The organism is Chryseobacterium sp. 2VB (assembly GCF_005503635.1).
Classification (GTDB): domain Bacteria; phylum Bacteroidota; class Bacteroidia; order Flavobacteriales; family Weeksellaceae; genus Chryseobacterium; species Chryseobacterium cupriresistens.
Genome location: NZ_SCNC01000014.1, coordinates 57,672 through 115,342, shown reverse-complemented (window position 1 = coordinate 115,342; position 57,671 = coordinate 57,672). Strand labels below are relative to the sequence as shown.

The window sequence follows — 57,671 nt, the reverse complement described above, 5'->3', positions numbered from 1 at the left end:
GGTTTCAGAAACAGTAACGGAGGCGGCTTCCGGGGAAATTCTGACAATGGAGGAAACAGAGGAAATAATGATAACGGAGGCTTCAGAAATAATAATGGTGGCGGATTTAGAGGGAATAGTGAAGTAAGAAGAGAAGCTCCTAAAAGAGAAAACAATAGCGGCTTCAGAGGAAACAATGGAGGAGGCTTCAGACAAAGATCTGAAAGTTCTGCACCTAGACAGGAAGACCGTGGAAATAACGGTGGTGGTTTTAGAGGCAGTTTAGTAAAGAATTAATTTTCATATATTATATTTAAGTGGTGTGAAGGGCAGGTTTTTATAATCTGTCCTTTTTTTGTTGTTTTATTAATTTGTTTTTGTTAAAATTTAACATTATTTATGAATTTGTTAATTTAACTTGTGTTTTAATTCATTATCAAAAAGGTATAATAACAAAATAACAATTAATTAAATTTTAAAAAGATGAAAAAATTAGTTTTAGCAATAGCATTTATCGGAATGGGAAGTTTTGCAATGGCACAACAAACTACAATCCCGCAGGACAAACATGCAAGAACTGCTGAAATGAAGCAGAGAATGGAGCAAAAACAACAGGAACATTTAGACCAGATGCAAAAAGACCTTAATCTTAATGCTTCTCAGGTAGCTCAGATAAAGGTACTCCAGGATAAAAGAAAAACGGAAATGAAGGCAGAGTTTGACAAACATAAGGCAGACAGACAAGCTAAGATGCAGGAAATGCACGCCAAAAGAGCACAAATGGATGCTGATATGAAAAAAATCCTTACTCCTGATCAGTATGATAAATGGCAGGCTGACAGAAAAGCTAAAGCAGAGAAAATGAAGATGGCTATGAAAGAAAGAAGAATGATGAAAAAGCCGATGAATACAGGAACTGCTGAAGTAAAATAACAGTTTGTAATTTTAGTTTTTTAATGTTTTAAGGGTGGATGTTTTTCCACCCTTTTTGTATTAATTTTCTTTAAAACTTTTGATTTCGGGCTTTTATTCCCTATTTTTGACTATAAATTTAATACGTATGGTTAGCGAAAAAATTGCAAAATTAATTAACGAACAAATTGCCCACGAACAATACGCCGCTCAATATTATCTTTCAATGTCTGCATGGTTTTCAGGAAAAGATCTGGATGGAATTGCCAACTATTTCAGAGTACAGAGCAAAGAAGAATTGATGCATGCAGATAAAATGTTTGATTATTTGAATGATGTAGGAGGAGAAATTATCATTGGAGAAATTCCAAAACCTCCACATGAGTTCGAAAACGCAACGGATATTTTTGAGAAAGCATTAGCACATGAGAAAGTCGTAACTAAAAGTATTTTCAATATTGTAAAAAATGCAAACGACGAGGGAGATTTCGCAACAACATCATTCCTCCAGTGGTTTATCAACGAACAGGTAGAAGAAGAAGCGAGTGCTTCTCAATACGTAACAAAAATCAAAATGGTATGCGATAATCCATCTGCATTATACCTTTTTGATCAGGAATTGTCACAGAGAGTATTTACTCCTGATACAACTGCTTAAGATTGAAAATTTTTCAAAATATAAAACCGTTATCCTTTAAGAATAGCGGTTTTTTTGTTATGATAAAAGAATTATTTCCTATGCGGCCGCCTTTGAATTCTCACAGCGGAAATAAAAACCACCGCTCCCAATACAAAACTTAGAAATAAAGAGTTGGCAATATTTTCAGCGGGCCCAAAATGGTGGTCATCTGGGGTAACGGGCGGGTCTAAGCAATCAACAATATTGTAAGTGACCACTGTCGTAAATAACATGATAATCAGGCTTATAAAAAAGGAGTTCAAGTATATTCTCATGGTTGGTTAGTTGTAAAACAAAATATAATCAAAGACTGTATGATTGTACTCGTCTTAGAATAAAAATACTAAAACCTTTTTATATTTGAACAATTTTTGCGAAAAATTGTTACAGTAATGTTTTGTAAATCTTCAGATTACAGATAAATGATCTGAGTTTTTAGTACTTTTTTGCCCAGACGTTCAAGAATGTTTTTATATCCTTCTACCTGCGCTTCATCTTTCGCTTTTGGTTCACCGGTTTTGAAATCTACAATTATATAACCTTCTTCACCCTTTAAAATACGGTCTGGCCTGAAAATATGGCTTTCTCCTCTTTCAGAAATCATGATATCTTTTTCGTTGATTACTTCCCATTTTTCATCAAAAAATTCTGCATACGTTCTGACAATTTCCTGTAATGTAATCTGTATTTCATTTTTTTCCTCCAGTGTAATCTGTCCTTCCAAAGCATAACCGTCCAATACTTTCACTATATCTCTTTCTGTATTGATCTTCGATAAAAGTTCATGCACAAAAAGCCCGATTCTTACCTTTTCATTTCGTACCTGATAATTTTTAGACGGCGTAGCAATTTTGATGGATGTACTTTTCTCATTAACATTCTTCAGGTTCTGGATATTCTGGGTTTTAAAAGAAGAGCTTTTATCTTTAGAATATTTCTTCAGCATTTCAGGATTCACCGGGTAAACATCAAACTCGTCAGCCTGTTCAGGATTTTTTGTCTGAAGGAATTCCAGAAGCTCAAGATTATTAGAGGTCTTATTTGCCTTTTGCAGATAGAAAAACAGCTGTTCAACAGGTCTGGTGGTAGCTACGTATTGCAGACATAATCTGTCGATCAGGTTTTTATAAGAATTCTTTGTGTTGAAAAACAGAATTTCATCATCATAAGCTTCCAGGTTTTTACTGAATTGATTGATGTTGACCGATTTTAAAGCTTCATTTTCATTCGTGTCAAACCAGTTGGTGAACTCACTGTCCCGGTTTTTGTTCATCATTGGGATAAAAACAATCGGGAATTCCAGTCCTTTAGACTTGTGGATTGTCATAATCTGGACAGCCTCGATATTTTCCGAAGCCTGAATAGTGTATGAAGAAGCTTCTTCATCCCAGTATTTCAGAAACTCTTTGGTACTGGCACCTGCGTTCTGCGTAAAGTTGAAAAGCATTTCCAGGAAGTTCAGTAAAAAGTCTGTTTCTTTATTTTCAACAGAAAATTCGTTGATATAATATTCAATAAAATTATAAAGATTGAATCTCGGAAAGTTATCCTGTTTAAGCTGCAGCGAATATTTTTGCTGGATAAACTGCAGAATTTCTTCATGCCCTTCAATATCCAGAATTTCTTTCATTCCTAAAGTGAAATCCAGCATATCAATTTTTCCGAGTGTATTCAGATGGTACATCATCATGATCAGACAATGTTTATTCTTAGGATTGAGCTCCCAGCGAAGAAATTCAATAACAGCCTTTAACGTATTGGAAAGTTCCAATGTAAGGCCTTTATCAGAAATCGTTTTAATATTGGTTTCTTCTCCTTTGTAGTTGACTTTTAAAGCTCCCAGTTTCTGAGAATAACTGAAAATATCAAAATTTCCACGGCAAAGAATAGTGATGTCAGAAAACTTGAAACCATTATCCAGACATTCCTGGATGTCTTTCCGCATCCTTTCTGAAGTATCATTGTAAAATTCTTCATTCGTAAGATTTTCGATCAGATTTACCTTTACGCGCCCATCCATTTGGGATTTTGGATTTTGCTCAGCATCTGCCCCGAAAATATTTTGATGTTCTTCCAGCAATCCTTCAGAATGAAAACGGTACAGTTCATTATTGAATTGTACAATGTTCCTGGCACTTCTCCAGTTATCCTTTAATACCAGAAGATCAGCTTCTTTAGGTGAAAATTCTTTTTTGTTGATGATATCCAGCATTAGTTTGCTTTCCCCGCCACGAAACCGGTAAATACTTTGCTTGGGATCGCCCACCAATGTAAATGACGTGTATTCTGTAGAAACACTGTGATCTCTCAGCGGAACAAAATTCTGCCACTGTAGTTCTGACGTATCCTGAAACTCGTCAAAGAAATAATGCTGAAACTGTGAACCTACTTTTTCATAAATAAAAGCAGAAGGTTCATTTCTAAGATTTTCATTGATCAGAATATTAAATTTAGAAAGAAGAACAAGATCATTTTCTTCTTCAATTTTCTGAAGCTCATCCTGAATATCTTTGTTTACCTTTAAAGGAAGAAGAGCAGACAAAACTTTCTCTTTCTTTTGAGTTTCAATATACAGAATGATAAGCTTCATTCTGTTGTCGAGAAGCTGATCCAGGATTTCGAAAATTTCAGATTCTTTATGTTTCGATTTTGAAGACGCTCCCTTTCTATAATTATTGATAACAGATTCTTCCTGCGTAGTAGGGAAAGGAAAACCAGCTCTTTTCTGCTGATAAAAATCGATAACCTTAGTAAAAAAGCCTCCGATTCCGTTTTTACCCTGGGCAAAATCTTCAATATCAATATTTCTTGATCTGAATAATTCAATAGAACTTGCGGCAAGCTCTGCGGACTGTTTTTTATTGAGAACAATCTCTTTACGAAGCGTATTCTTGATATTCTCATAACTGGCATCGTCAAAGCTTTTATTGCTTTTCAGATGCTCATAGTGAATATCCTTTACAAATTCCTTAGCCGAATCATAAAGATTTTTATTAAGATTGATCCTTTCATTGTTTTCCAGACTGTAGTCTACATAATCCATGAAAGAATTGGAAATAGTCTCATTCTCACCAATCTGATCCAGCATCTTATCAACGGCTTCTATCAGAAACGGTTCAGCTTCAATTTCAAGGTTAAAATTTTTAGCCAGTCCCAATTCATAGGAAAAACTTCTTACCAGTCTTGAGTTAAAACGGTCAATCGTTCCGATATTCAGTGTGGAATAATTGTGGAGAACATAATCCAGCATTTTTTTAGAACGCTGATGAAGGTCATCGATGGTAATTTTCAGCCCCTGTTCTTCAAATGCTTTCTGGATGTTTTTCAGATCCGTATTCTCTGCATAATCTTTAGCTGAAAAATTTCCCAGCCACGATAAAATTCTTTCCTTCATCTCGTTCGCTGCTTTATTGGTAAAAGTAAGCGCGAGAATATTCCTGATCGACTGCTGCTGATTAGGGTAGCGGAGACAGATCATCAGAAGCCTTTGTACCAGGGCATAGGTTTTCCCGGATCCGGCAGAAGCATTGATGACTGTGTAAGAATTTTGCATTGTTAAAAGAGAATTGAGACTGCAAGTTAGCTAAAATTTAAAAGAAACTTTAACAATTTAATTACGCTATTTAACAGTTTACAGGGTAAAAATCAAAAAGAAATATTAAAACGCGTTAACTGTGGTTAAACTTATGGGATACATTAAAAATAATTTTAGCTTTGCTTTATAAAAAATAGCCCGTGAAACTTAAACTATTCTTTTTCTTATCCTTTATTCTTTTTATTCATACCCAGGCCCAAAGCTATATATTTGGTAAAATCATTTCCGAAAACGGTACTGAAATGCAGGATGTGAATGTTGTCAATATCAGAACTGATGAGATCGTAGTTTCAAACAGGGATGGTCATTTTATGATTTCGGGAAGACAGGGAGATGAACTTCGTTTTATAAAAGCGGGTTATGAACGTATCACCAAAATAGTTTCCCAGGAAAACACACAATCTCCGATGAATATAAGTATGGTTCGCCAGACTATTCAGATTCCTGAAGTGGAAGTGAAACAGGGGCTAACCGGAAACCTTAAAATTGATTCAAAACTTTATAATAAACCTCAAAAGGTTGAAAAACTGCTCAAAGAGATGGATCGGTATATTGCTCAGAAATCAGATCCCAGAATACTGGCCGCAAAACCCGGGGAATTTGTACAGCCGAAAGGCCAGGGATTTTCTATTGGGAAAGTAAAAGATAAATGGGATGATGTAGATTTAATGAAGTACATCAGAGCAAGCCTTGGTGATGATTATTTTACCAATCTTAAAATTGAGAAACCTCTGATAGAACATTTTATTTATTATGTCTTTGCAGGCGGTTTTGAAAGGAAAAAAATCCTGAAATACGGATTCTGCAGTGATGCGGATCTGAACAGGTTTCAACGTTTTGTCCTGACAAGAATTTCATCTTATCGTGCTCCGCAAACTCAAAGATAATATGGAAATAAAATATATCAGAAGAGTTTTATTATTAGTGCTTTTTTGTACCGCTTCAGGATTGTGGGGACAGCAAAAAATATCAGGAAAGGTAATAACAGGCGATGACCTTGATTTAGCTCCTGTACTCGTTGTTAATATCACAGGGAACAGAAGTGTATTAAGTGATATGTCCGGAAAATTTGAAATCGAAGCCAAAGAAAATGATGAGATCAGATTTGTAAAAGAAGGATATTACCGTGTTGATAAAAAATTGACCAAAGAAGAGATCAATACTCCTTTCAATATTATTCTGAAGAAGATGGAAATTCAGATTCCTGAGGTCAGGATTAAGTACCGGCCTACCGGAAATCTGGCAAAAGATAATCAGCATTATAATGAATCCAGAAAGCTTCAGACCTTAAAATCAGATATGGATGATTATATGAGAAGTCCGCTGAATGAGCCTTTACCTGATAATGCCACATCAAAAACTTTTACCGGTCATGATTTCAATGCAGGGCAGGTCAATCTGTTTGGCGTATTTAATGCTGTAAAGAAACTGGCACAGCCTAAGGTTACCAAAGCCAATTACAATGAAACTCAGGATTTCCTCAGGAGGGTTAAGAATGAAGTAAATCTGGGGTTCCTTAAAAAGTACGGAATGGATGAAGAACAGATTGATGCATTTCTTCTGTATGCCGATAAAACCCGTTCATTGGCGAAAAGATACCGTAAAGATTTTAGTATCACTGTCATTGAATATGAACTTAAAATTGCTTTCGGGGAATATAGTAAGACAAACAAATTAGAAGGAGTTAAAGAATAATATATAAAAATCAGAAGTTGGGTTATTTTACTGAAAATATTGAAACATCCGGACAGAGAAAATTTTTTCTTTTCCTGATGCTTCTGTGCAGTACTTTTATTTTTTCTCAGCAGAAAGTGACAGGGCGAATCGTAGATGACAATGGAGAGAATTTAAGTAAAGTAATTGTTATCAATATGTCTACTGATAAAAAAGTATATTCTGATTCTGAAGGTATATTTTCTATTGATGCCAATCCTAATGATGAATTAAGATTTGTAAAAGAAGATTTCAGAAGAGTTTCCAGAAAAGTTCTTACCAATGATATCAATTTGCCACTCTTTATTACTCTTTATCAGATTCCGAAGGATGTAGGAGAGGTCAAAATTGTGAAAAAACTCACCGGAGATCTGGAAACAGATTCCCGGATTGTTGCTAAAGTAGATAAAGGAGAGCAGGTGAGAGATGCCGTCGGTCTTCCGCAGCCGGTCGGAAAAATGAGAGAAAAACCGGCAGAAGTAAAAAGTGTACTTTTACCTATACTTTTGGGAAACCTGAATGTTCAGGGCGTATATGATCTGATAAGCGGGAAAGCCAGAAGACAGAAAAGACAATACAGATATGACGATCTTCAGGAACATATCGTCTGGGTTCGGGATAGAATAGAGGATGAATATTTTATCAAAGCCGGAATTCCTGGTGACAGAATTTCAGAATTTATTCAATTTTCATTTTTAGCAAAACCTCAGGTACGAACCTATGTAAAAGCAAGAAATCTTTCGGGGGTTATGCTGAGACTGGAAGAGACAGTTCCTCTTTTTCTGGAGAGAGTAAATCAGGATCAAAAGTAATTTAAATGTTAATAAATTCTTAAAATATTGGAATAGAAATTGATACCATTTTGGTAACACAAATTCACACATTTTATGAATAAAAACATTTTTGCAGTAGCTATTGCAGCATTAGGTTTTGTAGTAGGTCTCGGTTTTTTGGGAAATGCTATTAAAAACAGGAATAAATCTGAAAATACCATTTCCGTGACAGGATTAGGAACCAAACAGTTTACATCAGATCTGATCACCTGGTCCGGAAGCTTTTCCAAAAATAATGTGGATCTCAAATCTGCCTACGATGAACTGGCAACAGACAGAAAAGTAATTAATGACTATTTGCTTTCAAAAGGGATACAACAGAAAGAGATCGTGTTTTCTTCCGTAGATATTCAGAAACAGTTCAGAAGCTATAATGATTCAAACGGAAACTATGTACAGGGGGAATTCTCCGGTTACAATCTCACCCAAAAAGTTTCTATTGAAAGTAAAGAAGTGGGAAAAATAGAAAACCTCTCCAGAAATATTACCGAAATCATCAACCGAGGAATTGAATTCACTTCTTCTTCACCAGCGTATTTCTACACCAAGCTGGCTGCAGTAAAACAGGAAATGATTGCCAGTGCTACAAAAGATGCTAAAGAACGTGCTGAAAAAATTGCGGAAAATTCTGGAAGCAGTCTCGGGAATCTCAAGAAGGCAACCATGGGTGTGATTCAGATTACAGCACCTAATTCCAATGAAGATTATTCTTATGGCGGAACTTTCAATACTTCATCCAAAGAAAAAGAAGCCAGTATTACCATCAAGCTCGAATACGAAGTAAATTAATAGAAAAAGTTGTCTGATAAACTTTATAAAACCACAAAAGTCACAAAAGGACTCATTTTAAAACACTTTTGTGCAGTTATGTGAGTTTAAAATTATACCTCATAAAAGCTCACATAAGATTGAAATCAAAGATTTTCACAAAACTTAGGTGAACTCATTATGCATAAAGTTTTGCTCTAAAAACTTAAGTGTTTAAAACTTTTGTGCCTTTTGTGGTCAAGAAATAGAAAATAAAAACGCTGGAAGACTATTCCGGCGTTTTATATTTTAAGCATAAATAATGTTATGAATTTCTTTTTTGGCTTCCTCTATATTTTCAGGAGTATAATTGGCCAGCAGCCATAAGTTTAAAGATTTTTTCCCTTCGCCATAGCTCGGCTGAACATGAGTAGTATCAATCAGACTGAATTTATTTCTCTGATAAAAAGAATACCGTCTTGATGCATCTTCGCTCAATTCTGCAGGTTCAATTTCCAGAATAATACGTGGGTAATTTTCTGATAAATGATTCATAATATGAGATCCCAGTTTTTTACTTCTGAATGCTTCAAAAACTTCAAAATGCTCTACAAAAACAAAAGAGCTCAGCTTCCACAGGATGAGGTAGCCAATAGCTTCCGATTCGTGGATAACAGACATGAATTCCACATAAGGATTTGTAAATAAACTTTCAAACTGATCTTTATCTCTTTGTTCGTCTACAGGAAAAGTTGTGGTGTATGAAGCATAGATTTCCTGAACCCTATGATCTTCTGCAGAAGTAATCGGTAAAAATTTCATAATTTATAAATCAAAGACACTCGGTCTTCTGGTGATGAAAATATCTTTAATCCAAAGGGTGAATGCCAGTCCCAGATAGATCAGAAAGAAAAATCCAGCTGTAGCGAAAGTAGAATAGATGAAGAAAACTCTCAATTTAGAAACAGGAATTCCCAGCTTGGCTCCCATTCTGGTCAGTACACCAAACCATTCTCTTTCCATTTTATGACGAATATTACTCAGCATTTCCAGATTGTTATTTATAAGTTTGAATCTATTAATCAAAGTTAAGGAATTTTTTTGACAAAGATTTTGATCGACAAAACTGCCCGGATAAGGTTATTCTTTCAAGAGTTTATAGCCGATAGTACAGGCTAAACAATTTTTCGGCTCGCAATAGGTTTTATAATGATAGATAAGACTTTGACTTTCCAACGCATTGGTGACCTTTAATCCATGTTTTTTCCAGCTCGTAATGATGGTGTTTTTCTCTCCGGAAATTGTCTTGTAAAGCGCAATAATTTCATCTGCAATATCTTCCTTATGATATCTGTGATAAGCATATTGTAAAGGAAGTATGGTATTTAGAATGAGAAGATCAACAAAATCTTGGCTCAGTGTTTTAGGCTGTACTTTGGAAATACTCCCGAAATTAAAGTGAAAATCCCAATATTCAGAAGCTTTTACAGATTTGAAAATAGTGTACAGCTGTTCTGCGTTTCTTGCTTCCATGATTTTTGAAAATAAATTCTGCTGCCTGTAAAGGTCAGCCATTTGTGACAACCGGATTGTTGGAAAATTCGGTGGTCTCAGTCTTAAAAACTTAGGATGAAATTTTAAATCAGAAATGGAAAATTTTGCCTTGATAAAATCGAATTCTCTTTTCCATATTGTCATCTGCCCGTCCTGGGGTTTCTCTAGCCATCCTGAAATTCCAAATAATAACGCTTCAAGCTGAAGGGGATTCTGACGTATTTTATTGATAATACTGTAATCAATACTTTCTGCAATCTGCCGGAAAATAGAAGCATTTACTTTTAACCCGAATGAGTAGGCAAAACTGTGAAATAAAACAGCTTCAAAATTATTTTTATATTGATGTAAACTCTGTTCAAGTTCTGAAGATTTCTCATCCAGTTTTTTCAGTATACTTTCTTCATAAAAATTGACCGGGATTTTTTTCGGATCAAAAATCTTTTCGCAGGCAATAAATTCATTACCATTCATAAGTTTTTGATATTTACAAAGAATATTTTTATCAATATAACTTTGAAGTTCCAAGGTTGGAACCTGCTTTCCGATAAGTTCATGAATGTCTATGTCGTGCTGAAATACAACATGAAGAATAATATTGCGGTAATTGGGATCCTGGGAATGATTGTGGAAAATCCAGTCTGAAGAGCGCACGTGCAGTTCTATATTTCCAGCGAGAACTAGACCATTGATTTTGATTTTAGCATCAAGAAAATCAGGGCCTGCATTTTTGTTCCATTTTCCGAAATGGATGATCTCAACGGAATTTCCTTCAATATCCTTGAAGTCAAAATGTTTGAAAACCTTATAGTTCCAAAGATATTGAAGTAGTTTTTCCGTCATAAGTGTGACGTAAATATAATAGAAATATTATACTTTCGTCAGCTCCTTATTAAAATTTTCTATGGTTGTTCTATACATTTTCTCATAGATAGGAAGAATGTTTTTCAAATCGAATTTTATCGCCTGATCTTTCGCATTTTGCTTCATTTTGGCTAAAAGTTCATCGTTACTCAACAGCTTGATCGTGTAGTTGCTCATCGCTTCCACATTTCCGATTTCAGCAAGATATCCGGTTTCCCCCTGAATGTTCACCTCAGGAATTCCTCCTGCATTGGAACTGATCACCGGAGTATACGCTGCCATGGCTTCCAACGCTGCAAGACCGAAACTTTCCTGCTCGGAAGGCAGAAGAAATACATCCGAAAGCTGTAAAATTTTATAGAGATCATTCACCTTTCCTAAAAGGCGGATTTTGGAAATAAGCTCAGGATTTTCTTCCAGAAACTGATTGACCTTTTCCATATCAGGACCTTCACCGATGATGATCAGCTTGGATTTCACTTTTCTTTCCACATTCTTAAAGATCTGCAACACTTCGTCAACACGTTTTACAGGACGAAGGTTAGACACGTGAATCAGAATTTTTTCATCCGGATTGGCAAACTGTGTTCTCTGGCACTCAGAACAGTCATCAAATTCAGAATTATCAATAAAATTGGTAATCACCTGAATTTCTTTTTTGATATTGAAAAACTGAAGGGTATCTTTTTTCAGGCTTTCAGAAACCGAAGTAATCGCATCAGACTGATTGATCGAAAATTCTACTGCATGTTTATAACTCGGGTGCTGGCCTACAAGGGTAATATCTGTACCGTGTAATGTAGTGACCAACGGAATATCATTATTGTCTTCCTTGAGCATTTGTTTTGCTGTAAATGCCGCATATGCGTAAGGAATGGCATAATGTGCATGAAGAAGATCCAGTTTATAAAGATTGACAACTCTGTAGATCATAGAGCTTAACGCAATATCATAAGGCTGATACTGGAAAAGGGGATACGTCTGAACATTGACCCTGTGAAAGAAAATATTCGGGTTGGTGATATCTAATCTTGCAGGAAGTGCAGAACTGATGAAGTGTACTTCATAGCCTTTGTTGGCAAGTGACATTCCTAATTCTGTTGCTACAATTCCGCTTCCTCCGTAGGTAGGATAGCAAAGTATGCCTATTTTCATTAGATTATTGTTGTTTTAATTTTGTATTATTTGGTTTTTGTTGAGGTTGTCATAGGAAGATCTATACCCATTCCCGGTTTCAACTGATCATTAACCAGTACCGGAAGTTTTCCCCATATTTTTGTTTTTCCATTGAAAGCATCCGCAGTTGCATTCATAGAATCATCATTGTTTTCATATGAAACAAGAACGGTTGAAACTTTTGAGATGTCAATATCTTTTAATGCATAAGCACTCCCGAATACATTTAGAATGACATTTTGATTTTTGGAAAGATCAGAAAGTACTCTTTTGGATTCTGCTGAAATTTTATAAGGTTTATAAGCCGTAGAATTATCTTTATGGAAACCTACGATCACTGTAGATCCCGCTGGAATTGTATTAATTTCTCCTGCTTTTTTAATGATAACATTGTTACCCAATCTGTTGGCAAAAGTCTGATAAGGAGCTTCTTCAAGAGGAACATAATAAGTCTGTTTTCCTGTAAGAGGAAGCAATTTCTTTTCATCTTTTAATAAAGTCAGGGCATTGGAGTAAAGATTCTGTACCAATTGGATATGAGAATCATTATTTAAATCCTTATTGATATTTTCAGGGTTTTTAGGAGTGTATTGAGTTAATCCAAGGAAATATTTGGTTAAAAGGATTTTTTTCACACTTTCTTCCACTCTGGATTGAGGGATTTCTCCTTTATCAATAGCTTTCTGGATCAGTTTTTTACCTTCAGAAACACCTTGTGAGAAAAGCATAATGTCATTTCCTGCTTTAAAGGCCATAGCATCCAGTTCGCCCGGTTGGTATTTATTAGCTACAGCACCCATATTTAATGCATCAGTGATGATTAAACCTTTATAACCCAGCTTATCTTTCAGTAATCCTGTAATGATATTTTTAGAAACAGAAGCCGGAATTCCTTTTCCTGATTCTAAGTTTGGAACATATAAATGAGCAACCATTACACCACCAATTCCCTTATTCATTAATGCTTTGAATGGTGCCAGTTCTACGGCGTTAAGTCTCTCAATAGTATGAGAAACGACAGGAAGATCCAGGTGGGAGTCTGTGCTGGTATCTCCATGTCCCGGGAAGTGTTTAATAGCAGCTAAGATATTGTTATCCTGAAGACCTTTAGAATAGGATAGGGCAGAGTTGATTACATTATTTACTTCAGAGCCAAAGCTTCTGTTACCAATAATCGGATTACTAGGATTGGTATTGACATCTACTACAGGAGCAAAATCCCAGTTGATCCCCATTCTGTGACAATCTTCCGCAATTTTTGCTGCCATCTGATAGACAAGATTTTTATCCTGAATAGCACCTAATGTCATAGCCCATGGAAATTTGTGAGCCGTGGCAATTCTCTGGTAGAGCCCCCATTCTGCATCCATTCCGATCATTAATGGAACTTTTGATTTTTGCTGAAATTCATTGACCAGATTGATTTCTCTTGCTGCATCATCCTGCATTAAAATCAGACCGCCTATTTTATCATTCGTAACAATATTTCTTACCTGGCTGATATAGTCTTCTCCTCTGTTGGTGTATAATGCCACAATAAAAAGCTGTCCTAGTTTTTCATCCTGAGAAAGATTTTTATAGGTGGTATCAACCCATTTCTGAGCTTTTTTCAGGTCTTCCTTAGAAACATTTTTTGGCTGATACTGGGCTTTCACCTTAGGGCTTATCAATGCGACAATAAAGAGTGAAGTATATAATAATTTCTTCATGACTTTTTGAATAAGAACAAAAATACAATTAAAAATATGAGGAAAACAAAGTTTTTGAGATTTTTGGTATATGATTTGAATATGCATTATAAATAATAACTAAACTTTAATAGAAATGAAAAAAATACTTCTCTTCTTATTCCTGGGTGCTGTAGGTTTTACTGCTTATAGCTGTGATAATAGTGATGATGTTGTGGTACAAGGTCAGGATAATGATACGTATTCAACAGCTTATGATATTATTCCGAAATTTAATAAACAAGATAGCTATACATATCATTTTGATGATGCATTTAAAAGTCCATTACTTGAATCAGATGTAGTCCTTATTTATTTACAAACAGGTCTTACCAATAATAATTCTCCAATTTGGAAATTGCTTACCTATACAGAATATCCTAATAACGGTGCTGATAAAGTTGAATATTCATATGACTTCAGTAAGTTTGATATTGGGATTGATGTAAGATCTACTACTGGAGTTAACCTTGATAATAACCCAGTATACTACACTAACAAAAAATTCAGAGTAGTTATTGTTCCTGCCAAAACAGGTACATCTAATAAGAGCGCAGCAACACCTACGGTTGATTATTCAGACTACAATAGCGTAATTAAGTATTACAATATTGACGAGTCTAAAATCAAGACTAAATAATTTAGAAATATCTTTTCAGTTTTTTATAATTAAAAAAGTCCCGGGGGAAATTCTCTCGGGGCTTTTGATTTATAATAGAAAATGATACAAAGTGTCTACTTGGTATCTCTGTTTATATAAAGCCTGTATTTTTAGCAGTATATTAAAAATTAAAAGCCTCAGAGTATTTATTCTGAGGCTTTATTTTTATTAGTTATCATTGTCATCAAGAAGATGTCCAAAGAAGTCTTTTTTTGTCTGCAGATAACCTTTGCTTATTTCATTGGCAGGAATCTGTAATGGGACTCTTGAATTAAGGTGAATATTGCTGTCTACCACATATTTTACCTTTTCAGGATTATTGGTGAGTAGATTGATATCTTTTACATCCAATAGATTCAGAATTTCAATGGCTACACCAAAGTTTCTGTCATCTGCAGGAAGTCCCAGCTCAAGATTGGCCTGTACGGTATCCAATCCTTTTTCCTGTAGTGAGTAAGCCTTAAGCTTGTTGATGATCCCGATGTTTCTTCCTTCCTGACGAAGGTAGATGATAATCCCACCGTTTTCTTGGATATATTTCATTGCAGCATCCAATTGTTGGCCGCATTCACATTTTTTTGAATGGAAAACTTCTCCGGTAATACATTCTGAATGGAAACGAACATTGACCGGTTTTGAAAAATCTGTATTTTCAGCAACGATGGCCATATGCGGCATCCAGTCGTTTTCGTTTTCGGAGAAAGCGATCATTCGGAAAGTGCCGTGCTCTGTGGGAACATTGGCTTCCGCCTGAATTTTAATCATTGATAGTTCAATTAGTTTTTAACTTCCTGGCAAAGTATCTTCAATAACAGAAATATTGGTTTTTAAACGTACCAGATATCTGTTAAGAACTTCATCGTCGTCTCTGTCAAGATTCTGCCTTAGCTTTTGAATTTTTTTGTATGATTTTTCGAAGCTTTTAAGGGCTCTGCTTTTTCCGGCAGAATTGCTGGCATCAATAGCATATAAATAATTCTGCAGACTGTATTTCAAACTGGTAATCTCATCATTTAATCCGTTGTTTTTAAACTTGGGAAAAGTGGAGATCATATTTGAAATTTCAGAAGCATTGACATTCTGTTTGATATTGATATTAAAATTCTTCTTAGAGCTTCTGTCTGAATCAGACCCTTTAGCATCACTGTAAAAATTATTTGACAACGGAGAAAGATTAAGCTTCTCCGATGCGCAGGAAGATGTTAATATGATAAGTACTCCAAAGAAAAATAGTCGTTTCATTTTTGTTGCCCTTTTTGATAAAGGATTGGGTTAAGACTTTCATCGTTGTACATTTTCATTTGTTTGTACACTTTCATCTTAACGTTACCGTTCTCAATATCAGCAAGCAACTGATCTATAGAAGTTGATAGATCTTCTTTCTGAGTAAGCAGAACATCCAGCTTAGCTTGGCAGTTGTTTCTGTGTTCTTCAGAAGCAGAATCTCTGTTAGCTTCTAACGACATATGATAAACCTTTAATGCAAGAATTGATAGCCTGTCTACTGCCCAAGCGGGAGTTTCTGTATTTATTTTTGCTTCAGGTTTAGGAGTTATATTTTCAAACTTATTAAGAAACCAGCCATCAATATACTCTACCAAATCAGTTCTTTTTTGATTGGAAGCGTCTATTGTTCTCTTCAGTTGAAGAGCTTCAGCCGGATCAATATTTTCATCTCTAATTATATCTTCCAAATGCCATTGAACGGTATCAATCCAGTTCTTTGCATACAAAATCCGTTCCAAACTATCTTTTTCGAACGGGTTATTAATTAGAGTGTTAACGTCATCAGACACGTGATAGTCTTCAATAGCTTGATTGAAGACTTTCCATGCAGTCTCAGTAAATTTCATTAATTCTAAGGAATTTTAGTTGCTGGAAGAATTGTTATTATTGGAAGCCGATTTGTTTTCAGAACCTGGTTTGTCTTCTTCTTTTACTGCATCTTTAAATTCCTTGATTCCTGAACCAACTCCTCTCATTAATTCAGGGATTTTCTTTCCTCCGAAAAGTAATACCAAAAGTATTGCTACGATAAGGATGTGCTGCCAAGATAAGGCAAGTATTGTTAGTGTATTCATCTCTTAAAATTTTTACAAAGTTACACTTTTTTTAATATGAAATCCAACCTAATGGATCAACTGGTGTACTTCCGTTCCATACTTGGAAATCAAGCGTATAAGCACCATCAAAATCCTGAGCTATCGTACCTACCGGAGTTCCTGATGAAACCTGTTGCCCTTTGGAAACACTTACATTTCCTAAGTTGGAATAAATGGTAAAATAACTTCCGTGTTTGATGATAACGGTCTTGGTTCCGTCATTATTAGCCAGTACCGAAGATACTGATCCCGGGAACACCGATTTTGCACGTGCACCTGAAGGAACAGAAATTTTGATCCCGTTGTTTTCTTCAGTAATATTTTTGAAAACCGGGTGTGGCTGTCTTCCGAAACGGTGAGTGATTTGTCCGGCTCTGTCTGCAGGATAGCCTAATCTACCTCTGTTATCTGCAAAACTGCTTCCTGTAGCGGTGGAAACTCCGTAGCTTGTCATGGCTTTGCTCTCTGCTGCCTTTTTCTCTTCTTCTTTTCTTTTCGTAAGCGCTGCTTCTGCTGCTCTTGCGGCAGCTAATTTATCTGCAGCTTCTTTAGCTCTTGCATTGGCTTCGTCTGAAGCTTTTTTAGCGGCTACTCTTCTGGCTTCATCTCTTGCATTAGCTTCGGCTCTCGCGGCATCTTCATTACGCTTCCTTTCTTCTTCAGCTCTTTTTGCAGCAAGTTCTGCAGCTCTCTTGGCTTCTGCTTCTGCAAGTCTTCTTTCTCTTTCAAGGGCTTCTGCTCTTGCTTTCGCTTCCGCTTCAATTCTTGCTTTTTCTCTTTCAGCAGCCAGTTTTGCCAAACGTATTTTTTCTGCTTCTGCCTTTCTTCTGGCTTCTTCTTCTGCTTTTGCAATTCTGATCTCTTCTGCAATAATAGCTCTGATCTGTCCTTCCAATGCTTTAGACTGAACTTGTTTTTGCTTAAGTTCAGCAGTCAGCTTGGATTCGTTTTTCTTGAATTCAGCTACCAACTGTTCTTTTTGAGCTCTTTCAGCATTGATGGTTGCCAGGTCTTTCTGCTGGTTAATCAAAAGGGATTCTTTCGCTTTTACAGAATTTTGCTTTTGGGCAATGGTCTTTTTGATGAGATTGGCAGCATTTGTGATTTCAGCTGCTTTTTTATCCTGGTAGTCTGAGTATTGTTTCAGATACTGAACTCTTCGTATGGCTTCTCCTAAATTTTTAGCAGAAAGAATAAAAGTTACTTTGTTCTGTACTCCTTTGTTTTTATAAGCATTCACCAAAACTTCAGCATAGTTTTTTCTCAAAACTGCCAGTTCTTTATTCTGACGGTTGATTTCCAGCTGACGTAAGTAGATATCATCCTCAATGAATCTTTTTTCTTTCTGCGTATTATTGTAAACCTTTTCTCTTAATACCAATTTTTGATTGACATTGGAAAGGTAGGCTACGGAAAGTTTAGATTCACTTCTGGTTTTGGCTAAATCGGTATTTATTTGTGCAATTTGTTTTTTAAGTTCGGCATTCTGCTTCTGCAGTTGTTCTTTGGTCTGCTGTCCCTGGTGCAGTCCGAACATCAAAACACCTATTAAAAAGCTAAATTTTCTAATCATTTAATCTCAATTTTCTTATAACTGGATGGTACAGAATAAGGTGTTTCCATCCTCGAAAAGTCAAATTTCGTGTTTTCCAGTAAAATCTGACTAGATTTTGAGCCTTTTATAATTATTTTAACATTTTTCGGAAGGCGTATTCCTTCGTATTCATTCCAGTCACTATAAGAAACATCGAGTTCGTCTGATGACAGAATATCTTTTAAATTCACGGCTAACAAATCGTAATTGGTGTCATATTGGAGAGCCACTTTATACTCTCTGTTTTTTTCATCCGTTACGATTTTCTGGTTCGTATTGGAAACCATTTTAAAACCCTGAGCATTTTGAGTAAGGTCAAATTGTCTGTCGTTAATCTTTACGAAAGTTCTCCCCAGTAGGATCTTTTCCAATGATTTATAATCAATGAAATTAACGTTCAGCAGATTATTAAGATAGTCAAAATCGGAATCTATATAGGTTTTATTGATTTTATCCTGACCTTTTATTCCTTCCGGAGTGGCAATACCGCGGGCGGCATTGATGAACAAAGCTCTCAGGTTCATCCACACCTTTTTATCATTTTCAATATAGATGGTTGCGTCCAGTGTAGGAACATAGCTTCCTGTTTCTACTCTTACCTTGCTGTCTATTTTGATTTGTTCAAATTTGGGTGGGATCAATACATGTTCATAAAAAGTGAGTTTGTCTCTCACCGGTTCATTAACATCTTTTGGATTTCCATTATCTATATTTTTTGCACCATTAATGCTATCCCGTGTATGATCAGTATCACTTTGGGCAGTATTACGGGTCTTACAGGATGATAAGGCAAGAAGCAATAAAAGAAATGGGATCCAGTTTTTCATGTATTTATCTTTTAATTAAAAAATACGTTGCAATATTAACGCCAAACCACACAAAACATTTTGTGTGGCCTGATGATATGATGTTTAAATAAAAATATTTCCTATTCTTATTTAGATAAAAAATCTAAAACGGAATAATCACCTAAAGATATTTCTCTGGCAACCCCAAAATACTGTGCGGAATTACCGATCATAGAATTAGAAAGGTTCCCGTGATTAATTCTTGTGTTTTCCTGAATCAGAGAGTTTTCAATATTAGAATTCACAACAGTTGTGTTGTTTCCTAAAGAAACGCCAGGTCCTACTTTTGAATTGGAGATTTTTACATTTTCTCCAATAAAGCAAGGCTGAATAATCAAAGAATTTTCAATCACAGCGGAAGCAGGATAGTGAGTCATTGCTTCTCTTTCATATTCAAGGATTTTGCTGTTGGTCTCTACTGTAGCATTTTTGTTACCGCAATCCATCCAGTCGTTTACTTTTCCAAGGGTAAACTTGGCACCTTTAGCTCTGAGGTTTTCAAGAGCGGTTGTTAATTGGTATTCGCCGCCGTTTTTAATATCATTATCCATGATATAATTGATTTCTTCCATCAGCTTTTCGGCACTGTTGAAATAATAGATACCAATGATAGCAAGATCTGAAACGTAAGTCGTTGGTTTTTCAACAAAGTCGGTAATGAAACCGTAATTATCCAGTTTTACGACTCCGAACGCTGATGGATCTTCAACACTTTTCACCCAGATTACACCGTCAGAATTTTTGTCCAACTGGAAATCTGCACGGAAAAGAGTATCTGCAAAGGCAATAACGATATCTCCCTGCATAGATTGTTCTGCACATTTGATGGCGTGAGCAGTTCCAAGAGGATCGTTCTGATAATATATACTTCCTTTTGCTCCCAGCTTTTCAGCAATCTGAATAAGGGATCTTTCGATCTCAGGGCCAAAATCTCCGATGATAAAAGCTACCTCTTCAATGTTTTCTCCTGCAACTTTAGCAATATCTTCCACTAATCTCTGTACGATAGGTTTTCCTGCAATAGGAATAAGAGGTTTTGGAACTGTCAGTGTATGTGGACGTAATCTGGAACCACGTCCAGCCATAGGGACAATAATTTTCATAAATTATATGTATAAAAGATGTTTTTATTAGTTGTTTTTTGATATTTAGGTTAAAGATAATAATTAAAACCTTTAAGGGATTATGATTTATATCTTTTTAAATAATTGTTTAAATTAACAACAGGTTTGTTTACAAGCAAAATAAAGACCAAAGTTTAAGATCTTTTTATGATTTTGGATACTATTGCTTTTTCTTTGAATACTATCAAAGCCAGGAATAAAAGGAGGAATAGATTACCTACCATATAATTAGTTCTGAAATAATAGAAAGAGACCAATGAACAAACAATGGTGAATCCCAGATAAATCAATATTTTACCTATATTATAATGAATAGGATACTGCCTTTGTCCCCATACATAGGAAATGATCATCATAGACATAAAGGTAATCAGTGCTGCTATGGCACTTGCCCAATATCCATATTGAGGAATGAACAAGAAGTTGATAAGAATGGTGATACATGCTCCTATAACAGAAATATATAAGCCAACCCTTGTCTGATCTGATAGCTTATACCATATAGAAAGATTAAGGTAGATTCCCAGAAACAGAGCTCCAAGCATGATAAATGGAATGATTTCAATTCCCTCATAGTAGAGAGGGTTCCTTAAATATTTTTCAGAAATCCATTGAAGATTTACCATAAGCCCCATATAAATGATGCAGCTGCATACCACAAAAATATCCATCAATACGGCATAGGTCTTGTGAGAATCCTTGTTCTTGAAACTTGAAAAAAAGTAAGGTTCAATACCCAATTGATAGGCCTGTCTGAACACAGTAATAAAGGTAGCAATCTTGTAAACGGCTCCATATACTCCAATCTGATGACGGGCTTCTTCTTCAGGAAGGAGGTATTTTAAGAATTGTCGGTCTAATGTCTGATTTACAATACCAGCCAGTCCTGCAATCATTACCGGCCAGGAATAGTTCATGATTCTTTTCCACAGTCCGAAATCGAATTTGGATATACTGAAGCTGAAGAATTCTTTTCCTACAATCAAAAGGGTGATAATACTTTGGATGAGATTGGCAACGAAAACATATCCGACTCCGAAGTCAGGATTATATTTTAACCCAAGTACTCCCTCAGGATGTTTAGGAAGCCATCTGATGAAGAATAAAACCAGTAAAAAGTAAACCAGGGAGCCGGCTACCTTGGAAAGCATATATTTGAAGGGTTTTCCTTGTAACCTCAATATAGCAGATGGGATGGTGGAAAATGCATCCAATGAGAGAATAAATAAGAATATGATTAGAAAATTGACCTGATCAGGAGTTTCAAAGGCTTCAGCAAGCTGAAATCTGAATACATATCCCAGAATAAGGTAAATTAACCCCATACTGATGATACTCACTGAGCAGGTTGAAATCAATGTTTTTTTGTCAATGTTATCCTCTTGTGCAAATCGGAAGAAAGAAGTTTCCATGCCATGTGTAAGCAATACCGTAATTACACCTGCAATGGAATACCAGTCTACAAACGGTGACGAAGCAGCTGGTCCGAAAGCCTTTGTAACGATGGGTGCAATGATAAATGGAAAAATACGGACTAATACGGAACTAAGTCCATATACCGCTGTCTGTCCTAATAGTTTCTTATACAAAGTCGATTTTTTTTGCAAATGTAAAACTTTAAGCATTCGTTTTGCGATTTTGGGGTGAATTAAAACTTAAAATCTTAATTTTACAGCGAAATAAATTGAAATGAAAGTTCTTATAAAAAATGTAAATATCGTCAACGAAGGAAAAGTCTTTGAAAGCGATATCCTGATAGAAAATGATTTAATCTCTAAAATAGCTGCCGGCATTTCTGAAGACGCGGATCAGATTATTGATGGTTCAGGTAAATATCTTCTTCCCGGGGTAATAGATGATCAGGTGCATTTCCGTGAGCCTGGACTTACTCATAAAGGCGATATTGAGAGCGAGTCAAGAGCAGCCATTGCAGGAGGGATCACCAGTTTTATTGATCAGCCGAATACTGTTCCAAACGCTGTTACCCAGGAGCTATTGGCAGACAAATATGAGATTGCTTCCCAAAAAGCATATGCCAACTATGGTTTTATGATGGGAGGAACGAATGATAATCTGGAGGAAGTTTTGAAAACGAACCCTAGAAATGTGCCGGGAATCAAGTTATTTTTAGGATCATCTACAGGAAATATGCTGGTTGATAATCCTGAAACTCTGGAAAACATTTTCAGTAATACCAAAATGCTGATTGCTGTGCACTGTGAAGATGAAGCTACAATCAGAGCCAATACTCAGAAATATATGGATGAATATGGAGATGATATTCCTGTAAAATTCCACCACCTGATCAGAAGTGAAGAGGCATGTTATAAATCTTCATCCAAGGCGATAGAGCTTGCGAAAAAAACAGGGGCGAGACTTCATGTTTTCCACCTTTCAACAGCAAAGGAAATGGAACTTTTCCGAAATGATATTCCTCTAAAAGACAAAAAAATCACTGCTGAGGTATGTGTTCATCATCTTACATTTACCAACGATGATTACGAAACAAGAGGTGGTCTTATCAAATGGAACCCTGCTGTAAAAACTCAAAAAGATAAAGATGCCCTTTGGGAAGCATTACTGGATGACAGAATAGATGTGATTGCTACAGACCACGCTCCGCATACGGCAGAAGAGAAGAATAATGTTTATACAAAATGTCCTTCAGGGGCACCTTTGGTGCAGCATTCATTGATTGTAATGCTTGAAAACTATAAAAACGGTAAAATATCCCTTGAGAAAATCGTTGAAAAGATGGCTCATAATCCTGCTATTCTTTTTAAAGTTGAAAAAAGAGGTTTTGTAAGGGAAGGATATAAAGCAGATCTTGTTTTGGTTGATTTAAATCAGGATTGGACGGTTTCCAAAGACAATTTATTATACAAGTGTGGCTGGAGCCCACTGGAAGGGATGAATTTTCACTCTAAAGTTACCCATACTTTTGTCAATGGTCACTTGGTGTATGATAATGGTACAATTGCAGAAGAGAAATTTGGAGAGAGATTACTTTTTGAACCTAGAGATTAATCAGAGATTATTATAATTCAATAGAAGCGGGCTTTAGCCCGCTTTCTTATTTTAAAATCTGCCACTGGCTTCAGCCAAAACTAAGCAGGAAGATTATTAAAGATTGGCGAATGATTAGCTGGACACTCTTTTAAGTTTCAAGATATTTTAAATTTATGTAGCTTCGTGCAAAAAATAATTAATACCTATGTACAAGCTCTTTTTATTGCTATTTCTATCAATTTCTTTGCAATTTAGTTCACAAATAAATACAGAATTACTTTCAAATTCGTCATGGACAAGTATAAAATCCAGCATGTTAGATGGAAGCAGGGATTTATTTCAAAAACCATCCAGTTTTTTACTATGGAAAATTAATGGGAATAACCTTTGTGAATATATTGATCCTTGGTATTCGGAGAGGAAAAGTTGTGTGAATGTTAAGATAGAAAAAAATGTAATAAGGATAGCTGATAAGCCAATTTATGAAATTGAAAAGTTGACATCCGATTCATTAATTGTTATAGAAAAACCAGAAGGTGTTACTTTTCCTGATAAAATAAGAAAGAGATGGTTTGTAAAAACATCTGAGGTTTTGAAAGATTTTACGGATAAAGCAACTGGCGATTCGATTATAATTACTTCCCGAAACGCAATGCCATCATTAAAAAGAGGAATAAATTTTGAACTTCTTGAAAGTTATTCTAAAAAGAAATATACTCTGAATTTTGAGACAGTAGGAGAAATCAGAATTTTTCCTAAAAAACAAAAAGTTGAAGTAACAGTGGACTCTAAAAAGCAGACTAAAGATAATCAGACAGCTATTGAATTTTTCAAAACAACGCTGGAAAAAGATTATAAAGTATGGGATCTGACAGGTTTTGAGAGCTTTGAAAAAATTATTATTCCGTACTACCTCAACGTTAAATTAGAAGATGGTGATGCCGGTAGTATTGCTTTTTTTGGCAAAGTTTCTTTTGAAAAAGATGAAAAAACTGTAGTGAGAATAAAAGATAAGTTTGTGTCTGTAGAAAATTTTAATAAGGGTTTAAAAGCCATTAACAGTCAAAAATTTGATAACGCAGTTTACTTCTTCAATAAGGCTCATGAAGACGATAATACAAATACAGAAGCATTGTACAACATTGCTTCAATTGCAACAGCACAAAACAAAACAGATGTTGCTTGCACAGCATTAAAAAGATTGAAGGATCTGGAGCAAACAGAAGGAACCAAATTATACAACGAAAAATGTTCAGGAAAATAATCAATAGGAGCGGGCTTTAGCCCGCTCACTTTATATTTAACCTTCCATTGGCTTTAGGAGCCAAAACTTATTTTAATTAAAGACTGCGAATGTTCAAATCCTAGCTCATTCACCTTTTTACTTTTTCGCCTTATTTCCCATATAAAATGTCAGTTTCCCACCATTCATAATCTCAGAATGTTTTAATGTAAAGTTTTTAATCTCTTTTCCATTCAAAAGAACTTTCTGAACGTACACATTTTCCGGACTTTGGTTGATCGCTTCAATTTCAAAAGTTTTTCCGTTTTCCAGATTCAGTACAGCATGACCAATCGCCGGGCTTCCGATAGAATAGTTCTCTGATCCAGGAGCTACAGGATAGAAACCTAATGAACTCAGAATATACCATGCACTCATTTGTCCGGCATCATCATTTCCGCCCAATCCGTCCGGTGTTGCTTTATACTGCATTTCCAGAATACGGCGGATCTGTGCCTGTGCTTTCCACGGCTGTCCTGCCCAGTTATAAAAATACGCAACATGGTGAGCCGGTTCATTTCCGTGAACATATCCACCAATAATTCCTTCACGGGTAATATCTTCAGTGTCTGCAAAGAATTCATCAGGTAAATGCATGGTAAACAGTTCATCCAGTTTGGATGCAAATTTTTTCTTTCCGCCCATCATCGTGATCAGTTCATCGGGATTTTGCGGAACAAAGAAACTGTAGTTCCATGAATTTCCTTCAATAAAGCCCTGCCCATGGGTACTTAATACATCAAAATCTTTCTTAAAACTTCCATCTGCCAGACGCGGACGCATAAACCCGATGGCTTTGTCAAAGTTATTTTTCCAGTTTTCGGACCGTTTAATAAACTGATTGTAAATATCTGTTTTGTTTAAATGCTTTGCCAGTTGAGCAATCGCCCAGTCATCATAGGCATATTCTAATGTATTGGAAACTGATGTTCCATTTTTTTCAGCCGGAATATATCCAAGATCAATATACTGTCCTATACCTTCGTAATCTCTTTTTTTTGCTGTTTCTATACATGCTTTCAAAGCTTCTTCAGGATCACCCGTATAATTTCCTTTAATAATAGCATCAGCTACAACGCTTACACTATGGTAGCCGCTCATACACCAGTTGTCGTTTGCATAATGTGACCAGATAGGCAGCATTTTCATTGAGAATTGATTGTAATGAGCCATCATAGATTTTACCATGTCACCATTCCGTTTAGGCTGAATGATATTAAAGAAAGGATGAAGCGTGCGGTAAGTATCCCAAAGAGAGAAGGTTGTATAATTGGTAAAGCCATCTGCTTTATGAACATTCTGATCCAGCCCTTTATATTCTCCATTGACGTCCATATAAGTGGTGGGATTGATAAAGGTGTGGTACATTGCTGTATAGAAATTGATCTTTTCTGTATCAGAACCTCTAATGACAATTTTATTTAATTCCTTATTCCAGTTGTCCTGGGCTTGTATTTTAGCCTGATCGAAGGTTATACTTCCTGCTTCTTTTTCCAGATTTTCCAGAGCATTGGTCTGGCTTACCGGAGAAATGGCCAATTTTACTTCAATCGCTTCATTTTCATTGGTATCAAAATCAAAATACATTTTCAGGTTCTTTCCTGCAATCTCCGGAAAGTTTTTGTTTTGGTCGAATTTTCTCCAGAATCCTTTGTAAACCTGTTTTTCATCATAGTTTTGCTGACCGTAAGATTTAAAAGGTTTTGAAAACTTCATGGCGAAATAAACCGTTCTGGTTCTTGCCCAGCCGTTGGTCTGACGATAACCTGTGATGGTATTTCCGTTTTCTACACGAACGTATGTCCATACATTTTTCCCATCATAATTGTAAATGCCAGCCATCAGATCCAGAATAATGTGAGTCTGGTCAGATTTTGGGAAAGTATAACGGTGAATTCCCACTCTTGGAGTTGCTGTCAGCTCTGCCAGAATATTGTGGTCATCCAGTTTTACTTTATAATATCCGGCTTCTGCAGTTTCGTTCTGGTGTGAAAATCTGCTTCTGTATCCGTTTTCAGGATTAGCTGCTGTTCCGGGATTCAATTGAAGTTTTCCTACAGTAGGCATCACCAGAAAATCTCCCAGATCAGAGTGTCCTGTACCGCTGAAATGGGTAGAGCTGAATCCCACTATGGTTTTATCTTCATAACGGTAGCCGGCGCAGTATTTATACACCTCACCATTATATTTTCCATTGAGTTCATAGGAAATGGTGTCTGTTTCAGGGCTTAGCTGTACGGCACCAAAAGGAACAGTGGCTCCCGGATACGTATGTCCCATCTTTTCAGTTCCGATCAGAGGATTGACATATTGTATTAATTTTTCAAATTTTTGGGCATGAAAGTTTGCACTTAAAAATGCTAGAGAAAGAAAAACAATAGACTTGCGATTTTTCATTAATGACAATTTTTCAAAGTTTAAAATTAATTAAAATCATCATTTTCTGTTGTGTTTTAAATTAGTTAAGGGCTATTTACTCTTTTTCTGAAAAACGGAAACCTATTCCGTGAAGGTTTTCTATTACTATGTTCTGTTCTTCAGCCAGTACCTTCCTCAGCCGGGAAATGAAAACATCGAGGCTCCGTCCCATGAAATAATCATCATCACCCCAAATGGCCCTCAGGATTTCCTGCCTTTTGACCACAAGGTTTTTATGACGTATAAAATATAAAAGAAGATCAGACTCTCTTTGGGTAAGGGTAATATTGTTTTCCGCACCTTTCAGGGTGTAATTTTTTGGATCAAAATCATATTTGCCCACTTTATATTGCAGAGGGGAAGTATCCGATTTCTTAGTGCGTTTCAGAAAAACTTCAATTTTCAGCATCAGTTCCTCAATACTAAATGGTTTTACCAGATAATCATCAGCTCCAATTTTAAGTCCTTTGATTCTGTCCTCTTTTAAAGCTTTTGCAGAGATGAAAATAATAGGAATTTCAGCATTTTTACTGCGGATATTTTGTGCTACCTCAAATCCGTTCATGCCGGGCATCATAATATCCAGAAGGCAGATATCAAAATCCTGGCTGTTAAATGCTTCCAACGCAGATTCTCCATCAGAATAACAGCGGATATCATAATAACTTTCCAAACTGTCTTCCACCAGAAAAGCTATTGTTTTGTCATCTTCGGCATATAAAATTTTAGATTTCTCCATACTTACACATGATTAATTTGAAAACGGAAAGAAGAGCGTTGTAGTAATTCCTTTATCTTCATTATTTTCTACAAAAATTTTCCAATGATGCTGCTGAACTACTTTTTTTACATAAAATAATCCCAGTCCGAAACCATTTACTTCTTCACTTTTTTTGGTATGTACCCGATAAAATTTTTCAAAAATATGAGGAATATTTTTAGCAGGAATTCCCATTCCGTTGTCTTTAAACTTTAAATATAAGCCTTTTGAATCTTTATAAGCTGAAATTTTAATCACAGACTTTGTTTCACAATACTTGATGGAATTATCCAGCAGGTTGTAAATGATATTCGTAAAGTGAAATTCATCTGCCATTACCGAAGTACTGTTTTCAATATCGATCTCAATGCTGAGATCTTTGTTTTTATGCTGTAAACTATCAGCAATCTCCTGAATAAAAGGGATTAGCAGGATCTTTTGAGGCTTTAATGACAGTCCTGCCGCATCATTTTTAGCAATATTCAATATTTTCTCAATGTGGCTATTGAGCTTGTGGCTTTGATTGATGATAATAGAGGTATAGGTCTGCAGTTTGGAATTTTCCTGTACCATTTCCTGTTTATTAAGTGCTTCCGAAGCTAAAAGTATAGAGGATAAAGGTGTTTTAAACTCATGAGTCATATTATTGATAAAATCACGCTGCAGCTCCGAGAACTTCTTCTGCTGAATGATCGTGTAGATAGAATATACATACACCAAAAGGATAATGATAAGAGCAAAGGTAAGGAGATACCAGAATCGTAATGAACTGATCAGGTAAGTGGTCTTATCAGGAAATCGTATGGAAAAATAATAGATCAGATTTTTATGCTTCGGAAAATTAATGACCTTATTGCCTGGGCTTTCCTGATGGGTCGTCATATACTTTCCATATACCATTTTATCACTGTGGCAGTTGTATAATGCATACACATAATCTGTGTTGATCTGGAAACGGGTAAACTCTGTTTTCAGATAATATTCAAGAACTACGGGGTGAAATTCATTGTTGATATTAACCACATAATAATCGTTGGCAATATTCTGTACGGGATTTTCAGTGTAGGATGTCTTTCCTCCGGAAAGTTTTTCTGCGACTTCCATTAAGGCAATATTGACTTTCTGGTTAAATTTTTTGTCTTCAAGATTATAAGCCTGTATCGTCCACATCAATTGTGCTATTAAAATTCCGATAATAGCGACGAATCCAAGCGTGATAATAATATTGAGTCTTTTTATTTTCATTTCCTGAAACAATATTATCCAAAAATATCTATTTATCTTTTACCATTAACAACTCATTAACAAATGTTAGACAGCGGTTAACAAGCCGTAATCATTGTCTGCTTTACATTTGTCATATAGAAGAACATAATCAGTTTCAAATATTAAAATATATACTCATGAAAAAATTAAAAATTACAGCTCTTTTAGCCGTGTTGGCGTTCTCTCCGTTTTATGCGAATGTATTGACTACAGATGGTCCATCTATCGTAAAAATGGTTGCTGATGCTATCAAATGGAAATCAGAATCTATCGATGTAGGAAATATTCCTCAGGGTAAACCAAAATTGATCAGATTTGAATTTACAAACACAAGTTCAAAACCAATCATTATTCAGAATGTAGCTCCTTCATGCGGATGTACAACTGCCGATTACACAAAAACTCCTATCCAGCCAGGAAAAAAAGGATTTGTGGAAGCCAGCTATAACGCAGCAACAGTAGGGCCATTTATGAAGACTGTAAACGTTACTACCAGCGACAGCAAAACGCCTAAAACACTTTCTTTCAAAGGAGTGGTAGCTTCTTAATATATTGTTTTAACAAATGAAAAAATAGCCGGGTAATTATTATCAGGCTATTTTCTTTTTAAATAGTTGATCTATATTTAAGAATAATATAAGGAACAATTATTTGTAGCATTATTTATCAACCCATTTTAAAGGATTGCATTTCAATATTTAGTATTTTTAAGAAAAAATATTTTATGAGTCTATATACACAACCTATGCTGCGCGAAGGTGCACTAAAAGATAAAGTAGCGATTGTAACAGGAGGCGGAAGCGGCCTTGGAAAAGCAATGACCAAATACTTTCTTGAACTGGGTGCCAAAGTAGTGATCACTTCCAGAAATCTGGAAAAATTACAGGGAACAGCTAAGGAACTGGAAGAGGAAACAGGAGGGAAAGTGCTTTGTGTAGCTTGTGATGTAAGAAACTGGGATGAGGTGGAAGCCATGAAAGAAGCAACTCTGAAAGAATTCGGAAAGATTGATATTTTATTGAATAATGCTGCGGGAAACTTCATTTCTCCCACAGAAAAACTGACTCACTCTGCTTTTGACTCCATTCTGGATATTGTTTTAAAAGGAACGAAAAACTGTACCCTTTCAGTAGGAAAACACTGGATAGATTCTAAAACTCCGGGAACAGTACTGAATATCGTAACCACTTACGCATGGACAGGTTCCGCTTATGTTGTACCGTCTGCCTGTGCAAAAGCAGGAGTGCTGGCGATGACCAGATCATTAGCGGTAGAATGGGCAAAATATGGAATCCGTTTCAATGCCATTGCACCAGGGCCTTTCCCTACAAAAGGAGCATGGGACAGACTTCTTCCAGGGGATCTTCAGGAAAAATTCGATATGAAGAAAAAAGTTCCGTTAAGAAGAGTGGGAGAACATCAGGAGCTTGCCAACCTTGCTGCTTATCTGGTTTCCGATTATTCAGCGTATATGAATGGGGAAGTGGTAACTATTGACGGTGGAGAATGGCTTCAGGGAGCCGGAGAATTCAATATGCTTGAGGCAATTCCTAAAGAAATGTGGGATGCTTTGGAAGCAATGATTAAAGCCAAAAAATCGAATTAAATTAAACTTATATTAAAAAAACTCCCGGATGTGTAACAAATCCGGGAGTTTTTTTTACCTATACACTAAATAATACTTTTCAAATGAATTTTAAACTTCCAACCCTTGTTTCGACGCTTGCAGTTGTCCTCTTTTCAGGATCTGCATATGCACAGCAGACTCCGAAATATGATTATGTAGAAGCATTTAAGCCGTTCTTTTATCCGCAGACAGGCACAGCTACCCGTTCTGCAAGCGGACAGCCGGGACATGCTTACTGGCAGAATTCAGCAGATTATCATTTGAACGTCAGCCTGAATGAAGATAAAAAAGAAATTACCGGTACAGCGCAGATTATCTATACCAACAACAGTCCTGATAAATTAGGCTTTCTCTGGCTGCAGCTGGATCAGAATCTGTTTGCAAAAGATTCAAGAGGAAATGGTGTAGTGCCGCTATCCGGGAGCAGAAACGGAGCTCATGGTGAAGAATTTAACGGTGGATATACCATTAAATCAGTCAAACTGGATGGTAAGAAAGATGTAAAATACACCATTACCGATACAAGAATGCAGATTGATCTTCCCAAAGAGCTGAAAGCCAATGGAGGTGTGGCAAAGATAGAAATAGAATATTCTTTTATTTCTCCTGAGTATGGTTCAGACAGAATGGGAGTTCAGGATACTAAAAACGGTAAAATATTTACCATCGCACAGTGGTATCCGAGAATGTGCGTATATGATGATGTGATGGGCTGGAATACACTTCCTTACCTTGGAGCTTCAGAGTTTTATTTAGAATATGGAAATATTACAGCCAATATTACTGTTCCTGCCAGTCATTATGTCGTAGCATCCGGAGAACTTCTGAATGAGAAAGAAGTGTACAGCAAAGAAGAAATCAACAGATGGAATGAGGCAAGAAACAGTGATAAAACGGTAATGATCCGTCCGGAATCTGAAATCGGTAAAAATAAAACTTCAGGAACAAAGACCTGGAAATTTAAAATTAATCAGACAAGAGATTTTGCATGGGCATCTTCTGCCGGATTTATTTTAGATGCTGCAAAAATCAATTTACCCAGTGGAAAGAAATCTTTGGCTATTTCAGCTTATCCTGCGGAGAGTGCTAGTGATAAAGCGTGGGGAAGATCTACAGAGTATACTAAAGCAGCTATAGAACATTATTCAAAAAAATGGTATGAATATACGTATCCGGCTGCCACCAATGTAGCTGGAAATGAAGGTGGAATGGAATATCCGGGAATTGTTTTCTGCCATATGGATTCCAAAGGAGAAGATCTTTGGGGGGTTACAGACCATGAGTTCGGACACAACTGGTTTCCTATGATCGTTGGATCTAATGAAAGACTGTTTGCATGGATGGATGAAGGGTTCAATACATTCATTAACGGGCTTTCAACGGAAGCTTTCAATAAAGGAGAATATTACCGTAAACCGAATCTGGCAAGATCAGGAACGTATCTGCTAACCGACAGCCTGGAGCCTGTAATGGTAGGTCCGGATAATATGAAAGAAAGAAGTATCGGAGCATTGGCTTACTATAAGCCGGGAACAGGATTGGAAGTTTTAAGAGAAACAATTTTGGGTCCTGAAAAATTTGACAAAGCATTCAGAACCTATATTGACCGTTGGGCATTCAAACATCCGACGCCATGGGATTTCTTCCATACGATGGAAAACGTTTCCGGAGAAGAACTGAACTGGTTCTGGAGAGGATGGTTCTTTAATAAATGGAAAATTGATCAGGCGGTTAAGAACGTACAATATGTAAACGGAAACTTTAAAAACGGCGTTCAGATTACGGTTGAAAATATTGGCCAGCTGCCAATGCCTACAACCGTACAAATCAAATTCAAAGACGGAACAACACAGACGGTAAAAATTCCTGTTGAAGTTTGGAAAAGAAATACTGAATGGACATTCAAGGTAGAATCCAGCAAGGAAATTGATGAGGTGAAACTGGATCCGGATTCTGTTGTTCCGGATGTCAATCTGGAAAATAACAGCAAAAAACCGGCATAGAAAGGTTGAATCTATTTAAATTGGCGACTATATACAATTTTACGCCATTGTCATTCTGACGAAGTAAGAATCTCATGTAAAACCTGGATTCTTCATTTCACTGCGTACATTCAGAATGACAGAGTCATAATAATAAGTAAGATAGCAGATTAATGTAAAATTGTATATGATTGCTTTTAAAATTAACGCAAAGGTTTACTGTCTCATGTTGATTCTTAAGGGAGCAAAGATGGAATCAATGGAATTGATTCTTTCTAAGCGTAAGCATATCCATGCAGCTTCATCAGCAACTTTGTTGCTTTCTCAGTTTCCTTAAAAATAATAATAGTTAATATGATCTTTGCGTCTATAAAATAAATATTTGCTACATATATTACAAAAGCCTGAACTTATACCGTAAGTTCAGGCTTTTTATTTTTTTAGGGTGTTTTTCCTGAACAAGTAGAGGTGTTCTCCTGAAATGTTTTGAAGCCCGGTGATCTAATTTTGTCCCACAATATTAATCAAAAACAAAAAACATGGAAACATTAAAATCAGTGCTTGAAGCAAGTCACGCCAAAAAAACAAAAAATGAGTTAATCGACCTTTTATCGGGAGTAGAAAAAGTACTGACTCCGGCAGTCTATGAAAAAGTGTCAGGAATTGAAACCTCAGAACTGAGTTCATTGACGAATAAGGAATTATTAGCAATTGTAGACGAGTTCAAAAAGAATTATGATGAAAAGTGGGAAAAATCTTTTTCCGGTGCCTCTTCTGAGATCATGAAACTGATTGCCGGTAGAATGTCTGCCGATGAAGAGATCTTCAGAACTTCAGATGCTGCCAATGCAGATTTTGCAGCAGAATTGGGAAGCATCGACTTTGCAACGATTATTGGCGGACCTTTGGATGCTTGTGTAAAAGCACAGTCCAATGCCTCAATTGCCACCGTTAATTTCATCAACGAAGTCGGTTTCGAACTTACAGATCCGGCCAATGCTGCCAGTCCTAAAAAACTGAGAATGGCAGAATTCAAATACAAAAAAAATATTCCGAACCCGGATTTTAAAGAAGATGAGCCGGTAAGTGCCACCAACCCTAAAACGATTCCGAACGATGTGGAAATTTCAGTGCCGTTTATTGCATTGCTGAATGTACCAAGCTTCAGAATTGAAACCTGTGAAGTAGACTTTAATGTGAAACTTAATTCTACATACACAAAAGACGTAAGTGATGAATTCGGGATCAATGCCGGAGTATCCGGTGGATGGGGACCTGTGAAATTCAAAGTGGATGTCTCCTATAAGAGAACTTCCAGTACAGGAATTAAAGTGGAAAAGGAATATTCTCTTGGGGTAAAAGTGCGTGCAACCAATGACGAAATGCCTGCAGGGCTTGAAAAAGTGCTTGGACTTCTTTCACAATAATTAGATTTTACGAAAGATGATAAAACTATCAGATTACCTGGATTATCTCAACAACGAGATAATTCAGGCTCGTAAAAAAGCAGACGAAAATGCGGTTCTTATTGCCAAAGAATATGCCCGCCATGAATACCTTAAGTATTTCAAGGTTCCGCGCTATGCTCTGCCAAGTGTAAAGATGGACATTCCGATTAAAATTACGGATATCGATTCAGATTCCAAATATAATTTCAAACTGAATCAGGATCAGTTTGTGACAGAAATAAATGAAAGAATCCGTCTGGTGAATAGAGAGAAGAAATTTAATATTCCCGAAATCAGCAAGAGACAGCTTCAGACTGAAGAATTCAAAACCCTGTTCAGTAAACTGGAAAAAAATGATCAGAAATTCGGGCAGCTCCCAGCCAATGAAGTGCTCAAACTGGATCTCAGAAATAAAATGCAGCTTTTAAATTCAGGGATCTTCAGACCGCAGGAAGGAACAGAAGAAGAAACCGATGAACTGAAAGAAATTTTTTCAAAAGTTCTGCTGAATAAATATACGCTGGTGAATGCAAAGTTGAACAGCATTTACATAGATCCCAATACAAGCGCAGTAGAAGATAAAGATAAACTATTCATCAATCTTCATGTGGAAATGGAGGAGGAAGGAATCAGGATTGTTTCCTACAAAGATAAAGACGGTAACGAAATAGAACAGATAACTTTTGAGTAATGCAGGAACTTATTCACTTTACGGTACAGAAAATCAAAGAACTGCTGGAACAGTTCAATGAAGTTCAGGCTTTATACCTGTCAAAATCATTTGACTTTGATGCCCGGTTTGATGCATTTCTCAATGAAGTTCTGGAGTATTTCCGTACCAAAGGAAACACCAGCCACGAATCCGAAGTGCTGAAGGTAATGAATATGATTTCTACCGTTAAAAGAGGCTTTAATCCTATTAAAATGGAGAAAATAATGACGGGAAGAAGAGAAATGCTCGCAGGATTCTCATTTAACGGGATGGAAAGTATTTATGATATTCTCATGGAAATATATGCCAGGGAAAACAAAAAACTTGAGGAGGCGGAAGAACTTATTTCAGGAATCATTGTCTCATTATATCAAAATGGTATTCTGGATGATGAAAAGCTGAAGGACATGAACTCCGTTCCGAAAATTGAACGTTTCTGGACTTCACTGGCTGAACAGAATACAGCGATATCCGGGATTAATAAGAAACTCAGACTGACCATTATTCCGGAGGATATTTTTCTTATTCTCGAAAAGATATTTCTGAAATTAATTTAAAAAAGATTATTATGGAAACCGGAAGATATATTGTTCTGCTGCAGAACCAGCAGAAAAATGCACTCAAAAAAATTGAGAAAGAGCTGGAAGTGAGTATCACCTCTTCAGAATTTCTATCGAAAGAAAACCGTTCTTATGAAATCATTGATAATGACAATGGAGTACTTTACAAAAATCTTGGGGTTCTGGTGGTGGAAAATATGGACGAAGACCAGTTGAAAAGTGCTGTGAAAGATGAATCCAATTCTATTGTATACTACGAAAAAGAAAGAGAATTTTTTCCTGCAGATGAATTGCAATTGATTAATGAGCTTAAAAAACAGTCTGCCGGGCTTGCAGAAAAAATCTCAGAACTTGAAAAATATATTACCAGCAAACCTTTACCTCAAAAATCATTTATTGAAATGGAATGGGGATTAAAAGCGATCGGACTGGAAAATGCCAGCTCCACAGGAAAAGGTATTGATGTATGCATTCTTGATACCGGACTTGAAATTTCCCATCCGGATTTTTCCGCCGAAGTGATTGAAGGGAAATCTTTTATAGATGGTGAGGACTGGAACAGAGATCCCAACGGACATGGTACCCACTGTGCAGGAGTGGCTGCAGGAAATACAAGAAGTGATAATGGAAGACGTTACGGAATAGCTAAGGATTGCAACCTGAAAATAGCAAAAGTGCTCGCAGACAATGGAAGAGGAACTACCAGCAGTGTCATTGATGCGATAGACTGGGCCATTTCTAAGAAATTCAGAATATTGTCTCTTTCACTAGCTTCTCCTGTGAAGTTTGATGATCAGCCGTCTGTTCTTTTTGAAACAATTGGAGAAAGAGCACTGGAAAACAACTGTCTTATTATCGCAGCAGCAGGAAATGACAGCAACAGGCCACAGATTCCACAGCCTGTTTCCATGCCAGCCAATTCAAAATCGATCATGGCTGTTGGAGCTATTGACGGACAAATGAAGATCGCCAGATTTTCAAACGCAGGTCTTAATCCATCTACAGGCGGAAGCATCAATGTCTGTGCTCCCGGAGTAGATATTATCAGTTCCTATCCTAAAAATGCGAAGAACAAAAATAACCTGTACTATACAATGAGTGGTACCAGTATGGCCGCACCGCATGTTTCAGGGCTTGCTGCGTTGTATATGGAACAGTTTCCCGATAAATCGGCAAAAGAGATCTGGGAACTGATTGAAAACAAAGCAAGACCTGTTGAAGGGATAAAATACAGAGATATTGGAAATGGTTTAATACAGGTATACCTATGATCACTTATCTCGCAGTTTTAAAGAAAGATATAAATTTTAAAAGGCTTGAAGCTCTTCTCAAAAGTAAAGGCATAAAACTGGCCTCTCACTATAAAACCTTGGGAATTGTAAAACTTGAAAGTCAGCTGCCGGTTTCGGAGTTCGAATTTCAGGAATATTTTATATCTGTAGAAGAAGAAAAAGATAATTTAACAATATAATCACATCAATAAAGCTTTTCTGTCGCAGAGAAGTTTTATTTTTGTCTCTTAATGATAAAATAACATATGAATTTCAGATTTTCAATGGTGTTTCTGATGTTTTTTGCATTGGGATTTTCACAGGACCTTACCGTAATGAGTTTTAATATCAGGCTGAATGTAGAGTCGGATAAAGACAATGCCTGGCCAAAAAGAAAGCAGGATGTTGCCGATTTACTGACGTATTATCATCCTGATTATTTCGGAGTACAGGAAGCGCTTCCCGAACAGATGAAAGATATTAAATCAGGATTAAAAAACTATGATTATATAGGAGTAGGAAGAGATGACGGCAAAGAGAAAGGAGAGTTTTCTGCCATCTTTTATGACACAAACAGACTTGAAGCAGTAAAATCAGGGACATTCTGGTTATCTGAAACTCCGGAAAAACCATCAAAAGGCTGGGATGCCGCACTGAACAGGATCTGTACTTACGCCATATTTAAAGATAAAAAATCGAAGAAAGAATTCCTGGCGATGAATCTTCATTTTGATCATGTAGGAAATGTGGCAAGAGTAAAATCTTCGGAACTGATTCTGAAAAAAATCAAAGAACTGAATCCAAAAAACCTTCCGGTGACATTGAGTGGAGACTTTAACCTGACAGATGATTCAGAACCTATTAAAATCCTTTCTCAGAATATGAAAGACAGTTTCTATCACTCGGAAACCAAGCATTATGGTCCTGTAGGAACTTTCACCGCTTTTGATGTCAATACAGTCCCGAAAGACAGAATCGATTATATTTTTACACAAGGCTTTAAGATCAGATCTCACAGACATATCAATGACAGAAGAGAAAATCTCTTGTATCCGTCAGACCATTTTCCGGTGATTGTGAATCTTTCTCTATAAAAATCAATTGGTTGGAAAATCAATTTCAAATCCAATTCCTCTCAGGGATTGGATTTTTATTTGGGGATCACTGATGAAATATTTACGAAGCCTGCTGATAAACACATCAAGACTTCTTCCGGTAAAATAATCATTGGTTTCCCAGAGATTATCAAGAATATTATCTCTGGTGATGATCGTCCGGTTGTGTTTCAGAAGGTACAGCAGTAATTCCTGTTCCCGTATGGTCAATCGGGTATTCCCGTCAGGATGTGACAACAGAAGTTTGGTAGTATCCAGTGAAAACTCTCCTATCTTTATTTGGCTTTCCGTAACGGTGGGAAGTGTTCTTTTCAGAATATTTTTAATTCGTAAAACAAGTTCTTCAGGGTCGCAAGGCTTGGAAATATAATCGTCGGCACCTATTTTCAATCCGGTCAATCGGTCTATTTTTTGATTTTTAGCCGTTAAAAATAACAATGGGAAATTGCTTTTTTCCTTAATGATCATTTTCGCCAGAGAAAAGCCATCAATATTGGGCATCATCACATCCAGAATTCCTATCTGAAAGGGAAAATCAGCCTGAAACAATGGTACGATATCTTCCGGATTCTGAAACCAGCTGACTTCAAAATCTTCCAGTTCAAGATATTGTTTAAGAATCATTCCGAAATCCGGATCGTCTTCTGCCAGAAGGATTTTAGTTTTCATAAGGAATTGATATTTTAAAAGTACTGCCTGTATGAAGCTGGCTGGAAACCTCTGTTTTACCACCATAACTGGTAATAATTTTTTTCACGAAATAAAGTCCCAGTCCCAGTCCTTTGCTATTGTGAATATTGTTATTCTGTATTCTGTAGAATTTTTCAAAAATAGTATTCAGTTCTTTAGCCTCCATGCCCTGGCCATTGTCAGCAACTTCAATTTCCAATTGTTGAGAATTGTCGCGGATATGTATTGTAATAGCCGATGCTCCATATTTCACACTGTTTTCACAAAGGTTTTTAATGACTGTTTCCATCAGGTTTTTATCAAAAGGAAGTTTTTGTGAAACGGTATTTTCGAGGTTAAAATCACAATTTGGGTAAGTAACGGAAAGATCCTGGATAAAAAACTTCCAGTCCTCAGGTTGCATAACAGTCATTTCATCCGGAATTTCATCCTTATGAAGTTGAAGCATAAGACTTTCGAGCCGGGAAATCTGTCTGTCTATAAGAGGCAGCGTATCAGGATTCCATTCCTTTTTTAATGCTTTGGAAGCTATTTTTAAAGTGGCAATAGGCGTTTTAAATTCATGTGAAATGTTATCCACAATGCTGTGGAGAACTTCCACCTGCTTCTGCTGCTGAATAAGATTTCTGATCGTGAAAATATAAAGCAGAAGAACTCCCGAAAGAAGAATAATGCAACATATAATCAATAAAGTAAGCTCCTTGAAAACAATACTTTTTATATTTCTGATCTCAAAATCGGTCTGGGTTTTAACAAGAAAAGTATTCTTTTTTTCAATATGCCCCTTATCCGAATCATTTCTTTTGGTACTGGAGGTTTCCCAGCTTCCGATACTCGCAATACGCGGCTTTTTGATCTTGTCTTTTGTCTCAAAAATAACAATAGGTTCGGTAATTACTTTTGAACTGTCCGGAAGATGTACAATAGAAAGATATCTTATTCTGGCCGAAATTTCGTAACCGTCTTTCTGGTAACGGCTGTCAATATAATGAATCAGTCTTTCTCTGGCAGATTTTCTGTTTTCTATGAAATAGCGGAGAAAATCTTTTTTGCTGATCTCCTTATTATGATACTGTATGATGATTTCCTGAAGAGAGTCATCATTCCTTTCTTTTACTTCCTGTATATCTTCAAGATCGTCTGTGTAATTGGTAAGCCCGTCATTCACGGATCTGTAGATGTCTCTCTCTTTTACCTGATAGGTTTTATACATAAAATAAACCTGAATTCCCAGTAAAAGCAGGAACAGAGCGGCAAAAACCGAAATCAGAATTTTACTTTTGGCTATCATTAAAACAAAGATAAAACTTTAGCCATGTTCCGGGAATGATTATTTTATTATTAACCTTCCGTTAACCATAGTTTTGAATCTTCAAAAACAGTTTCATTTCTTTATCTGAAGCTGGTAATTTTATGACAGAAAAGACATTAACCCATCATTAACCTTCTATTAACCGTATTTTTACCAGCCAATATAGAATTTTGTACCCATAGAACAGAACAATAGTTTTTGTTTGAACGAATAAAAAAATAACCATGTATAAAATTCTTTTTCTTCTGTGTTTTCCAGCTTTGATTCTTGCCCAGCAACAAAAAACTGAAGGTACAGTGATGAACACCGAAAATGAAAAACTTTCTTTCGTAAAGGTAGAAGTATATAACGCTCAGAATGCATTGATCAAAGAATTAAAAACGGATGAACACGGGAAGTTTGTACTCGAGGGTATAGAAAAACAGGATGTAAAGCTGATAGTTAAAAATCAGGGATATTCTTTATTTGAGAAAAAATTGGATTTAAAAGAGCCTGAACCTCTGAATATCGTTCTTAAAAAAGAATCTCAGGAAATAGAAGGAGTAGTCATGACGAAACGTAAGCCTTTGGTGAAAAGAAAGGTAGACCGTCTGGAATTTAATGTGGAAAACAGTAATATTTCTTCGCTCAATGCCTGGGAAATCCTGAAAAATACACCAGGTGTTACTATCAGCAACAGTGTATTGAGTGTAAAGGGAAGTACCGGAATTCTGGTGACGATTAATGATAAAAAAGTAATGCTTACAGGGGATGAGCTTAAAAACCTTCTGGAAAATACACAGGGAGATGAAGTGAAATCTGTGGAAGTGATTACCAATCCACCTGCAAAATATGAAGCCTCAGGAAGCGCAGTACTGAATATCGTTCTGAAAAAGAATAAAATTGAAGGTTACCGTGGCATTCTCTCATCCAAATATGTACAGACACAATATGCGAAAGGCGTTTTCGGTCTTTCCCAATATTATAAAAAAGATAAACTTTCCATTATGGGGAGCTATTATAAAGGGCTGGGAACGTACTACCGGGAAGGAACAGATTATGTAAACTATCCGGAAAGCCAAACCCGATGGGTAAGTACGATGAACAGGAAGGATAAAAACAATAACCAGAATACCCTGAATTTTAATGTGGAATATGAACTGGACAGCCTGACCAATCTTAGCCTCAACTACTCAGGGTATTTTTCTCCAAAATCCTTCGGAAACTATAATGTTCCTACGCTGATCTTTAACCAGCAGGATAGGGTAGAATCTGATTATACTACCATCAATGATCATCGCTCACGTTCCATCAATAACTCTGTAAGTTTTCAGATAGACAGGAAAATGAATAAGAAAAGCAGCCTTTCCTGGATTAATTATTTTACCGGAAATAATGCCGATAAATATCAGAATGTAATCACCTATCTGAATTTTGCAGGGCAACCTCCCAAAGAAGATAATTTCCTTACCCAGAATAAAGCAGATGTTCAGCTATATTCTACCCAATTCGATTACCAATGGAAAGGGGATAAACTGGAACTAGAATCGGGGATTAAGTATAGTTTTGTAAAAACCAGCAGTCAACTTGATTTCTCTGATAACGAGAACGGAACACTACAATACAGACCGGAAAAAAGCAGTATTTTTGATTATAAAGAACACAATTTTGCCTTGTATTCTTCATTAACCTACAATATCGGGAAGTGGAATTTCAAGGGAGGTCTTCGTGCGGAAATGACAGATCTTGAAGGTGTGGTTTCAAAACCTTATGAACTGAATAAAAGTAATTATTGGAAATTCTTTCCCACTTTTTATGCACAGTACACGACAGAAAATAAACAGGAATTCGGGTTCTCCTATGGGAAAAGAATCAGCAGACCGTCCTATTCATGGCTGAATCCTGCAAAATCTTACTACAATCTGTTTTCCTATTATCAGGGGGATCCCAAATTAAAAGCAACGATTACCCACAATCTCAATCTTACTTATTCATGGAAAGACTGGAATCTGGATTTGTACTATAGAAAAGAAATTTATCCGTCCATGGAAATTTCCTATCAGGAACCCAGTACGAATAGTCTGATCTATTATTTTACCAATATTGAGAAAGGAGAGGCTTTCGGATTAAGCTTTTATAAAAATTTCCAGGTGAAACCATGGTGGAATATCATCCTTTCTGAAAACCTTGAACACAATGAAAATTATTTCACAGGAGTTGATGGAATGCTGTATAAAAATAAAGTCTGGAACTGGGTTTCAAACATTTCAACAAGCTTTACGCTCGATAAAAACAGCGACTGGAAAATGGAAATGGGACACCGCTACTATTCTCCCGGCATACAGGGAACATTCAGGATATCTTCTCTATGGTCGGCTTATTTTGTAATGAACAAGAAATTCTTTAGTAAAAAACTGGAAGCCAGCCTTATTTTTAGCGATATTTTCAGATCTACAGAGCAGAAAGTCAGTACAAAATATGCAAATCAGGATAATTATTTTCTTGATTATACCGATACTCAGGGAGTAACATTTTCATTGAAATTCAACTTTGGAAATCAATCAGTTAAAAATGCCAAAACAATTAAAAAAACAGCCGAACAAGATAGATTGTAGAATATTTTAATATAAAAGTTAATCACGGTGAAATATTATTGTGAAAGAATGCTCATCTGATGGCACATTTTCGCTATTTTTGATGCCTATCTTTAAAGAGATCGCTATGAAGAAAATTTTTTCCGGAATGCTGATCGCAGTTTCTTTACTGCAGCTGTCAGCTCAGGAATTGTATATGCCGAGGAATATCAAAAAAGCGTATGAAAGAGGTACACGTGATATCTCCGGAGCACCAGGGAAAAACTACTGGCAGAATAAAGGAGTGTATAATGTAGAGGTGAAAGTAGATGCTGCTACAAAAGTGGTTTCCGGAAAAGAAACCATTATTTATACCAACAACAGTCCTGATAACCTGAATGAGCTGGCTATACGATTTGTGAATAACCTTCACAAGCCACAGTCGCCAAGATCAGGATTTGTATCCAAAGATTTCCTTTCATCAGGGCTGAAAATTAAATCTTTTGCGGTAAACAATGTAAAATATGAGATCAACAGTGATGACTGGAGTACTGTTGAAAAAGTAAAATTAAAATCAGCCCTGAAATCCAAATCAAAAGCTGAGGTTAAAATAGAGTGGGAATATCCATTGTCGGTTCAGAGTGGAAGAGAAGGACAGATTGATCCTGAAACATTCTATGTGGCATATTCTTTTCCAAGGATTTCCGTGTTTGATGATTACAACGGATGGGATATGCTTCAACACTCAGACAGACAGGAGTTTTATAATGATTTCAATGATTACAGTTTTGCCATCACCGCACCGAAAAATTATGTAGTCTGGGCAACCGGTGATTTTCTGAATCCGGAAGCTGTGCTTCAGCCTCAATATTTAAAAAGATATAAAGCTTCCCTGAAAAGTGATAAGCTGATGCATATTGCCACAGAACAGGAAATGAAGTCCGGTAAAGTAACCAAACAGAATAAATGGAATGTCTGGAAATTTAAAGCCAGCCATATTACAGATTTCTGTTTTGCGATGAGTAACCATTATGTGTGGGATGCCGCCAGCGTTCAGTTAAAAACAAAAAGAGCCAGCGTTCAGGCAGGATATAAAAACGGAGCTAAAGATTTTGAACATTATGTAGACTGGATGCGTTACAACCTGGATTGGTTCTCGAAAAACTGGCCAGGCGTAGAATATCCTTATAACGTAATGACGGCTATCCAGGGATACGCAGATATGGAATATCCTATGATGATTAATGATACCAGTATTCCTGATGATCTTAATGATGCAAGGCTTACGGCAGATCATGAAATTGCCCATACCTACTTTCCTTTTTATATGGGAATCAATGAGACCAGATATGCATTTATGGATGAAGGCTGGGCAACCACGCTGGAATATCTTATAGGGATTGATGAAAACGGAGAAGCTGCTGCCAGGGAATTTTATAAAAACTTCCGCGTTAAAAAATGGATCAATGATCCTTCTGCAGAGCAGGATCAACCGATAATTACCATGAGTACGCAGGTAAGCGGTGCCGGATATGGAAACAACTCCTATGTAAAATCTTCATTGTCTTATCTGGCGCTGAAAGATTATCTGGGAGATGAACTCTTCAAAAAAGCATTACACCATTATATGGACAACTGGAACGGGAAACATCCTGTGCCATGGGATTATTTCAATTCTATGAATACGGGATCAGGAAAAAATCTGAACTGGTTCTTCCATAATTGGTTTTATACCAATAATTATATAGATTTAAAAGTAACAGGAGCATCCCAGATGAATGACATGCTTACCATCAACGTAGCGAATGTAGGAGGTTTTGCCATTCCGTTTGATGCCATCCTGTCTTATGATGATGGAACGACAGAAAAAATCCATTTTTCACCTTCAGTATGGGAAAAAGACCAGAAGCTGACTGACCTTGTCATTCCTATTAAGAAGAAGATAAAATCGGTACAGCTGGACGGAGATATCTTTATGGATTATACTCCGGATGACAACCGTAAAAACTTATAAAAGTAAAGCCTTCAGATTCTGGAGGCTTTCTTGTTTTAAAAATAGGCTGTCAATCGTAAACCTAGCGTGATATAATTGATTTTTTCTTTAGCAATCAGGTTGTTCAGTTCCTGATCCAGTTCAGCACTTTCCTTAATTTCATCGCTGAAGTAATAACGAATGGTTGAGTTGATCTGATTGTAATCCGTATAGAAAGTAAGACCTAATCCCGGATTAAACTTATAAGTCATAGAAGCACCTGTATTCCATCGGAAAGCTGGTTTTGGTTTATATCTGGCTATTTGGAGCTCATGGTTGGGAGCATCGATATCCTCTCCCTTTACAAATACTTTTCCAGTGGCAGTAGCGGCATATCCTCCGGTAATCTTTAAAGTAAGTTGCCATTTATCTGATAATTCATGGGAAAAATAAGGCCCAATACCTGCAGAAAGGAATCCCATGGATTGTGTTTTGATTTCATGATCACCAAAATCCTGCCCGTCATCCAATGTTATTCTTTGAGATTTAATAGGGAAGCTGCTGAAAGATACATCGGCACCCACACCCCATTTTTTTGAAAAGAAATAAGCGCCTTCCAGTCCGCCCTCAAAACCGATTTGTTTTTTATCATCAAGTTCAGATTCCCTCAGGAAGTTAGTGGTACCAAACGCAGTTCCCATTTTTAAAGAAAGAAAGGATGGATAGTCGTTACCCTGTATTCTGGATAAGATACTTAAATTATCACCCTTGTTTTTATAAATTTTGTCAATAAAAAAATACCCCAGTTCTGTTGATATAATTCCGATACCTGCGCCGGCAAGAATATCCGGAACCCAGTGTCTGTTGTTTAAATTTCGTCCAAGTCCTGTAAGAGTAGCAGAACCATATCCGGCAATACTGTAAGCCGGATTCACCAAACCATATTCTTTGTGTAGAAATGTGGCATTGGTAAAAGCCATTGCGGCATGTCCTGATGGGAAAGAGTTGTTTTTGGATCCATCGGGACGTTCCACTTTTGCTGTATATTTAATAGAGTTGACTAAAATCGCCATGATGGCTAAGCTGGTGCCGTAGGATAAAGTAGCCCGTCCTATATTATTACGCCCTTTTACACCTGCCAGTTTTAATCCATAGACTGCAGCAGCAGGAGCGTATTGCAGATAATCATCATATTTTACTTTGAAGTTGGGAAGGTATCGGTTTCTTACCTCGCGAATATTCTCTTTTTCTCCCCATGTTGCTGCGGCTGCCGTAAAAAGTAGAGCTGGAGCCACCGATATTTTTACCCATTCTTTTTGGAAAAAAGGAGTTTTCTCCTGAATTGTATACCCTGAATTGATAAGTGCCAGATCTTCCTTGAGATTTCGGGATGGGATAGTATCCTGTGCTTTAATACAGGATAATTGCAATAGTATTCCTGATGCTAATGCTATTTTTTTCATCGTAGTGGTGTTGAATTTAAATTGCGTAAAAATATTAAAAAAATCTATCCCAAAAATTGAGATAGACTATTTTAATATTTTTATAATATTTCTAAGCAATCCGGCTGATTATCTTAATCCTGCTCTTGGTCCCGATGCTGATACTACAGCCTGCATTCGTGTTTTTTGGTTGGCAGAGAACATAAACATAGATTTGTCATCTACATAATCCATATAATTCATAAACATCTGAGAACGGCTTACACCTCCACAAATTCTGTTTAGAGGGTAGGTGGGATTTCCATAATTAGGGCCGGGAGATGTAGGAGTATCATTAGAGTAATCTGTCTGGCAGCCTGTGTCTGATGATCCCCAAAGGTGTGGAAGGTTCAGGTAATGTCCTACTTCATGGGTTACTGTTCTTCCTAAATTAAACGGAGCTGAAGCACCTGTTTTTCCTATATACTGATAACCTATTACAAGGCCGTCATACCATTGTCCTGCATGTTCAGGATAATAAGCGTAGCCCAGCGTTCCAGGTTGATTGTTTTCGTCAAGAATTGAATTTACAACCCAGATATTCAGGTTTTTATTGACATCAGTAGCGTCAATTCCTCCGGTGCTGGCTTTTTTCATTTGTTCAAGATCAGATCTCCAGCCTGTTTTTGAACTCTGTTTACGGTTGGTTGCAACTAATTTGAAACGGATTTTTACATCACCTGCTGCGGCAGGCTGAAATGCCGAAGGAATTTTCGTAACATCAGAATTGGTGCCTCCGTAATCGGCATTAAGAACAGCAATTTGTTCTGCAATTCTTGTGTCAGAAACATTTTGAGTAGAAGTGTTATAGATGACATTAAAAACTACCGGGATCTCAACAGTTCCGTCTGCAAGAACTTTTCCCACTTTAAGGTTTTCTGCAAATTTTTCAGTACCGGATTCAATATCCGCTATTTTCTTTTGTAGCGCTGGGTTTTTCAAAAGCATTGCTTGTCTGATTTCTTCCGAAGGGCAGCTTCTTTTAAGAGCACTTGGAACAGAATTTTCCTGATCCGCAGGTGTTTCATTTTGAGTGGTTAAACTGTCGGTGTTACATGCCGACATAAAGCCCAGGACCAGGGCTCCCATTAAGAATTTTTTCATATCGTTATAATATAATTTGGTTGAGGGTGTGAAATTATATCATTTGTGATTAATATGCAAATCATTTATTGAAAAAGATAGTTAATTTTTAAATTATATAGTATTTGCTTGAATTAAATGTAAATAAAATGATGTTTAATTGAATTTTAGTTAAAATTAATTGTTTTGTTTATATTTAATAATCAATCGGATTTTATGCGTGAATAATTTCATGTTTTTATTGTTTTTTATAGGATATTTTATACAAACGGAATGTTGCTGAAAACGTAAATGAGATTTAATTTCAGGAGATAGATATAATAAAAAAATCTATCTCAATTTGAGATAGATCTTAAGTTTGTCAATATTTAAATTTTAATATACTCTCAATCCGGATCTTGCACCAGAAGAAGCTACTACAGACTGCATTCTTGTTTTTTGTCCTGCAGAGAACATAAACATTGCTGCATCATCTACATAATCCATGTAATTCATAAACATTACAGATCTCTGTACACCGCTGCAAGTATTATATAGCGGGTACGAAGGTTTTCCGTAATTTGCTGTAGTTTGTGTAGGAGTGTCACTTACCTGGTCATTTCCACAATTAGCATCTCCCCAGATGTGTCTTAAGTTTAAGTAGTGTCCTACTTCATGTGTTGCTGTTCTTCCCAGGTTGAAAGGTGAAGAAGCTCCTGTCTTTCCAAAATATGGAGCAGCAATTACAACACCGTCATTCCATAGACCTGCAGATTCAGGGAATGTTGCATACCCAAGAATGGTACGTCCCTGGCTGGTCATTTTACCTACAACCCATAAATTTAAATAATTGGTAGGATTAGTAGCATCAATTCCTCCTTTAGATGCTTTTTTCATATCATCATTGGTAGCCCATCCGGTTTTTGTGGTAGATTTTCTAACAGTATTTACCAGTCTGAATTTTACTTTTGTGTCACCGGAACTTACAGCCTGGAATTCAGTTGGAATTTTGCTGGCATCAGTGTTGGTACCGGAATAGTCAGCATTTAATACTGCAATTTGTTCAGCAATTCTTGCATCAGAAACGTTTTCAGCTGTAGTTCTGTATATAACATTCACTACAACCGGGATTTCTACAGTACCATCAGCTAAAACTTTTCCAAATTTTACATCGTTGGCGAACTTTTCTGTATTGGTTTCTAATGCTGCAAATCTTTGTTGGAGTTCAGGGCTTCTTTTCAATGCTTCCTGTCTGATTTCCTCAGACGCACAGCCCCTTTGAGCAAAACCTGCAGTTGCTACTGCTTCGTCAGTTGTGTTTTCATTTTGATTAGTAACGCTGTCAGTGTTACATGCAGACATTACAGTGAGCATAAAAGCTCCAAATAATAGTTTTTTCATATCAAAATCATTTAGGTTGAGGTTGTGAAATTATATTATTTGAAATTAATATGCAAATAATTTTTTAATTTATTTGATATATTGTCAATATTTGACTTGTTTGTTTGATTAAATCTTACTATTACTTGAAATGTATTGAATTTTAATCAATTTTAGAAAAACTACTGATTCGTTTTTAGTTTTTAACTATTTTATGTGTATACTTTTCGTTTAAATTTATTTTTAAAAGAATTTTTTTACTATAAAACTTAATTAGCGAAACCATTTTTAATGGCAAAAACCGCTAGCCCTACGCGGGTTTTAAGATCCAGTTTTTCACAAAGCTGATCGCGATAGCTTTCTACTGTTCTCGGACTGCAGCACATTCTGTCGGCAATTTCCTTATAACTGAGTTCGGTTACAGTGTATTTCAGAAACTCTTTTTCTCTGTCTGAAATTTTTATTGCCATTTCAGATTCAGTCTCTTTGTTCAGGTTGGAAAATATGATTTTGGAAGCCCAGTCCGGATAAAAGAAGCCATCACTATTAAGTCGGGTAAGTGCGGTTTCCAGATCTCTTGGATGGGTGTTTTTCAACAGATAACCTTTTGCTCCGCTTTTGATCATCTTGATTACACTGTTGTCATCTCCCTGCATACTGAGAGCCATAATTTTAATATCGGGATGGTTTTTTGTAAGCCAGACTGCCGTTTCAAAACCGTCCATAATAGGCATGCTGATATCTAAAAGAATAATATCAGGAATGGCATTGCCTTCTTCAAATTTTTGGATAAGGTCTTTCCCGTTCTCACTTACATAGATGACTTCAAATTCACTGAAGTTACCTATAATTCCTTCCAGGGCTTTTGCAATAAGTATATGGTCGTCAACAATTACGATAGATTTTTTCATGACTGCTTTTTTAAGATAATATTGATTTGGGTTCCTGCATTTTCCCGGCTTTCCATACGAAAACTAGCTCCTATGATTTCAGCTCTGTTTTTCATATTGGTAAGGCCTATTCCGTTGGATTTGATCTGTGAAGTATCGAACCCGATTCCATCATCACGAATATCAAGTTCCCAAAGGATGTCTTCAGACGTATTCAGGCTGATAAAAATATTTTTACAGCGGGAATGTTTTATACTGTTCTGAATAAACTCCTGGGTAATCCTCAGAAGGACATTTTTATGAACAAAGCCTAAGTCCAGTTGTTTAAAATTATGCTCAAAACTTACATGGCACTTTTTAAAGGAATTGGTATTGTCTACTTCTTCCTGTATCAAAGTTACAATTTCCTTCTGGTTGATATTGTCGTCTGTAAGTGTTTTTGACAAGCTTCTGAGATCCTGCAAAGATTGGTTGATGATTTGTGAAACCTGATCAATTCTTTCACTTGCTTCGGATACTTTATTTTCATAAAGCATCTGTTGTACATAGAGGCTTACCAGGGTAAGTTTCTGACCAATATTGTCATGCAGTTCTCTTCCGATCTGCTGCATGGTGGCCTGCTGAATTTCCAATTGGGTAGAAAGGAGCTCTCTCTGATGAAGTTCATTTTTTCTTTCAATTTCATTCAGATGTTCCTTCTTGCGTTGTTTGTAACTTCTGATGTAGATCAAAACTGCCGTTACAAACATTACAAAAAGTATATTAAATAGAATGATAACTATTAAGAGCTCTGTTTTCCCCATATAAATGAACTTGCAAATAAGATATACATCACTGAAACTGATACCAGAAAATAACTAAAATATATATCCCAAATTTCCTTGTATTTTACCAGAAGTGATAAAAATGACATAAAAGGTAATGTTCCTATATATGATAGGGTAATCCCAAGATTAATATAAAACATTTTGTTTTTATTGAAATTGAGAATTTCCTGTGAAGTAATTTGTTTATAGTACTCCATTATTACCAAAAGCATCAAAATAAGGCACCCAAACGTATAGTTGAAAGCAAATACAATTTTACTTTTGGAAAAATATAATTCGTTGGGAATAAATGAAAGCAGATATAAAATGGAAAATATCCAAAACAATTTGGGTTTTCCTAAAGATTTTGCAGCATATAACCAGTAAAAAAATACGAACTGGATTGGCATTAAAAGGTAGTTGTAATACTGGGCTTTGGTAAAATGAACAAAACTTCCCCACTTGCCATAAGCTTCCCCAAGAAAAATAAATACCAGATATAACACAAAAAATTTCCAATATTGTTCTTTTAAACGGTTATAATGAAAGAGCGCTATGACTGCAGCAAGTCCTTCAGCCCAAAGCAGACTTTGTTGTGCAAATTCCTGGAATTCTGTCATACAGTTTTGATATAATATACTACAATTAAAAAGACTCTCCTAAAGGAGCTTTCGGTGGAACAAGTATTCCGTTATTTTCTCCAAGACCGGTGTCGTCATCTTCTTCCGTACCTTTGTTTGCTAATACTAAAGATTTTCCTTCAGCACTCTGAAAAGGATTGAAATCATAATCAATAAGCTCTCCGGTTTCATTAGCTTTTTTTAATGTTGGGATCATCACCAGCGTGTGTCTTCCTGCATATTCTGTCGGAACAGGATGTGAATCCATGATAGACCAGTTTTCCTGTTTCGGATAAGTAGCATAATAAAATCTGATCCCTAAGTCTTCTGAAGATGCAGCTGGGTTCACTTTGGTAGCTTCTTCTTCGATCTTAGCAATAAAACTTTTTAGTTTAGGAAGATCAAACCAGATGGAATGAGCATCTTGTATTCCTAAAGCGGTATTAATAGCATTGAGATGATTTTGACGGTAATTGTCAATCAGAGCCTGGATAAGACTGTTTGACATGATTCCAGGTTCCAGTGGATTGTTTGATTCTGTATTCATAGCTTAGTGGTTTGCAGATAAAACTTAATTAATATGCAAATTTCGGAAAAATAATGGTAGAAAATGTATCTGTTAATAGGGAATTACACTGTTATTTTTACCGTGATTTTACGGATTGTATATTTTATAAAGAATAAGTTGGAATTTGGAGAAAATCTTTCAATCTGAATTCTTTGAAAGGCATACGGGGGGCAAAACACAAAAGGTCGCCTTTCACAAGCGACCTTTTATATTGTTTTTTAAATTTTTTACAGAACTCTTAATCCTGCGCGAGGGCCGGATGCTGAAATGGTAGCCTGCATTCTGCTGTTTTGTTGTTGTGTAAACATAAACAATGTTGTTTCGTCAGAATAATCCATGTAATTCATAAACATTACAGAGCGTGAAACTCCTCCGCAGGTTTCGTATCTCGGATAAGTTGGTACACCGGAGTGTTTTGTAATCTGTTGAGGTGTATCATCTACGAAATCGTTACCACAGTTGGCGTCTCCCCAGATATGTCTTAGATTTAAGTAATGTCCAACCTCGTGTACTGTTACTCTTCCCTGATTATGAGTGGCATCAGGACCACCTTCACCCACATAATCGTCCATCATAACAACACCGTCGTTCCAAAGTCCTGCATCTTCCGGGAAAGTAGCATATCCTAAGACATATCCGGACTGATACGGCATATAATCAACTACCCAGATATTCAGATACTGGTTAGGATCCGTAGAGTCCATTCCTCCTGTAGATGCTTTTTTCATTTTATCATCCGGTGCCCATCTGGAAGTCTTTGTCGACTTTCTGTTAATGCCCGCCAATCTGAATTTAATTTTGGTATCTCCTGCATTTACCGGTTGAAATTCTGCGGGAATCTTGGAAATATCAGAATGTGTAGATGCGAAGGCTTTATTAAGTACATCTATTTGGGAATTTATCCTGGCATCTGATACGTTATTTGATGCTTTTGTGTAAAGGACATTGAAGATGACCGGTATTTCTACGCTTCCGTCAGGCAAAACTTTACCCATTTTTTTCTGCTCGATATAGTTTGCGGTCTGGCTTTCTATCTGAAGCATTCGCTGCATAGCTGCAGGATCTTCAGCAAGGTGTTTTTTTCTGAGAATATCAGAGCCGCAGAAGGCCTCTTTGCCGGCTGTGATATTGGTTTCTTCCACGTTTGTGTTCTCTGGAGTAATGTTTTCTGTTTCATTATTATTACATGAAACCAGGAGTGTGATTAAGACTCCGAAAATTGTTTTTTTCATAAAATCTCGTTTTTAGTAAAACGAATATAGGTGAAATTTTAATATGATATATTTAATTAATCAGTTATTATTTTATGTTAAATTTAATTTATTTTTATTTTGTATGAAATATTTACATTATTAATATTATTTTTTAATAAATATGCTACAGATTAGATTTTTTAATAGGAATATTTTTTTCTAAAAATTTGAAATTAAATGTAAATTATTATTTATTGAAAATAAATTGCTTAAAAAGATGTTGGTATAAAAAATAAGTGCTGCAGATTATTCTACAGCAATTACTTACAAAAATAATGTATATGAAAAAAAACTATTTTATTATTCAGTAGGTCGGAAAACCAAACCTGTTTCTACAAAGTAATCCAGCGTAATTCTATCTCCATCATTTACATTTCCGGCAAGAATCTCTTTAGAAAGTTTGTTTAAAACTTCCTGCTGAATTACTCTCTTCAGTGGTCTTGCTCCGAAGGCAGGATCATATCCTTTGTCCATCAGATAATCTACTGCGTCCTGAGTGAAAGTCATAATAATGTTTCGTTTAGATAACATTTCATTAAACCCTCTCAGCTGATACTGAACAATTTTTCCGATTTCTTTTTTTCTTAAAGGCTGGAAGAGTACAATTTCATCAATTCTGTTCAGGAATTCCGGACGCAGCGTTTGTTTCAGCAGATCGAATACTTCGTCTTTTGTTTTGTCTACAATTTCATCCTGATTTTCCTCCGTAAGATTCTCAAAATTCTCCTGAATCAGATGTGATCCTAAATTGGAAGTCATAATGATGATGGAATTCTTGAAATTCACTACACGGCCTTTATTATCCGTCAGACGTCCGTCATCCAAAACCTGAAGTAATGTATTGAAGACATCAGGATGTGCTTTTTCAATCTCGTCTAAAAGCACTACGGAGTAAGGTCTTCTTCTAACTGCTTCAGTCAATTGTCCGCCTTCATCATAACCTACGTATCCTGGAGGCGCTCCTACTAATCTGGAAACACTGTGACGTTCCTGATATTCACTCATATCAATTCTGGTCATATTGTTCTCATCATCGAATAAAAATTCCGCCAGTGCTTTTGCCAGCTCGGTTTTACCTACTCCGGTAGTTCCCAGGAATAAAAAGGATCCGATAGGCTTTTTATCATCACTCAATCCGGCTCTGTTTCTTCTGATCGCATCTGCAACTGCCTGAATCGCTTCATCCTGTCCCACAACTCTGTGGTGCAGTTCAGCTTCAAGATTCAGTAACTTGTCTCTTTCTGATTGCAGCAATTTGGTGACAGGAATACCTGTCCATTTAGCAATCACTTCAGAGATGTTTTCAGCAGTCACTTCTTCTTTGATCAGTTCATTCTGATGATTCTGCATTTCGAGTTCAACCTTGGCAAGCTCTTCTTCCTTTTCACGAAGTTTTCCGTATTGGATCTCCGCTACTTTTGCATAATCTCCTGCTCTTGAAGCTCTTTCAGCTTCAAGTTTCAGAGACTCAATATCTTTTTTGATCTGAGTAAGATCTTCACTTTTCTGTTTTTCTTTCAGCCATTTGGCATTGATCTCATTTCTCTGTTCGGATATTTTGGCAATATCTTCCTTAAGGTGATCAATCTTGGTCTGGTTGCCTTCTCTTGAAATAGCCGCAAGCTCAATTTCCATCTGCATGAGTTTTCTGTCCAGAACGTCCAGTTCTTCCGGTTTGGAATTGATTTCCATTCTCAGCTTTGCAGAAGCCTCGTCAATAAGGTCAATGGCTTTATCCGGTAAAAAACGGTCTGAAATATATCTTTGAGACATTTCCACAGCGGCAATAATTGCCTCATCTTTGATTCTTACTTTGTGGTGAGCTTCGTATTTATCTTTAATACCACGAAGGATAGAAATTGCAGATTCAGTATCCGGTTCTTCCACCATTACCTTCTGGAAACGTCTTTCCAACGCTTTATCTTTTTCAAAATACTTTTGGTATTCGTTCAATGTAGTGGCACCAATGGCTCTTAATTCTCCCCTTGCTAAAGCAGGTTTCAGAATGTTGGCTGCATCCATTGCTCCTTCACCACCTCCGGCTCCTACCAAAGTGTGGATCTCATCGATGAAAAGAATAATCTGTCCATCAGACTTGATTACCTCATTCACCACAGATTTCAGTCGCTCTTCAAATTCACCTTTGTATTTGGCTCCGGCGATCAAAGCTCCCATGTCTAATGAATAGAGAGTTTTATCCATCAGGTTTTCAGGGACGTCGCCACTGATAATTCTGTGGGCAATTCCTTCAGCAATTGCGGTTTTACCTACTCCCGGTTCCCCGATAAGGATAGGGTTGTTTTTGGTTCTTCTGGAAAGAATTTGCAAAACCCTTCTGATTTCTTCATCACGTCCGATGACAGGGTCCAGCTTACCCTCTGCTGCTAATTCATTAAAGTTTTTAGCATATTTATTTAAAGACTGATACGTTTCTTCTGAACTTGCAGAAGTAGCTTTACTTCCTTTTCTTAATTCTTTAATTGCGCCTTCCAGCAGATTTTTGGTTACACCCATATCTTTCAGCATTTTGGAAACTTCAGAAGAGGTGTCCAAAAGAGATAACCATAAGTGTTCAATCGTTACATATTCGTCACCCATCTTCTTAGCGATATTTGGTGCGTCCAGCAATACTTTGTTGGCAGATTGTGAAAGATAAATATTTCCTCCCTGAACTTTAGGAAGCTTTTCTAAATTTTCACGGTTGCGCTCTCTTACTAATGCTGCAATTGCTTCAGATTTTTTTAATAAGAAAGGCGAAATATTTTCATCTACCTGAAAAATTCCTTCAAGAAGATGTTGAGGTTCAATGCTTTGGTTGCCAAACTCCATCGCAACCTGTTGTGCTGCCTGGATGGCTTCCTGTGATTTTACAGTATATTGGTTTAAGTTCATATTTTATATATTTTTGGTAATGATTCGTTTAAAGTTTAGTTTTTAAAAAACATCAAGAAACCAAATTCTAAGGCTCAGTTTCTTAATGCCATCAATTATTTAATCATTTATTCGATGACTGTATCGCAAAAACTGTTCAATTATTAAATTTACAAAAAAAATGGACAAATTTTCCGGATATTGTATTTTTAACGGAAATTTAACTTGACAAAATTTCCGGTTTCGTCATTATCTCTTTACAATTGATGAACAAATCGTCATAGCAGATAAATAACTCAACGATTAAACTGAAGATGAAGACTTTTTTCTTTTTATGATCAAAAAAACGACAGTTTAAATCAGAATAATTACTTTTGCATTTTACCAGATGGAACTCAAAGAAAAACAGAGAAAAATACTCAACGTAGCAGTAGAACTTTTCAAAGAGAAAGGGTATATGGGAAGCTCAGTAAGAGACCTGGCTACAAAACTTAATATCAAAGCAGCATCATTGTATGCACATATCCGTTCAAAGGAAGAAATTCTGGAATGGATTTGCTTTGGCATTGCTCAGGAGTTTTTCGATGAGCTTCAGGAAGTAAAAAATACAGATATTGCTCCCAAGGAAAAGCTGAACCTGTTATTGGATAAGCACCTTTCGGTTGTTCTTAAAAACCGCGATGTTACCCATATCTATTCCAATGAATGGAAACACCTTGAAGAAAGACTTTCTGAATTTGTAGAATTAAGAAAAAACTATCAGCAAGAGGTTGAAGAACTGATTTCCGAGATCTATAAAGCTGAAAGCTGGGAGTTAAAATCTCCGTCATTTACCACCAGATTTATCCTTCATACTTTAAATAATTCCTATTTCTGGTTCAAAAGAAGCAGTGATTCTACGGATGAAATTACCGAAGAAATCAGAGAGAAAATTCTTTTCGGCCTGCTTGGAAACCAGAAAAAATAAGCACATCGGTTGTCGTTGACTACGTCAAATCTTCGATTTCTGACGAAGGAAGAATCTCGTGACAGACTGTTAGATTTTTAAAAGATTCTTCTCTACACTTCGTTCCGCTCAGAATGACATTGGACATAATTTAACCGTCTTTCTTATTTAGAATCATTCGAAATATGACAAAAGTCATAAAAATTTTGTCAGCTTCCGAAATCTTTTTAAATTTACACCTAACAAATGTTAGTTAGTTTTATGGATTTTTCAGTTGAATATCTGGAGCTGGGTCAGTTGAGACAGCTTCAATCCGACCGGTTGATCAGCCTGATCAGCTATTTGGAAGAGAAGTCGGAATTTTATAAAAAGAAATTTGATGAACTTCAAATATCCCCTCAGGATATAAGGTCGATTGAGGATATCACGAAACTTCCTATTACTTACAAGCAGGATTTAAGAGATAACTATCCGTTCGGATTATTTACGGTTCCTAAAAATGAGCTTCAGCGTATCCACTGCTCAAGCGGAACGACAGGAAAGCCGACTGTGGTAGGATATACAAAAGAAGATGTAGACCTTTTCAGTGAAGTGGTGGCAAGATCACTGAATGCTGCTGGTGCTAAACCGGGAATGCAGTTACATAATGCTTATGGTTATGGGATTTTTACAGGAGGATTAGGTCTTCATTACGGAGCCGAAATGCTGGGAATGAGTGTTCTTCCCATTTCAGGGGGAATGACGGCAAGACAGGTAGATCTTATTGTAGATTTTAAACCGGAAGTGATCTGCTGTTCTCCTTCATATGCTTTAACGATTGCTGATGAATTTGCAAAAAGAGGAATATCAGCAGATGAAATCAGTCTTAAATATGCCGTATTAGGTTCAGAGCCATGGACGGAGATTATAAGAGGCCACATTGAAGAAAGATTAGGCGTTCATGCAACCAATATCTATGGATTAAGCGAAATTATCGGTCCCGGAGTTTCCATGGAGGATTTCGAAGAGAAGGGAGGAGCTTATATCTGGGAGGATCATTTTTATCCCGAGATTTTAGATCCTATTACGAAACAGCCGGTTCCTTTTGGAGAAGAAGGGGTTTTAGTGATTACTACTTTAACAAAAAAAGCAATGCCGCTTTTACGTTACTGGACGAATGACATTACAAGCCTTTACTACGATGAAAATGCCAAAAGAACAATGGTGAAAATGAAACCCATTGTAGGAAGAGCAGATGATATGCTGATCGTACGAGGAGTAAACGTATACCCAAGCCAGATTGAAGATGCTTTTTCTTATGTAAAAGGAGTGGTTCCCAATTACTATTTAACACCTGTAGAGAAAGAACACATGTGTATTGCTTTGGATATTGATGTTGAAATAGATGACGAATTGGTAAAATCTCAGAAAATGGAAGCCAATACCGATGATTATTTTAATTTTGTCGGCAACTTTGGGAAAAACATAGAAAACGAAATAAAAAAGAGAGTAGGAATCACTACGAAAGTAAAAGTTCATGCTCAGGACAGCTTGCCAAAGTGCGAAGGTGGAAAAATTAATAGAATACTTAAAAAATAATGAATTCATTTTATAAACTTAAAACAGTTAAAGTTCAGAAAGATACTTCCGAAGCAGTGAATGTGGCGGTAGAAATTCCTGAAGAACTGAAAGACAAGTTCAGGTTTAAACAGGGACAGTATCTGAATTTCC

Annotated in this window: 52 protein-coding genes (2 of these 52 cut by a window edge); 24 read left to right on the top strand and 28 right to left on the bottom strand. The window is 36.4% G+C overall.

Annotation, left to right across the window (positions count from 1 at the left end; translation table 11 throughout):
* The 3 genes from FFS26_RS14275 to FFS26_RS14265 all read left to right on the top strand — a co-directional run.
* A protein-coding gene (locus tag FFS26_RS14275; protein WP_137905334.1) for a hypothetical protein crosses the window boundary here: on the top strand, nt 1-276 show its 3' end. It extends 723 nt beyond the left edge of the window; only the last 276 of its 999 coding nucleotides appear in the window; its start codon lies beyond the left edge, outside the window; its stop codon occupies nt 274-276.
* A gap of 186 nt (nt 277-462) precedes the next feature.
* The gene (locus tag FFS26_RS14270) at nt 463-912 is read left to right on the top strand and encodes a hypothetical protein (RefSeq protein ID WP_110010630.1); all 450 of its coding nucleotides are present in this window, start codon (nt 463-465) and stop codon (nt 910-912) included.
* 127 nt (nt 913-1,039) lie between these two features.
* A complete protein-coding gene (locus tag FFS26_RS14265; protein ID WP_110010631.1) occupies nt 1,040-1,549 on the top strand; it encodes a ferritin in 510 nt (169 codons plus the stop codon).
* A 433-nt stretch (nt 1,550-1,982) separates the two neighbouring features.
* Here FFS26_RS14265 and FFS26_RS14260 read toward each other — a convergent pair whose 3' ends face one another.
* Entirely contained in the window at nt 1,983-5,123 is a 3,141-nt protein-coding gene (locus FFS26_RS14260; RefSeq protein WP_137905333.1) for a UvrD-helicase domain-containing protein, read from the bottom strand.
* 182 nt (nt 5,124-5,305) lie between these two features.
* Between FFS26_RS14260 and FFS26_RS14255 the strand changes: the two genes are divergently transcribed.
* From FFS26_RS14255 to FFS26_RS14240, 4 genes are all read left to right on the top strand, one after another.
* Nucleotides 5,306-6,052: a hypothetical protein gene (locus tag FFS26_RS14255; RefSeq protein WP_110010633.1), complete on the top strand. Its 747-nt coding sequence runs from the start codon at nt 5,306-5,308 to the stop codon at nt 6,050-6,052.
* A 1-nt stretch (nt 6,053) separates the two neighbouring features.
* The gene (locus tag FFS26_RS14250) at nt 6,054-6,860 is read left to right on the top strand and encodes a hypothetical protein (protein ID WP_110010634.1); all 807 of its coding nucleotides are present in this window, start codon (nt 6,054-6,056) and stop codon (nt 6,858-6,860) included.
* A gap of 17 nt (nt 6,861-6,877) precedes the next feature.
* Nucleotides 6,878-7,690 (top strand): carboxypeptidase-like regulatory domain-containing protein, encoded by an 813-nt coding sequence (locus tag FFS26_RS14245; RefSeq protein ID WP_228406530.1) that lies wholly within the window; start codon nt 6,878-6,880, stop codon nt 7,688-7,690.
* Between the two features lie 75 nt (nt 7,691-7,765).
* Entirely contained in the window at nt 7,766-8,500 is a 735-nt protein-coding gene (locus FFS26_RS14240) for an SIMPL domain-containing protein (RefSeq protein WP_137905332.1), read from the top strand.
* A 267-nt stretch (nt 8,501-8,767) separates the two neighbouring features.
* Here FFS26_RS14240 and FFS26_RS14235 read toward each other — a convergent pair whose 3' ends face one another.
* From FFS26_RS14235 to FFS26_RS14215, 5 genes are all read right to left on the bottom strand, one after another.
* Complete coding sequence (locus FFS26_RS14235) at nt 8,768-9,280, bottom strand: GNAT family N-acetyltransferase (protein ID WP_137905331.1); 513 nt, start codon at nt 9,278-9,280, stop codon at nt 8,768-8,770.
* A 3-nt stretch (nt 9,281-9,283) separates the two neighbouring features.
* The gene (locus FFS26_RS14230) at nt 9,284-9,505 is read right to left on the bottom strand and encodes a PspC family transcriptional regulator (protein ID WP_002981826.1); all 222 of its coding nucleotides are present in this window, start codon (nt 9,503-9,505) and stop codon (nt 9,284-9,286) included.
* Nucleotides 9,506-9,598: 93 nt separating this feature from the next.
* Nucleotides 9,599-10,855 (bottom strand): DUF2851 family protein, encoded by a 1,257-nt coding sequence (locus tag FFS26_RS14225; RefSeq protein WP_137905330.1) that lies wholly within the window; start codon nt 10,853-10,855, stop codon nt 9,599-9,601.
* Nucleotides 10,856-10,882: 27 nt separating this feature from the next.
* Nucleotides 10,883-12,031 carry an N-acetyl-alpha-D-glucosaminyl L-malate synthase BshA gene (gene bshA / locus FFS26_RS14220; RefSeq protein ID WP_079240311.1) on the bottom strand — a complete coding sequence of 383 codons (1,149 nt, stop codon included), beginning with the start codon at nt 12,029-12,031 and terminating at the stop codon, nt 10,883-10,885.
* A 26-nt stretch (nt 12,032-12,057) separates the two neighbouring features.
* The gene (locus tag FFS26_RS14215) at nt 12,058-13,761 is read right to left on the bottom strand and encodes a glycoside hydrolase family 3 protein (protein WP_110010638.1); all 1,704 of its coding nucleotides are present in this window, start codon (nt 13,759-13,761) and stop codon (nt 12,058-12,060) included.
* Nucleotides 13,762-13,876: 115 nt separating this feature from the next.
* On the opposite strand from FFS26_RS14215, the gene FFS26_RS14210 reads away from it, so the two are divergent.
* The gene (locus tag FFS26_RS14210; protein WP_110010639.1) at nt 13,877-14,419 is read left to right on the top strand and encodes a hypothetical protein; all 543 of its coding nucleotides are present in this window, start codon (nt 13,877-13,879) and stop codon (nt 14,417-14,419) included.
* Nucleotides 14,420-14,608: 189 nt separating this feature from the next.
* On the opposite strand, the gene ribA is transcribed toward FFS26_RS14210, so the two are convergent.
* The 8 genes from ribA to FFS26_RS14170 all read right to left on the bottom strand — a co-directional run bounded on the left by ribA (nt 14,609) and on the right by FFS26_RS14170 (nt 21,697).
* Nucleotides 14,609-15,205 (bottom strand): GTP cyclohydrolase II, encoded by a 597-nt coding sequence (gene ribA / locus FFS26_RS14205; RefSeq protein ID WP_110010640.1) that lies wholly within the window; start codon nt 15,203-15,205, stop codon nt 14,609-14,611.
* 18 nt (nt 15,206-15,223) lie between these two features.
* The gene (locus FFS26_RS14200; RefSeq protein WP_062672271.1) at nt 15,224-15,682 is read right to left on the bottom strand and encodes a hypothetical protein; all 459 of its coding nucleotides are present in this window, start codon (nt 15,680-15,682) and stop codon (nt 15,224-15,226) included.
* Nucleotides 15,679-16,293 carry a DUF4254 domain-containing protein gene (locus tag FFS26_RS14195; protein ID WP_110010641.1) on the bottom strand — a complete coding sequence of 205 codons (615 nt, stop codon included), beginning with the start codon at nt 16,291-16,293 and terminating at the stop codon, nt 15,679-15,681. Before FFS26_RS14195 ends, FFS26_RS14200 begins: the two co-directional genes overlap by 4 nt.
* A 15-nt stretch (nt 16,294-16,308) precedes the next feature.
* Nucleotides 16,309-16,521, bottom strand: a complete 213-nt coding sequence (locus tag FFS26_RS14190; protein WP_076596910.1) for a twin-arginine translocase TatA/TatE family subunit — start codon at nt 16,519-16,521, stop codon at nt 16,309-16,311.
* Nucleotides 16,522-16,552: 31 nt separating this feature from the next.
* Nucleotides 16,553-18,115 carry a peptidoglycan DD-metalloendopeptidase family protein gene (locus FFS26_RS14185; RefSeq protein WP_110010642.1) on the bottom strand — a complete coding sequence of 521 codons (1,563 nt, stop codon included), beginning with the start codon at nt 18,113-18,115 and terminating at the stop codon, nt 16,553-16,555.
* Nucleotides 18,112-18,963 carry a DUF4292 domain-containing protein gene (locus tag FFS26_RS14180; protein WP_137905329.1) on the bottom strand — a complete coding sequence of 284 codons (852 nt, stop codon included), beginning with the start codon at nt 18,961-18,963 and terminating at the stop codon, nt 18,112-18,114. Before FFS26_RS14180 ends, FFS26_RS14185 begins: the two co-directional genes overlap by 4 nt.
* 107 nt (nt 18,964-19,070) lie before the next feature.
* Complete coding sequence (locus tag FFS26_RS14175) at nt 19,071-20,087, bottom strand: sugar phosphate nucleotidyltransferase (RefSeq protein ID WP_110010644.1); 1,017 nt, start codon at nt 20,085-20,087, stop codon at nt 19,071-19,073.
* A 155-nt stretch (nt 20,088-20,242) separates the two neighbouring features.
* Entirely contained in the window at nt 20,243-21,697 is a 1,455-nt protein-coding gene (locus tag FFS26_RS14170) for a lipopolysaccharide biosynthesis protein (RefSeq protein ID WP_137905328.1), read from the bottom strand.
* Between the two features lie 100 nt (nt 21,698-21,797).
* On the opposite strand from FFS26_RS14170, the gene FFS26_RS14165 reads away from it, so the two are divergent.
* Both FFS26_RS14165 and FFS26_RS14160 read left to right on the top strand, forming a co-directional pair.
* Nucleotides 21,798-23,135 (top strand): dihydroorotase, encoded by a 1,338-nt coding sequence (locus FFS26_RS14165; protein ID WP_137905327.1) that lies wholly within the window; start codon nt 21,798-21,800, stop codon nt 23,133-23,135.
* A 295-nt stretch (nt 23,136-23,430) separates the two neighbouring features.
* Nucleotides 23,431-24,381, top strand: a complete 951-nt coding sequence (locus FFS26_RS14160) for a hypothetical protein (RefSeq protein ID WP_110010647.1) — start codon at nt 23,431-23,433, stop codon at nt 24,379-24,381.
* Nucleotides 24,382-24,498: 117 nt separating this feature from the next.
* On the opposite strand, the gene FFS26_RS14155 is transcribed toward FFS26_RS14160, so the two are convergent.
* From FFS26_RS14155 to FFS26_RS14145, 3 genes are all read right to left on the bottom strand, one after another.
* A complete protein-coding gene (locus FFS26_RS14155; RefSeq protein ID WP_137905326.1) occupies nt 24,499-26,796 on the bottom strand; it encodes a GH92 family glycosyl hydrolase in 2,298 nt (765 codons plus the stop codon).
* A gap of 76 nt (nt 26,797-26,872) precedes the next feature.
* Entirely contained in the window at nt 26,873-27,556 is a 684-nt protein-coding gene (locus tag FFS26_RS14150) for a response regulator transcription factor (RefSeq protein ID WP_137905325.1), read from the bottom strand.
* Between the two features lie 12 nt (nt 27,557-27,568).
* Nucleotides 27,569-28,822: a sensor histidine kinase gene (locus FFS26_RS14145; protein ID WP_137905324.1), complete on the bottom strand. Its 1,254-nt coding sequence runs from the start codon at nt 28,820-28,822 to the stop codon at nt 27,569-27,571.
* A 158-nt stretch (nt 28,823-28,980) separates the two neighbouring features.
* On the opposite strand from FFS26_RS14145, the gene FFS26_RS14140 reads away from it, so the two are divergent.
* The 9 genes from FFS26_RS14140 (at nt 28,981) to FFS26_RS14100 (ending at nt 37,537) form a co-directional block, all read left to right on the top strand.
* Nucleotides 28,981-29,391 carry a DUF1573 domain-containing protein gene (locus tag FFS26_RS14140; RefSeq protein WP_110010651.1) on the top strand — a complete coding sequence of 137 codons (411 nt, stop codon included), beginning with the start codon at nt 28,981-28,983 and terminating at the stop codon, nt 29,389-29,391.
* A 176-nt stretch (nt 29,392-29,567) separates the two neighbouring features.
* Nucleotides 29,568-30,449: an SDR family oxidoreductase gene (locus tag FFS26_RS14135; protein ID WP_034695744.1), complete on the top strand. Its 882-nt coding sequence runs from the start codon at nt 29,568-29,570 to the stop codon at nt 30,447-30,449.
* Between the two features lie 83 nt (nt 30,450-30,532).
* Nucleotides 30,533-32,473, top strand: coding sequence for a M1 family metallopeptidase (locus FFS26_RS14130; RefSeq protein ID WP_137905323.1), 1,941 nt, complete (start codon nt 30,533-30,535; stop codon nt 32,471-32,473).
* Nucleotides 32,474-32,991: 518 nt separating this feature from the next.
* Nucleotides 32,992-33,879: a DUF2589 domain-containing protein gene (locus tag FFS26_RS14125; RefSeq protein WP_228449438.1), complete on the top strand. Its 888-nt coding sequence runs from the start codon at nt 32,992-32,994 to the stop codon at nt 33,877-33,879.
* 16 nt (nt 33,880-33,895) lie between these two features.
* Nucleotides 33,896-34,591: a hypothetical protein gene (locus FFS26_RS14120; protein ID WP_110010653.1), complete on the top strand. Its 696-nt coding sequence runs from the start codon at nt 33,896-33,898 to the stop codon at nt 34,589-34,591.
* Complete coding sequence (locus FFS26_RS14115; RefSeq protein WP_137905322.1) at nt 34,591-35,169, top strand: hypothetical protein; 579 nt, start codon at nt 34,591-34,593, stop codon at nt 35,167-35,169. Before FFS26_RS14120 ends, FFS26_RS14115 begins: the two co-directional genes overlap by 1 nt.
* Nucleotides 35,170-35,180: 11 nt before the next feature.
* Entirely contained in the window at nt 35,181-36,443 is a 1,263-nt protein-coding gene (locus tag FFS26_RS14110; RefSeq protein WP_137905321.1) for a S8 family peptidase, read from the top strand.
* Nucleotides 36,440-36,643 carry a hypothetical protein gene (locus FFS26_RS14105; RefSeq protein ID WP_137905320.1) on the top strand — a complete coding sequence of 68 codons (204 nt, stop codon included), beginning with the start codon at nt 36,440-36,442 and terminating at the stop codon, nt 36,641-36,643. The genes FFS26_RS14110 and FFS26_RS14105 overlap by 4 nt, the downstream gene beginning before the upstream one ends.
* A 66-nt stretch (nt 36,644-36,709) precedes the next feature.
* A complete protein-coding gene (locus tag FFS26_RS14100; RefSeq protein WP_171006317.1) occupies nt 36,710-37,537 on the top strand; it encodes an endonuclease/exonuclease/phosphatase family protein in 828 nt (275 codons plus the stop codon).
* A 3-nt stretch (nt 37,538-37,540) separates the two neighbouring features.
* Here FFS26_RS14100 and FFS26_RS14095 read toward each other — a convergent pair whose 3' ends face one another.
* Nucleotides 37,541-38,227, bottom strand: a complete 687-nt coding sequence (locus tag FFS26_RS14095; protein WP_137905319.1) for a response regulator transcription factor — start codon at nt 38,225-38,227, stop codon at nt 37,541-37,543.
* Complete coding sequence (locus FFS26_RS14090) at nt 38,217-39,539, bottom strand: sensor histidine kinase (RefSeq protein WP_137905318.1); 1,323 nt, start codon at nt 39,537-39,539, stop codon at nt 38,217-38,219. The genes FFS26_RS14095 and FFS26_RS14090 overlap by 11 nt, the downstream gene beginning before the upstream one ends.
* 245 nt (nt 39,540-39,784) lie before the next feature.
* Between FFS26_RS14090 and FFS26_RS14085 the strand changes: the two genes are divergently transcribed.
* Both FFS26_RS14085 and FFS26_RS14080 read left to right on the top strand, forming a co-directional pair.
* A complete protein-coding gene (locus tag FFS26_RS14085) occupies nt 39,785-42,154 on the top strand; it encodes an outer membrane beta-barrel family protein (protein WP_137905317.1) in 2,370 nt (789 codons plus the stop codon).
* Nucleotides 42,155-42,260: 106 nt separating this feature from the next.
* The gene (locus tag FFS26_RS14080; RefSeq protein WP_110010720.1) at nt 42,261-44,126 is read left to right on the top strand and encodes a M1 family metallopeptidase; all 1,866 of its coding nucleotides are present in this window, start codon (nt 42,261-42,263) and stop codon (nt 44,124-44,126) included.
* 35 nt (nt 44,127-44,161) lie between these two features.
* On the opposite strand, the gene FFS26_RS14075 is transcribed toward FFS26_RS14080, so the two are convergent.
* The 9 genes from FFS26_RS14075 to clpB all read right to left on the bottom strand — a co-directional run bounded on the left by FFS26_RS14075 (nt 44,162) and on the right by clpB (nt 55,036).
* Entirely contained in the window at nt 44,162-45,547 is a 1,386-nt protein-coding gene (locus FFS26_RS14075; protein WP_110010660.1) for a phosphatase PAP2 family protein, read from the bottom strand.
* 108 nt (nt 45,548-45,655) lie between these two features.
* The gene (locus FFS26_RS14070) at nt 45,656-46,669 is read right to left on the bottom strand and encodes a zinc metalloprotease (protein ID WP_110010661.1); all 1,014 of its coding nucleotides are present in this window, start codon (nt 46,667-46,669) and stop codon (nt 45,656-45,658) included.
* Nucleotides 46,670-47,023: 354 nt separating this feature from the next.
* Nucleotides 47,024-48,028: a zinc metalloprotease gene (locus FFS26_RS14065; protein ID WP_110010662.1), complete on the bottom strand. Its 1,005-nt coding sequence runs from the start codon at nt 48,026-48,028 to the stop codon at nt 47,024-47,026.
* Nucleotides 48,029-48,276: 248 nt separating this feature from the next.
* Entirely contained in the window at nt 48,277-48,918 is a 642-nt protein-coding gene (locus tag FFS26_RS14060) for a response regulator transcription factor (protein WP_110010663.1), read from the bottom strand.
* Entirely contained in the window at nt 48,915-49,646 is a 732-nt protein-coding gene (locus FFS26_RS14055) for a sensor histidine kinase (RefSeq protein WP_228406532.1), read from the bottom strand. Before FFS26_RS14055 ends, FFS26_RS14060 begins: the two co-directional genes overlap by 4 nt.
* A gap of 32 nt (nt 49,647-49,678) precedes the next feature.
* Nucleotides 49,679-50,323: a hypothetical protein gene (locus tag FFS26_RS14050; protein ID WP_137905316.1), complete on the bottom strand. Its 645-nt coding sequence runs from the start codon at nt 50,321-50,323 to the stop codon at nt 49,679-49,681.
* 25 nt (nt 50,324-50,348) lie between these two features.
* The gene (locus FFS26_RS14045; protein WP_137905315.1) at nt 50,349-50,870 is read right to left on the bottom strand and encodes a hypothetical protein; all 522 of its coding nucleotides are present in this window, start codon (nt 50,868-50,870) and stop codon (nt 50,349-50,351) included.
* A 248-nt stretch (nt 50,871-51,118) separates the two neighbouring features.
* Nucleotides 51,119-52,123: a zinc metalloprotease gene (locus FFS26_RS14040; RefSeq protein ID WP_110010667.1), complete on the bottom strand. Its 1,005-nt coding sequence runs from the start codon at nt 52,121-52,123 to the stop codon at nt 51,119-51,121.
* Nucleotides 52,124-52,444: 321 nt separating this feature from the next.
* Nucleotides 52,445-55,036 carry an ATP-dependent chaperone ClpB gene (clpB, locus tag FFS26_RS14035; RefSeq protein WP_137905314.1) on the bottom strand — a complete coding sequence of 864 codons (2,592 nt, stop codon included), beginning with the start codon at nt 55,034-55,036 and terminating at the stop codon, nt 52,445-52,447.
* Nucleotides 55,037-55,403: 367 nt separating this feature from the next.
* On the opposite strand from clpB, the gene FFS26_RS14030 reads away from it, so the two are divergent.
* The 3 genes from FFS26_RS14030 to FFS26_RS14020 form a co-directional block, all read left to right on the top strand.
* On the top strand, nt 55,404-55,982 hold the full coding sequence (locus tag FFS26_RS14030; RefSeq protein WP_110010669.1) for a TetR/AcrR family transcriptional regulator: 579 nt from the start codon (nt 55,404-55,406) through the stop codon (nt 55,980-55,982).
* Nucleotides 55,983-56,222: 240 nt separating this feature from the next.
* Nucleotides 56,223-57,539, top strand: coding sequence for a phenylacetate--CoA ligase family protein (locus FFS26_RS14025; protein ID WP_110010670.1), 1,317 nt, complete (start codon nt 56,223-56,225; stop codon nt 57,537-57,539).
* Nucleotides 57,539-57,671, top strand: partial view of a 2Fe-2S iron-sulfur cluster-binding protein gene (locus tag FFS26_RS14020; protein WP_110010671.1) — the beginning only. It continues 953 nt past the right edge of the window; only the first 133 of its 1,086 coding nucleotides appear in the window; the start codon lies at nt 57,539-57,541; its stop codon lies off the right edge, out of view. The genes FFS26_RS14025 and FFS26_RS14020 overlap by 1 nt, the downstream gene beginning before the upstream one ends.

Excerpts from the sequence above, each read along its gene's own strand:
- FFS26_RS14200 (WP_062672271.1), bottom strand. The coding sequence starts at position 15,682 with ATGAAACGACTATTTTTCTTTGGAGTACTTATCATATTAACATCTTCC.
- FFS26_RS14040 (WP_110010667.1), bottom strand. The coding sequence starts at position 52,123 with ATGAAAAAAACAATTTTCGGAGTCTTAATCACACTCCTGGTTTCATGT.
- FFS26_RS14125 (WP_228449438.1), top strand. The coding sequence starts at position 32,992 with ATGGAAACATTAAAATCAGTGCTTGAAGCAAGTCACGCCAAAAAAACA.
- FFS26_RS14110 (WP_137905321.1), top strand. The coding sequence starts at position 35,181 with ATGGAAACCGGAAGATATATTGTTCTGCTGCAGAACCAGCAGAAAAAT.
- FFS26_RS14060 (WP_110010663.1), bottom strand. The coding sequence starts at position 48,918 with ATGAAAAAATCTATCGTAATTGTTGACGACCATATACTTATTGCAAAA.
- FFS26_RS14095 (WP_137905319.1), bottom strand. The coding sequence starts at position 38,227 with ATGAAAACTAAAATCCTTCTGGCAGAAGACGATCCGGATTTCGGAATG.
- FFS26_RS14080 (WP_110010720.1), top strand. The coding sequence starts at position 42,261 with ATGAAGAAAATTTTTTCCGGAATGCTGATCGCAGTTTCTTTACTGCAG.
- bshA (WP_079240311.1), bottom strand. The coding sequence starts at position 12,031 with ATGAAAATAGGCATACTTTGCTATCCTACCTACGGAGGAAGCGGAATT.
- FFS26_RS14230 (WP_002981826.1), bottom strand. The coding sequence starts at position 9,505 with ATGCTGAGTAATATTCGTCATAAAATGGAAAGAGAATGGTTTGGTGTA.
- FFS26_RS14225 (WP_137905330.1), bottom strand. The coding sequence starts at position 10,855 with ATGACGGAAAAACTACTTCAATATCTTTGGAACTATAAGGTTTTCAAA.
- FFS26_RS14270 (WP_110010630.1), top strand. The coding sequence starts at position 463 with ATGAAAAAATTAGTTTTAGCAATAGCATTTATCGGAATGGGAAGTTTT.
- FFS26_RS14235 (WP_137905331.1), bottom strand. The coding sequence starts at position 9,280 with ATGAAATTTTTACCGATTACTTCTGCAGAAGATCATAGGGTTCAGGAA.
- FFS26_RS14145 (WP_137905324.1), bottom strand. The coding sequence starts at position 28,822 with ATGAAAATAAAAAGACTCAATATTATTATCACGCTTGGATTCGTCGCT.
- FFS26_RS14100 (WP_171006317.1), top strand. The coding sequence starts at position 36,710 with ATGAATTTCAGATTTTCAATGGTGTTTCTGATGTTTTTTGCATTGGGA.
- ribA (WP_110010640.1), bottom strand. The coding sequence starts at position 15,205 with ATGATTAAAATTCAGGCGGAAGCCAATGTTCCCACAGAGCACGGCACT.
- FFS26_RS14055 (WP_228406532.1), bottom strand. The coding sequence starts at position 49,646 with ATGTTTGTAACGGCAGTTTTGATCTACATCAGAAGTTACAAACAACGC.
- FFS26_RS14185 (WP_110010642.1), bottom strand. The coding sequence starts at position 18,115 with ATGATTAGAAAATTTAGCTTTTTAATAGGTGTTTTGATGTTCGGACTG.
- FFS26_RS14045 (WP_137905315.1), bottom strand. The coding sequence starts at position 50,870 with ATGAATACAGAATCAAACAATCCACTGGAACCTGGAATCATGTCAAAC.
- FFS26_RS14105 (WP_137905320.1), top strand. The coding sequence starts at position 36,440 with ATGATCACTTATCTCGCAGTTTTAAAGAAAGATATAAATTTTAAAAGG.
- FFS26_RS14085 (WP_137905317.1), top strand. The coding sequence starts at position 39,785 with ATGTATAAAATTCTTTTTCTTCTGTGTTTTCCAGCTTTGATTCTTGCC.
- FFS26_RS14240 (WP_137905332.1), top strand. The coding sequence starts at position 7,766 with ATGAATAAAAACATTTTTGCAGTAGCTATTGCAGCATTAGGTTTTGTA.
- FFS26_RS14140 (WP_110010651.1), top strand. The coding sequence starts at position 28,981 with ATGAAAAAATTAAAAATTACAGCTCTTTTAGCCGTGTTGGCGTTCTCT.
- FFS26_RS14160 (WP_110010647.1), top strand. The coding sequence starts at position 23,431 with ATGTTAGATGGAAGCAGGGATTTATTTCAAAAACCATCCAGTTTTTTA.
- clpB (WP_137905314.1), bottom strand. The coding sequence starts at position 55,036 with ATGAACTTAAACCAATATACTGTAAAATCACAGGAAGCCATCCAGGCA.
- FFS26_RS14135 (WP_034695744.1), top strand. The coding sequence starts at position 29,568 with ATGAGTCTATATACACAACCTATGCTGCGCGAAGGTGCACTAAAAGAT.
- FFS26_RS14030 (WP_110010669.1), top strand. The coding sequence starts at position 55,404 with ATGGAACTCAAAGAAAAACAGAGAAAAATACTCAACGTAGCAGTAGAA.
- FFS26_RS14215 (WP_110010638.1), bottom strand. The coding sequence starts at position 13,761 with ATGAAGAAATTATTATATACTTCACTCTTTATTGTCGCATTGATAAGC.
- FFS26_RS14180 (WP_137905329.1), bottom strand. The coding sequence starts at position 18,963 with ATGAAAAACTGGATCCCATTTCTTTTATTGCTTCTTGCCTTATCATCC.
- FFS26_RS14065 (WP_110010662.1), bottom strand. The coding sequence starts at position 48,028 with ATGAAAAAACTATTATTTGGAGCTTTTATGCTCACTGTAATGTCTGCA.
- FFS26_RS14120 (WP_110010653.1), top strand. The coding sequence starts at position 33,896 with ATGATAAAACTATCAGATTACCTGGATTATCTCAACAACGAGATAATT.
- FFS26_RS14050 (WP_137905316.1), bottom strand. The coding sequence starts at position 50,323 with ATGACAGAATTCCAGGAATTTGCACAACAAAGTCTGCTTTGGGCTGAA.
- FFS26_RS14250 (WP_110010634.1), top strand. The coding sequence starts at position 6,054 with ATGGAAATAAAATATATCAGAAGAGTTTTATTATTAGTGCTTTTTTGT.
- FFS26_RS14130 (WP_137905323.1), top strand. The coding sequence starts at position 30,533 with ATGAATTTTAAACTTCCAACCCTTGTTTCGACGCTTGCAGTTGTCCTC.
- FFS26_RS14165 (WP_137905327.1), top strand. The coding sequence starts at position 21,798 with ATGAAAGTTCTTATAAAAAATGTAAATATCGTCAACGAAGGAAAAGTC.
- FFS26_RS14090 (WP_137905318.1), bottom strand. The coding sequence starts at position 39,539 with ATGATAGCCAAAAGTAAAATTCTGATTTCGGTTTTTGCCGCTCTGTTC.
- FFS26_RS14115 (WP_137905322.1), top strand. The coding sequence starts at position 34,591 with ATGCAGGAACTTATTCACTTTACGGTACAGAAAATCAAAGAACTGCTG.
- FFS26_RS14195 (WP_110010641.1), bottom strand. The coding sequence starts at position 16,293 with ATGAAATTTACTGAGACTGCATGGAAAGTCTTCAATCAAGCTATTGAA.
- FFS26_RS14150 (WP_137905325.1), bottom strand. The coding sequence starts at position 27,556 with ATGGAGAAATCTAAAATTTTATATGCCGAAGATGACAAAACAATAGCT.
- FFS26_RS14265 (WP_110010631.1), top strand. The coding sequence starts at position 1,040 with ATGGTTAGCGAAAAAATTGCAAAATTAATTAACGAACAAATTGCCCAC.
- FFS26_RS14075 (WP_110010660.1), bottom strand. The coding sequence starts at position 45,547 with ATGAAAAAAATAGCATTAGCATCAGGAATACTATTGCAATTATCCTGT.
- FFS26_RS14155 (WP_137905326.1), bottom strand. The coding sequence starts at position 26,796 with ATGAAAAATCGCAAGTCTATTGTTTTTCTTTCTCTAGCATTTTTAAGT.
- FFS26_RS14260 (WP_137905333.1), bottom strand. The coding sequence starts at position 5,123 with ATGCAAAATTCTTACACAGTCATCAATGCTTCTGCCGGATCCGGGAAA.
- FFS26_RS14175 (WP_110010644.1), bottom strand. The coding sequence starts at position 20,087 with ATGAAAATTATTGTCCCTATGGCTGGACGTGGTTCCAGATTACGTCCA.
- FFS26_RS14210 (WP_110010639.1), top strand. The coding sequence starts at position 13,877 with ATGAAAAAAATACTTCTCTTCTTATTCCTGGGTGCTGTAGGTTTTACT.
- FFS26_RS14190 (WP_076596910.1), bottom strand. The coding sequence starts at position 16,521 with ATGAATACACTAACAATACTTGCCTTATCTTGGCAGCACATCCTTATC.
- FFS26_RS14025 (WP_110010670.1), top strand. The coding sequence starts at position 56,223 with ATGGATTTTTCAGTTGAATATCTGGAGCTGGGTCAGTTGAGACAGCTT.
- FFS26_RS14070 (WP_110010661.1), bottom strand. The coding sequence starts at position 46,669 with ATGAAAAAATTCTTAATGGGAGCCCTGGTCCTGGGCTTTATGTCGGCA.